We start from the raw sequence: 57,671 nt of genomic DNA on the forward strand, positions 1-57,671 counted from the left end.
AAAACGGCGCTAAATTTAGCGCCGTTTTTTTGTGCGGTTAAAACTTAATATTACCGCGTAGGGCTTTAGTTTGCCCGTGTTTGGTTTTTTTATCCATGCGTTTGCGCTGCGAGTTGCGGCTTGGCTTAGTTGCTCGGCGGGCTTTATTTACTTTTGTAGCACTAAGAATTAGATCTTTTAAGCGGCTTAGTGCGTCTTCGCGGTTTAGTTCTTGTGTGCGGTGGCTTTGCGCTTTTATTATTAAAACGCCTTCTTTAGTAATGCGCGAGTCGTTTAGCTTTAGTAGTCGCTCTTTGTAAAAGTCGGGTAACTTTGAGCGGTTTATATCAAAGCGTAAATGAATAGCACTGGCTACTTTGTTAACGTTTTGGCCACCGGCACCTTGCGAACGAATAGCGGTTAGCTCTAGTTCCCATTCATCTATAGTGACAGTATTTGAAATAGTTAACATTACGTTCAGCTCTTATCGACAAAAATGCATTATAACATTTGTAACTATATTTGTGCTGAATCAGCTTAAGTTATAGGACTTTAAAGTATTTATACTACTTTATAGCCTAAATACACCTAATACTTTAGTTATGTATTGGCAAGCGCTTACATTTAGTTTTAAATAGCGTTAATTAAACAACAGGAAATGCCCAATGAAAAAAATACTTTTATCACTTAGCTTGTTAGCAATGAGTTTTTCAAGCCTTGCAGAAGACATTAGCGAAGGCCAATTACAAAGCTATATGAAAGCTCTTCCAGCGGTTTCTAGCTGGGCAAGCAGCCAAGAGTCGTTAAAAAACCTAGATTTAGCAAGCATGCTGGGCGGCTCAGCCGAGCAAAGTGTTGATGAGCAAAGCTCGATGGCTAACACTGCACTTAGCATGATCAAAGAGCAAGACCTATACAAAAGCTTTGCAAGCGTGACAAACCGTTATGGGTTTTCTCCTGAAGAGTTAGTATCTGTAGGTTCTGAAGTATCTATGGCTTACATCGAAAACTTAAAGTCGGGCCTTTCTGCTGAAAACCAAGAAACAGCAACTAAAGTAATGGGCGGCCTACAAAGCCTTAAAAGCGCAAAAAGTAGTGATGCTAGCTCGTTAATGGGCTCTTTTGGTAAAGCGTCAAGCGCTGCTGAAGAGTCTACTGATTCGCTAGTAAGCGAAAGTAACTTAGAGCTTGTGAGCGAATACATGCCACAACTTCAAAAGCTTTTTGCACTACTATAATTAAGTAAATTTTTACTAAAAAGGTGGCATTTGCCACCTTTTTTAATGCCTAAATTTAAAAACCTTACGACATTTTACGAATTGTACTGAGTGGTGCTATGCGTAAAATCCAGTGTAAAAACGCCCACGGCCAGGTTGGCACAAAGCTGTTGGCTTTTTCTTTATTTATTGCTTTTACCAGTGCTTTGCAGCCGGTTTCGGTATCAACAATAAATGGGACGGTTTTTACTTTTTCGTTTATTTCGCTTCTTATAAAACCTGGGTGTACACAGCTTACTTTTATAGGTGTGTGCATTACATCTATGCGTATGCCTTCGCTTAATGAGGTAATAGCCGCTTTTGTAGCAGCGTAAACGGTCATGGCGCGCCTAAAACCACGCACTGCACTAATAGACGAAATAGTCACTAAGTGGCCATGGTTTTGCGCTCTAAAAATTTCCATCGCGGCCTCAGCCTGGGCAAGGGCGGCTACAAAGTTGGTTTGTGCGGTTTTTTTATTAGCATTAAAATAACCCGTACCAACAGAGGCACCTTTGCCCATACCTGCATTTATAATTACTCTATCAAGACCGTTAAGCTCTTCTTTAAAGGCGTTAAATACGCTAAACACTTGGTCGTGATCGTTAACATCAAGCACTTTTATGCTAATGGTTATATTTGGGTTTACCTGCTCAAGCTCGCTTTTTAATTGCTCTAGCAGCTCAAAGCGCCGAGCACATAAAGCAAGGTTACAGCCTTGTTTTGCAAACTCTTTTGCCATGCCTTTGCCTAAGCCTGAACTTGCACCTGTTATTAGTATATTTTTGCGCATAATTAAATCCTTAGGTGTATGTAATTAATTTTTGTTGTGGGTGGCACTCTAAAAAGTGATGCTCGTTTAAACTGCTAATGCCTAATTTACGGCTTGCCCCTTTGCCGCGCGCCACTACTTTGGTTACACCTGCGTTTACTAAGCTCCAATTAATATCAATAAAGTGCTCGAGTTTTAGGCCCATTAAATGGCTGGTAATAATGCTAATAGGCCCACCAGAGGTGTAAATAAGTACTTTTTTACCATGGTTTTCATTGGCTATTTGCTCAAGTGCGCCCAGTACACGCGCAGTAAATGCATTAAAGCTTTCGTTGTACCGTGTGCTGCTTGGGTTGAGCACCCACTGCTCAATGGCACTAATAAATACCGTTTTAAAATATTCCATTGGGTCGGCTTGCTTACTAAGTGCAGCACGTACTTGGCTTGGGGTGGCAAGCTCTGGGTTATAAACCGCTAAAATATGTTCGTGATCGTACTCGTTTAAACGCGGATCGTTTATTACCACTGGCGCATTATTAATACTTGCTAAACTTAGCTCTGCGGTTTGATTATGGCGTAGCATACTCCCTGCAAATACCACATCGGGCGATAGCTGCTTTTGTGCTAAATACTCACCAAGTAATGTGGCTTGTTGCTGCCCTTTTTGTGAGAGCATATCGTAGTTATCAGCCGAAAAACTGGCCTGCCCGTGGCGCACAAAATATAAAATACACATTAGGCTTTTCCTTGATTTTTAATGGCTTTATTACAGCGCCATAAAAGGTAATGTACAAACACCCAAAAGTTTTTAAAGGCCGGGTTTTTAGTTTGCCCATGGTGATAACGGTAATAAATTTGCTGCACTATGCCTGCAAGCCTAAATAGCCCGTACACTTCGTAAAAGGTAAAATCGTCTACCGTTATATCCATTTTTTTACAGTAGTAGGCCACTACTTCTTTGCGCGTTAGCATGCCCTCTAAATGAGTAGGTTGGCGGCGCGTGGCTTGAGCTAAAAAGTCATCGCCGGGTTCTACCCAGTAAGCGAGTGTATTGCCTAAATCCATAAGAGGGTCGCCAAGGGTGGCAAGCTCCCAGTCTAAAATACCCAGTACTTTGGTGTAGTCGGTTGCATCAAGCACAACGTTATCAAACCTAAAGTCGTTATGCGTTATACAAATGCGCTCGTGGCTTGGCATGTTGTTTTCAAGCCATTTAATGACCTTTTTACCGCTTGGTACATTCCATGTTTTAGCTTTAGTAAAGCGCTCGCTCCAGCCGATAATTTGGCGCTGCGTGTACCCTTCGCCTTTACCTAAATGGCTTAAATTGGCCTGTTTGTAATCTACTTTGTGCAGCTCTACTAGGCAGTCGAGTACGTTTTCACACAGCTGTTTGGTGCGCTCGGGCGTGGGTGTTAATCCGCGCGGTAAGTTTTTACGCGGAATAATACCCGTGAGTTTTTCCATAACGTAAAAGTCGGTGCCAAGTATGCTTTCATCATCGCAAAACGCCTGCATAGTAGGTACGTAACTGTAAACCGGTTTTAGCGCCTGCTGTAATTTAAACTCTCGGCCCATATCGTGTGCTCCTTTAGCTTTGGTGCCTTTTGGGGCACGGCGCAAAATAAGCGATTGCTCTGGATACTCGAGGCAGTAGGTCCAGTTTGATGCGCCTCCTGCGTATTGTGTAACGTTTGGCTCGCCAGTTAACTGTGTAATGTGTTGTTTAAGCCAGGCATCTACTTTTTGGGTGTCGAGCTCTTCGCCTTCGCGAACGTTTTTGGCTTGATCTAATAATTGTGTGTTCATTGTTTGCCTTTATTATTTTGATTTTAAACGTTGCATAGAGCGTGTTTTTTTCAGCATGTTTTTAATGTACCACTCAACGGGAAGTAGTTTTTTCATTAAAAAGGTCTGTTTACCTAATTTATGGGTCAAAATTAAAAATGGGCGTTTAAGTGACTGCTTATAAATAATATCTGCAACTTGCTCGGCGTTAATGGGGGAGCGTTCAAATGCGCGGTTTAGCATTGTTTGCATAGCCGGCTCGCTGGTGCGCATGGATTCATCAAGGTTGGTTTTAAAAAAGCTTGGGCACACTACGCTTACATCTATATTGTCGTAGGCAAGCTCGAGTTTTAGGGTTTCGCTAAAGCCAATTACGGCCGCTTTTACTGCGTTATAACTGCTCATAAACGGAATGGGTGTAAGCCCCGCTTGCGACGCTATATTAATAAAGTAGCCACTGCCTTGTTGCTTAAATAGCGGGTAAAACGTTTGGCACACCCGCACCATAGACAGCAAATTAATATCCATAATCCACTGCCATTGCTCAAGCGACTCTCCCTCAAGTGAGCCGCCCGTAGCAACGCCTGCATTATTTATAACAATATCTACGCCTTGCCACTTAATTTTTATAATATCGCAAAGCCCTTCTACATCAGCTTGTTTGGTTATATCGCAGGCGTAAAAAAAGGCATCTGCTTTTAATGCTTGTAGCTCGCTAATGGTGATGGCTGCACGCTCGGCGTTTATATCGGCAATACAAATTTGTAAGTTTGCGCCCAAATTACTCGCGTAACTAAGCGCTAATGCTTTGCCAAGCCCTGTGGCTCCACCTGTTATTATTAGTTTTGTTTTCATGATGTTGCCTTAGCGGTATTTGTTAAGTTCGAGGCGCGAAACCATGCCCATGTGTACTTCGTCTGGGCCATCAGCAAGGCGTAAAATACGGCCCATTGCATTAAACGATGCAATAGGAAAGTCGCTCGACACCCCTGCGCCGCCAAATACTTGTATGGCCATATCAGACACCATTTGCAGCATATTTGGCACTACAACTTTTATGCTCGATATTTCGGTCATGGCGTGTTTAACGCCTTGAGTATCTATTTTCCATGCGGCGTGCAGTGTTAATAAACGGGCTTGATCTATTGCCATACGCGCCTGTGCAACGCGTTCTAAATTGCCTCCTAATTTAAGTAACGGTTTACCAAAGGCGCTGCGCGAAAGCCCGCGTTTAACCATTAGCTCTAAACAACGTTCTGCTGCGCCAATAGCACGCATACAATGATGAATTCGCCCAGGCCCTAAACGCCCTTGTGCAATAGCAAAGCCTTTGCCTAATCCTAAAATAAGGTTTTGTTTTGGTACGCGCACGTTATTAAATTCCATTTCGCCATGGCCGTAGGGGGCATCAAAATCGCCACAGGCACTTAGCATGCGTTTAATATTTACGCCGGATGTGTTTAATGGCACTAACACCATTGAATGCTGGCTGTGTTTATCGTTTTCGGGGTTAGAAAGCCCCATAAAAATGGCTACCTTCGCATTGGGGTGGCCAAGGCCTGTGGTCCACCATTTTTTTCCATTTAAAATGAGATCGTCGCCATCAACATCTATAGTTGCTTGCATGTTTGTGGCATCTGATGAGGCTACATCGGGCTCGGTCATGGCAAATACAGAGCGAATTTCGCCATTTAATAAAGGCGTTAGCCACTGCTGTTTTTGCTCGTCGTTTGCAAAGTGATACAGCACTTCCATATTGCCGGTGTCGGGGGCGTTGCAGTTAAATATTTCTGAGGCAAATAAACATTTACCCATTTGCTCAGCAATAGGTGCGTACTCTAAGCAGGTTAAGCCTTGTGCTAGCGCTGCATCAGGTAAAAATAAGTTCCACAGGCCAGCGGCTTTTGCTTTCGCTTTTAATGGCTCAATGTGCTCACTTAGCTGCCAAGTGGTCCAATCGTTTGAACTATTTTTTGCGTGATTATGCGCAACTACCACTTGCTCAATAGGCAATACGTGTTCATCCATAAAGGCGGTAACACGCTTTAGGTAGTCTTGGCTTTTTTGGCTTGGCTCAAAGTTCATTAGGGTTGCCTGTTTATTTTTTAGTTAACCCAGCATAAAACATTCGCCCCAATGAATTAAATGAAATATATTACCAATTAAGTGTGAATTGCATTCATAGTGTGAGCGGGTAATAATGATTGAAGCTAAAAATATTCAGCAGTTAGACTTAAATTTACTTAAAATTTTTGAATGCCTCTACCGAGAAAAAAACATGAGCGAAACCGCAAAGGTGCTGTACATAACGCCCTCAGCAGTAAGCCATGCTATAAAACGTCTGCGAAGTGTATTAAACGATCCGTTATTTGAGCGCCAAGGGCAACTCATGCTGCCCACTCCGGCGTGTCAGCGCATGGCACCAGCGCTAATTGATTTGCTCGAAAAGTTACGCCAAGTACTGCAAGCCTGTGGCGATTTTGATTTAGCCACCACCGCACAAACATTTAAAATTGCCCTGCACGATGCCATTGAGCCCATAGTGCTGCCAAAATTGCAGTTAATAATTGCAAAACACGCCCCTAACGCAAGCCTTGCAAGTGTTAAGCTAAACCGCGACGATATGCACAAGCAATTGGCTAATCATCAAATTGATATGGCCATAGATGTGGCGCGGCCAATAAAAGCGCCTATTAACCATGCCGTACTCTCAAGCGATCACTTTTGTGTATTACTGAAAAAAAATCACCCGCTTAAAAATAAGTTAAATATAGAAAATTACTTAAGCGCTAAACATGTAGCGGTTTCAAACAGAGCCACCGGCACCGTAATTGAAGATATAGCTTTATTGCAACTGAGCTTTAACCGCGAGGTAGCCATGCGCTGCCAAACGTATTTTGCGGCAAAAGAGATAATAAAAAACTCACCATTTTTGCTCACCCTACCCTCAATGGTTGCAAGCCAATTGCTAGACGACACGCTAATAGCACGGCCCGTGCCCACCACTATGCCTGCTATTTATCAGCATTTATATTGGCACCAAAATACCGATAAAGACGATGCCCTAATGTGGCTGCGCAGCCAAGTAGAAAATATATTTAAGCGTTAGCCGAAGGGTTTATTTGTAGTTCAGTAATCAGAAGCTGCGCTTCTCGCGCGAGCAAGCTCTACGCCTACGTGGCAAACTTAACGCTATAGTTTAATTTAGCCTGTAGACGCGCTGCTTGCAGGCGTTTAAAAACGCAGTTTTTATGATGGGTGATTGAGTAATTAGAAGCTGCGCTTCTCGCGCGAGCAAGCTTTGCGCCTACGTGGCAAACTTAACGCTGTGGTTTAATTTGGCCTGTAGACGCGCTGCTTGCAGGCGTTTAAAAACGCAGTTTTTATGGTGGGTGATTGAGTAATTAGAAGCTGCGCTTCTCGCGCGAGCTAGCTCTACGCCTACGTGGCAAACTTAATGCTCTGGTTTAATTTAGCCTGTAGACGCGCTGCTTGCAGGAATTTAAAAACGCAGTTTTTATGATGGGTGATTGAGTAATTAGAAGCTGCGCTTCTCGCGCGAGCAAGCTCTGCGCCTACGTGGCAAACTTAATGCTGTGGTTTAATTTAGCCTGTAGACGCGCTGCTTGCAGGCGTTTAAAAACGCAGTTTTTACGATGGGTGATTGAGTAATTAGAAGCTGCGCTTCGCGCGCGAGCAAGCTCTGCGCCTACGTGGCAAACTTAACGCTATGGTTTAATTTAGCCTGTAGACCCGCTGCTTGCAGGCGTTTAAAAACGCAGGTTTTATGGTGGGTGATTGAGTAATTAGAAGCTGCACTTACCTCAATAATTTATAACCGATATTAAATGTATAAAAAAAGGGGGAGTAATTAATACTCCCCCTCTCATTTTTAACAACAGTGTAGATTATTTAAGATCGAATCTATCTGCGTTCATTACTTTTACCCAAGCATTTACAAAGTCATGTACAAAACGCTCTTTATTATCGTCTTGCGCATAAAACTCACTTAGGGCACGTAAAATAGAGTTTGAACCAAACACTAAATCTACGCGCGTGGCAGTCCATTTAATGGTGCCTGTTTTGCGTTCAACAATATTATAAATACCTGGCTCTAATGGCTTCCAGTTATTGGCCATGTCGGTTAGGTTTACAAAAAAGTCGGTAGATAGCGTGCCTACATTATCGGTAAATACACCATGTTTAGTGCCTGCGTAGTTTGTGCCTAGTACACGCATGCCTCCCATAAGTGCAGTCATTTCTGGTGCTGTTAAGCCCATTAATTGGCTGCGCTCTAACAATAGCTCTTCTGAGGATACGCTAAAGTCATTTTTAAGGTAGTTTCTAAATCCATCATGAACAGGCTCAAGCGGATCAAACGATTCTGCATCAGTCATTTCGTCTGTTGCGTCCCCTCGCCCTGGTGCAAATGGTACTGTTACATTAACACCGGCTTGTTTTGCAGCTTGCTCTACAGCCGCTGTGCCACCTAATACGATTAAATCAGCCATGCTTACTGGCTTAGATAAACCCGCTTGTACTTTTTCAAGGGCACTAAGTACACTTGCTAAACGCGCAGGTTCGTTACCTTGCCAATCTTTTTGTGGTGCTAAACGAATACGTGCGCCATTTGCGCCACCGCGGCGATCAGAACCACGATACGTACGTGCACTATCCCACGCGGTATTTATTAAATCACTCGCGCTTACACCGCAATCAAGTAGCTGTGCTTTTAAGCTAGTGATTTCATCGTCTGATAATGTGTAATCAACTGCTGGAATAGGATCTTGCCAAATTAGGTCTTCGCTTGGTACGTCTTTACCTAAGTAACATGCTTTAGGTCCTAAATCACGGTGAGTAAGCTTAAACCATGCACGTGCAAACACATCAGAGAAGTATTCAAAGTCGTTGTTAAAACGCTCAATAATTTTACGGTACGTTGGGTCCACTTTCATGGCCATATCGGCATCGGTCATCATTGGGTTTAAACGAATTGATGGATCTTCTACGTCTACTGGTTTGTCTTCTTCTTTAATATTTACAGGCTCCCACTGATGGGCGCCAGCTGGGCTTATTGTTAATTCCCATTCGTAATTTAATAGTAAGTAACAGTAACCGTTATCCCATGTTGTTGGGTGTGTGGTCCATGCACCTTCAAGGCCTGAAGTTACAGTATGACGACCAAAGCCGCCTTCTTTGGTGCTGTTCCAACCTAAACCTTGCTCGTGTACGTCTGCTGCTTCTGGCTCTGGGCCTAAGTGCTCCGCTTTACCATTACCGTGAGTTTTACCTACTGTATGGCCGCCCACTGTTAGCGCTGCGGTCTCTTCGTCATCCATCGCCATGCGAGCAAATGTTTCACGTACGTGATCTGCCGTTTTTTGTGGATCGGGTATACCATTAACACCTTCAGGGTTAACGTAAATTAAGCCCATTTGTACTGCGGCTAATGGGTTTTCCATGGTGTCTGGTTTTTCTACATTGTCGTAGCGTTCATCACTTGGTGCTAACCATTCTTTTTCTGCACCCCAGTAAATATCTTTTTCTGGATGCCAAATGTCTTCACGGCCGCCCGCAAAACCATAAATTTTAAGACCCATTGATTCGTATGCCATATTACCAGCAAGAATAAATAAATCAGCCCATGAAAGTTTGTTACCGTATTTTTTCTTAAGTGGCCATAAAAGTCTGCGTGCTTTATCTAAGCTTGCGTTATCTGGCCATGAATTTAAAGGCGAGAAACGTTGGTTACCAGTACTTGCGCCACCACGACCATCAGATAAACGGTACGTACCCGCTGAGTGCCATGCCATACGAATCATTAAACCACCGTAATGGCCCCAATCGGCAGGCCACCAATCTTGGCTGTCGGTCATAAAGGTTTTTAAGTCAGCTTTTACTTCGTCTAAATCTAGAGATTTAAATTCTTCTGCGTAGTTAAAATTAATGCCGTATGGATTTGATTTAGTATCGTGTTGATGAAGAATGTCTAAGTTGAGTGTGTTTGGCCACCAATCGGTGTTTACTTTAGAAACAACTGAATTACTACCGTGCATAACAGGGCATTTACCCGCTGTTGGCTTGCTCATTGTGAAATCCTTATTTATTTAAATTACTTATTTAAAATCGATATTTAACGGTTAGTGCGCTTTTTATAATCTGTATTAGTAATATAGGCATCCCCCCCGTTATTAGCTACCTATAAACATTTAATTAAATCGATTGATACTATTGATAATTCAGATGTTCGTACGAATTTATCTCGGTTTGCGTAAAGCCATTTAGGAATAAACTTAAAATAGTGCACTATTTTACAAAGTGCTAAATTTTCTAAAGGCAGTTTATTTGTGAATAGGGTAACAATCAGCGCTTAAAACGTAGTTTGCGGCGCATGTAAAACTTGTAAATTAATTTTAAACACTCACTGATCTAATTTATAACGGCTGGCGTAATGGTAATTGAAGGGTTTGAAAGTGGCCTTGGTTTATCAAAGCGCACATGGGAATACCCCCCTTCACCATGAAATTGTAGTTATAACGACAAAGGTGTATTACTAAGCCCAATGCACCTTTCTTTATTTTTAACTAATTGAATTAAATTAAGTAATTGTTCAGATAAATTCAGTTAGTATGAAGTTGTTCTCCTGTGAACCCTTACGACATATTGTTGTTTTAAGCAGTTTTTGCCAGCTCTCCTTGAGCTGGCTTTTTTTTTGCCCGTTTTAATTGGGTAACATTGTGTGCGCGTGTTAAAGTATTTGTAAGATTTAATTAATTTAACTAGGCGTACCAATGCGTTATTACCTCTATTTTGTTTGTGTGTGTTTTACACTCTTTACTTCCTCGGCTTATACTGCAGAGCAAAGGCCTCAGGCACCTACAGCACAAGAAGAACAACAAGCCCTTGATCAGCTTAAAGAGTCTATGTACAAACCACTAATGGAGCGTTACATTCTTGACGAATTAAAAGCTGTTCGACAAGATCAGCAAAAGCTTCGAGAAGATGTAACTAAACAAGTAACGCATGCCCAATTAGATACCGCCGACCGCGCTTTAACCTACACCACCGACACCATTAATAATGTATTTTTTATAATTACCGCTACCGCTTCTATTTTAGTATTAGTAGGCTGGAACTCTTTGCGCGATGTTAAAAATAAAGTAGAAGATATAGTAAATACGCGTGTAAGTGTTATTACAGACGAGTACGAAGATCGCTTAAAAATTCTTGAAGAAAAACTACGCGTTCGCTCAGAAGAGATACTCAGTAACCAAGAGCGTATATCGGTAACTAACGAAGTTCATTCATTATGGATGCGTGCCAATTTAGAAAGCGACTTTGCGAACAAAATTGAAATTTTTGACGAAATACTTAATCGCAAACCTGAAGATGTTGAAGCCATTGCTTATAAAGCCGATGCCCTGCTTGAAATAAACGAAACAGCGCAGGCTATTGAGCTTTGTAACCAAGCTATTGATATAGATAGTGACTATGGTTATGCATATTGGCAACGAGCCTGTGCTTATGCACTTACGCACAAACATGCCGATGCGTTAGCCGATATTAAAATGGCTTTAGAGTATTCACCTAATTTACGTAACGAACTATTACATGAAAGCGCATTTGCAAGCCTACATGACAACGATAGCTTTAATACAATAGTGGCTGGTGAAGTTGTTTAAGTATTAGACTTTAGCCTGTCTGAGCAGGCCAAAATGTAATAAAAAAGGGCTTAGGCCCTTTTTTGTTTTTAAAGCAAAGCGTTTTATTTTTACCAATTCGCTTAATTAAGTGATTTATTTTGAAGATTGAAAAACGAGTTGGCAGCTAGGCAAAAAGTTCGCTATTTAGTTGCTCTCAGCAATTGATCCTTCATTGCTCCTGCATTGCTCTACCTTTGCATCCATGCAGTCGTAAATGAGAATTTTTTAACGCAGATAGCGATACGTTTAGCCCCGCAAAATAATTAAGTATTATTGCGGATTGGTATTATCTTTGTAGGCAAACTATTTTAACAGTCAAAATAGTATTGGTTTAATTGGCAAATTAACTTTAAATAAAATGATATTTCTGGGTAAGGATTTTATGGGGGTTATAGCTGCAAGTTAAAGCTCAATAAAACAAACTGTAATAGCTTTAAGCGATTTAAGATTATCGCTTAAAGTATAAATCGATGGCTTTAGTAAGGAGTTCGTCGAGCTGCCCTTCAAATTCTTCTATATCTATATCAAAGTGCTTAAAATATGCACGTGCCTGCATAAGCGATAGATTGCGGCTATTTACGCTGTATTGACGCTCATCAATTGTTTTATCGTAGCGTGGTAAAAATACAAACTGAGCATAAAATGGCGACTTAATATGTTTGTTAGCATAACGACAAAAATCTTCAATATGCTCAGCACCCTGAGGCCCTAAACAACCCGGTTCAATGCGATACATTAAGCGAATTTTTTTATCGTCATTTATTTGCATACTTACCCTTTATCTAAAAAATAGTACACGTACTATTTTTCCATCTTTTATTTGGTAGCTCGAAATAAGCTCTGAGCGTTTATCAACCACGTTTTCGTCGGTTGAGCAGGTTTCTGATAGCTCATGATCTATTACAATATCGCCATGCACAATGCGTTTAATTGGCGATGAGTGTATACACTTTAGCTTTTTAAACATTAGCCCGTAGCGTGCTATTAGTTTTTCTTTTCCTTTAAATAGTAGCTCATTAGGGAAAATATAAAACTCTACATCTTCGTCATATACACGCAAAAATTCTTCAATATTTCGTGCGTTATACGCTTTTACTAATTGTTCAACTACGGCTAAGGATTCGCGAGACTGCTTAGCTTTAGTTTGCTGTTTAACAGTAAGTGCTTCTTTAGCTTGAGTTACGGCTTTTTCAGCTTCTGCTACGGCTACCGCTTTTTCTACTTTATTTTTAGGTTTTTCGGCTGGTTTACTTTGCTCGTTACCTAAAACTTTTGAATCATCTGGTTTAGTGTTATCAATAACTGGCTTTTTAATCTCTGGCGCTTTGTACTCAAGCGTATTTACTTTATCGTCAGTTGTTGCTTGTGTAGTGGCTTTTTCCTCTTCGGTGCTTTGCTTTTGTGCACTCACCAGTGCTTTCTCACTCGACTGGGCTTCTTTTTGCTCAGGCTCGGTTTGATCTGCTGCATAAGTAATAAGCGCTACGGTAGTAATTAAAGAGGCCAAAATAATAGATAACGGTTTCATAACTTTCCTAAAATGAACACTAAACACGTGTAATACCAATTGCATTAAATAAGTGATCTATTATAGCGTCAAGAAAATAGCACAATTTTTAACGCAGTTAGTGAGTTATTTGATGCGATAGAATGCTCATATTTTTGATAAAATTGGTATAAGGTTGCAACATAGCAAATTTTAACGTTATCGGGTAGTTAATACCACTAATGTAGCTTACCAATACTGCTCTACGGTGATGTTACCGGGGTTTTTGCGGCGATTACGGGTAAAGTTTTTATCAAGTAGTAAACTTGTGGTGTCTTTTACCATTTGCGGATTACCACAAATCATAAACTGTGCGTTGTTTGGAGTAGGCTCTAAGTTAGCGTGCTCAAACAAACTATTGTTTTCAATTGCACTAGTAATACGGCCACTTAAGCCTTGTAAAGGCTCTTCTCGGCTTACTACCGGAATATAATTAAGCTGCTCTGGGTGCACTCTTAAAAGTTCGTTAATAAGAGCCTGGTAGCTTAAATCGTTATTAAAACGTACGCCATGGACTATATTAATGCTTTTGTATTTTTGCCATACATCAGGTTGCTGCAATATTGATAAAAATGGCCCTATTGCAGTGCCCGTACCAAGCATCCAAAGCTGATCGCTTTGCGGGATTTCGTCAAGCGTAAAAAAGCCTGTAGCACGCTGCTCTATAAGTACAGTTTCGCCGGGTTGTAATTTAGCTAAGTAAGGTGAAAGTAATCCATCTATAACGTTAATTAAATAAAATTCTAAATCAGGGTTTTCGGGGGCATTTACATATGAGTAAGCACGAGCAATTCGCTTATCGCCATCCATTATTGAAAGCTTAGTAAACTGCCCTGCCTTAAATGGCTCTACGTCTGCATTAAGCGTTAAGCTAAAAAGTGTTTCACTCCACCATGTAACGTTTTTTACTGTTGCTTCTACCCAATTAGACATACGCCCCCCGCAGAATATTTAAATAACCGACTTCAATATAAACATTAGCATTAAGTCACAAAGACTTACAGCACAATATAGAACGATGATGAGGCATTATTTGATAGCGAGTAAATTAAAATAGTGCTTAAAAGTTGTGCCCATAAAAAGCTTTATTGGTATTAGCAAAGTTTTTAAGGCATAAAAAAAGCCGCATAAAATGCGGCTTTGGAGGTTTAGTCTCACTTCACTTTGGGCGTGTCTCCAAAACTTAGTGAATACGTTACCAAGGAACTGTTATATTTAACCTGAACTCTGGATAATAAATCTCTTAACCAAAGTTCAAATTATTTAGCTAATTAGATAGACTCTAATGCAATTTTAACCATTTCATTAAACGTGCTTTGACGTTCATCGGCTGGTGTTGCTTCGCCAGTAATCACGTGGTCACTTACGGTAAATAGTGCCATTGCGTTTGCGCCGTATTCAGCCGCAACGCCGTATAAACCGGCTGTTTCCATATCTACAGCAAGTACACCTAACTTATCTAAATCTTTATAAAAGGTGTCGTCTGCTTGATAGAAAGTGTCGGTTGTAAATACGTTACCTACTTTTGCTTTAATACCTAACTCTTTCGCAGCATTTACGCCGTTTAAAAGTAGATCAAAGTTTGCAATAGCAGAAAAATCGTAACCACGTACACGTGCACGATTTACATTTGAATCTGTACTTGCACCTTGTGCAAAGATTACGTCGCGGATTTTAATGTCGGTACCAATACCGCCACATGTACCAATACGTATAATGTTTTTAACGCCAAAGCTTACAATTAGTTCGCGTGCATAAATAGACATTGATGGAATGCCCATGCCAGAACCCATAATGCTTACTGGTTTACCTTTATAAGTGCCAGTAAAACCGTACATGTTACGAACACCTGTAACTTGTACTGCATCATCTAAAAAGTTTTCAGCAATATATTGCGCACGTAGCGGATCGCCAGGCATTAATACTGTTTCGGCGAAGTCACCAACGTTTGCACTGATATGCGGAGTACTCATTAATTGTTTTCCTTTTTATTTGGTGTAGTTAGCTTATCTAAAAAGCTGTCACCGTATTCAAGCTCAGAAAGGTTAAACCACTGTGCTAGGGTTTGGCCTATATCTGCAAAGCTGTTGCGTTCACCTAATGGTGTGTTATTCATACCTGGCTTGTAAGCTATTACAGGTACGTACTCACGAGTGTGCTCTGAACCCGGAAAGGTTGGGTCACATCCGTGATCGGCAGTGATCATTAGTACATCATCTGCATTTAACTGTTTAAGTATAGTTGGTAAATAGTCATCAAATTCTTTTAATGCTTTTGCGTAACCTACTGGATTACGGCGATGACCAAATTTTTCGTCAAAATCTACAAGGTTAGTAAAAATTAAGCTGCGATCTGGCGCGCTTGAAATAACTTCACTGGTTTTTTCAAGCAAGTTCATAAGCCCTGGTGCTTTATGCTTTTGGGTTATGCCCTGATGCGCGTAAATATCTGAAATTTTACCAATACTAATTACTTCGCCACCGTCTTTTGCTAATACATCTAACAAGGTAGGTGCTGGCGGAAGTACTGAATAGTCACGACGATTACCTGTGCGGGCAAAGTCTTGACTATTTGAACCCAAAAATGGCCGCGCAATCACTCGTCCTATATTCATTTCATCAAGTAGCGCCCGTGCGATTTCGCAAACTTGATAAAGCTTCTCTAGGCCGAATGACTCTTCATGCGCGGCTATTTGAAACACGCTATCAGCTGAGGTGTAACAGATTGGTTTACCTGTTTTTACGTGCTCTTCACCTAGCTGCTCTAATATGGTGGTTCCTGATGCATGGCAATTGCCTAAAATGCCAGGTATACCTGTACGAGCAATAAACTCGTCTATAAATTCTTGTGGGAAGCTCGGCTGTGTTTTAGGAAAGTAACCCCAATCAAATAACACTGGTACACCCGCCATTTCCCAATGACCCGATGGTGTATCTTTACCGCTCGAAAGTTCTTTAGCATAACCCCAAGCACCTTGTGGTGTTTGACGATCTGATACTAAACACGTTTCCCCACCGGCAGCTTCACATGCATCTACTAAACCTAATTTAGATAAATTAGGTAGCGATAGTGCACTGCCCGTTTCGTCATAATATGCTTTAAGTAAGTGAGCGAATGTATTGGCACCAAGATCACCAAATTTGTCTGCATCTGGTGCTGCACCGATTCCTAGGCTATCTGCCATTAAGATAATTGCTCTTGTCATTTTGACCTCACTTTGCTTCTAGGTGGTTACTTTATCTGCTGATCGAATTTTTCGTACAGGACAAAAGTCCTGTTTCATAAAACCTAAACATTATAAATTTGCGTTCTTAAGCGAAGCAAAAGAGATTAATCGTGTCTTTTTTGCTATTGTGATCTACCAACAATATATCCTTCTGTGTGGGTGAGAACTTTAGTGACACGAACTACTATTATAGCCATTGCTGGCGCGTCAGCGTCGGGCAAATCTCTATTTAGCCAAACTATATACAACGAACTGGTTAACGAGCTTGAACCTGGTGCTATCGCCATTATCGAAGAAGATGCTTATTACAAGGATCAGTCGCATTTGCCTATGGCTCATCGTACTCAAACTAACTACGATCATCCTGATGCATTTGAACATGAACTAATGCTTGAGCATTTAACACAACTTCGTAGTGGAAACTCTGTAGAAGTACCAACTTATGATTATGCACAACATACCCGTAGCGATAAAACGCGACGTGTACCTGCTGCAAAAATCTTAATAGTAGAAGGTATTTTATTACTGAGCGATAAAGCGCTTAATAAAGAATTTGATATTAAGGTGTTTATAGACACACCTTTAGATATTTGCTTAATGCGCCGTATGCAACGCGATATGGAACAAAGAGGCAGAACATTACAATCTGTTGTTGAGCAATATCAAGCAACTGTTAGACCGATGTTTTATCAATTTATTGAGCCTTCTAAGCATAACGCTGATTTAGTTGTGACTCGAGGCGGTATGAACCGTGTTGCGATTGATATTATTAAAAGTAAAATCAAATATTTACTACAAGAATAATAACGGGAAACATGGGTATGACAACATTTATGAGCTTAGTGGGCATGGTTGTGCTGCTAAGTATTGCTTTTGCGGCTTCAACAAACCGTAAAGCAATTAGTTTAAGAACCGTTGGTATAGCGTTTGCTATGCAAGTCGTTATTGGCGGTTTTGTTCTGTTTTTTGAAGCAGGAAAAAATGTATTAACTAGCATGTCGGCAGCCGTTTCATCGGTTATTGGCTATGCAAACGACGGTATTGGGTTTTTATTTGGTCCGCTAGCGTCACAAGATACGCTTGGTTTTATATTCGCTATTCAAGTATTGCCGGTTATTGTGTTTTTCTCAGCGCTTGTAGCTGTTTTATATCACCTTGGCATTATGGATTGGATAATTAGAATTTTAGGCGGTGGTTTACAAAAATTATTGAAAACCTCGCGTACAGAATCGCTCTCAGCAACGGCCAATATTTTTGTAGGCCAAACTGAAGCACCGCTAATAGTTAAGCCATTTATAGCAACAATGACTAAGTCTGAATTGTTTGCAGTAATGGTGGGTGGCTTAGCCACTGTAGCAGGCTCAGTAATGGCCGGTTATGTAATTATTGGTGTAGACCTTAAGTATCTTATTGCGGCAAGCTTTATGGCCGCACCAGGTGGTTTTTTAATGGCAAAAATGATTGTGCCAGAAACAGAAACTCCTAAAGATAACTTAGCAGATTTAGATTTAAATGATGACGATAAACCAGTTAATGTAATTGATGCAGCTGCATCAGGCGCCGCTAATGGCATGCATTTAGCACTTAACGTTGGTGCAATGCTACTTGCATTCGTAGCGTTAATTGCTTTATTAAACGGTTTATTAGGCGGTGTTGGCGGATGGTTTGATTACCCAACATTGACGCTACAAGAAATATTAGGTTATTTATTTGCTCCTGTTGCATGGTTACTCGGTGTACCGTGGGATGAAGCAATTATAGCCGGCAGCTTTATTGGTCAAAAGATAGTAGTAAACGAGTTTGTTGCTTACTTAGACTTTATAAATTATCGCGATACGTTAAGCGCTCATACGCAAGCAATTGTTACTTTTGCATTGTGTGGATTTGCTAACTTATCATCGATAGCCATTTTACTAGGTGGGTTAGGCGGTATGGCGCCTAGCAGGCGGAAGGATATCGCACGCTTAGGGCTCAGAGCAGTGTTAGCAGGATCTATGGCTAACCTTATGAGCGCAGCAATTGCTGGGTTTTTCCTCTCGCTAGCTTAGAAACTTATTGAGATGAACTCAGGTGTTGCAAAACAAGAAGATAGTCCTTTAAGGGGTTAAAGCACTATCTGACTTGAACGATACTTCACCAAGGGCCGCAAGGCCCTTTTATCGTTTTAAGGCTTTAATAAAGTTATAAGTCGTTTAAGTAAACTCTACTCTCCCACTCAAATCACTGTAAACTTTTCAGCATCACTTTACATTTTTCTGCTCTAATAGCGATAATATAAAACCTGCCTAGAACACTCGAAATTGTTGTTTACTCTCGTTTATTTTTGCTCTCAAAGCCTATTTTTAGTTATTTATTTTTGGTGTTTTTAGCATTTTAAGCCACACTTATTTCACAAATATAAACTTTATAATGACTCGTAATTGTGAAATACACTCTTTATTTTTTATGCTTAGTATGTTCTTTTTTTGCTAATGCCAAAGACAGCTATTTAGTAGTAACTGAACTTGCACCACCAAACCAAGTACTAGTGGATGGGCAAGTAATGGGGCCCTCAACAGAGCTTATTAGAGATATATTTAAAAATGCTAAGCTTTCCCCTGACATACGCATGTATCCGTGGGCAAGAGCTTACAAGGTGGCTCGTGAGCTTAAAAACACTTTTATTTACAGCCTTGCACGCACCCCCGAACGAGAAGATCAATTTTACTGGATTGCCCCTATTGGGCATTTTCAGCTTGGATTTATTTCACTTACAGAACGCGATGACATAAGTATTAAAAGCACACAGCAAGCCAAAAAATATAAAATAGCGATGCAAAGAAATGACTTTTCTACACAAACACTTCTTAAGCTAGGCTTTGATGTGGTTCTGACGACTGACATTCAAAAATCTTACAGCCTGTTATTGGCAAAAAAAGTCGATTTAATTATCGATGATCCTTTATATATGAGGCAGATGAGCGACTATTTAAAACTAGACCCAGAGTATTTAAACTTTGTATATAAAGTAGATGAGCTCAATGTTGATGCGTATTTAGCGGCAAATAAAAAAACAGATATAAACTTAGTTAATGCCCTTCAAAAGTCTTTTTTAGAAATAAAACAGGGTAAAGGATTAGCTGAAAATCACTAAATTTAGAGCTTATAGCGGCTTTTATAGGCCGCAAAATTATCTTTTATTTTGAGTTTTACATATTCTTTGTTAAATCGTTCTACAATGTATTTGGGTACAGATTTATTAAAAGCAATGTAGTTACCTGCTATTTCAGGTATCGGTAGTTCTTGCAATTTAACTATATCGTCTTCGCTATACCCAAATGGAGATAGCTGGTAGCCAATGGTGTACTCTGAGCCTAAAATTAAATCTATTTTACTATTTAAAAACAAGTGCATATATTGCTTTTCATCACCTATAGACAAAAGGTTTTTACCTGATTCAAACCCTACTTTTTTAACTATCGATTCGTAAATATCCCCTCGTACGATAGCAAGTGAAAACTGCTTAGCCTCATTTAAGCTATTCATTTTTAACTGAGTATTCTTTTTAAGCTTATAAAAAAATGTTTGACTAGATGCCAAGGGCCCAACCCAGTTAAATATAGGAGCTCTTTCAGCCGTTTTGGCAATAGAGATAATACCTGAATGGTTTTCTTTTTGGACTAGGCTGTAAGCTCGTTTCCAAGGGAGTATTTTAAATTCACAGATAATGTCTGACGCAATGCATACATCTTTTACAATATCGAGATTTATGCCAACAAGCTGACCCGCTTTGTTTTCAAAATTGTATGGTGAAAAGTGCTCAGTGTAGATCGTGAGCTTGAAACCTTCAGCCTGTACATAATGGCTGATAAATATAAAAACGAGTGTAAGGAAGGACTTAATGATAACGATACCTACTGATGAACTTACATTAATAATAGGTGCAGCTTAAGTTGAGTCAAATTTTAGACACAAAAAAAGCGCCTTAAGCGCTTTTTTTCATTTTACTTAAAAAGTAAAATTATACAGCTGTGATGTTATCAGCTTGAGGACCTTTTTGACCTTGTGAAAGAGTGAACTCTACACGTTGGCCTTCAGCTAAAGTTTTGAAACCTTCGCTTTTGATTGCTGAGAAATGTGCGAAAACGTCTGGGCCATTTTCTTGCTCGATGAAACCAAAACCTTTAGACTCGTTGAACCACTTAACTGTACCTGATACGATGTTAGACATTGTAATATCCTGATATAAAATAAAAAATATGCTCATGTGAGCGGGTGTAGCAAAAAATGAGATGGTACTTAAAAACTTCAGGACGGTACTACAAGTATTACTTATACAACAACGAAATGGAGATTTATAAATTACATGCTTTCTTTCTAGCTGCGGCCCACTATATAGAGTTCGAATATTTTGTCAAGCATTTAAAGCTAATTAAATAACTACAAGTAGCTAATAATATTAATCTCAATTACTAATATATAAAAACAAGTAAGTATCTGTAATTACATTAAAAGTGGTAACAGCTACAGTAAATCAGCCACCACACTTTGATTACGACCGTGCTCTTTTGCATGATAAAGCGCTTTATCGGCACACTTATATACTTGGTCAATATCGTTACTATGATCTGGCCAAATTGCTATACCTATCGAAATAGTAATGTAGCCAATAGTATCTATTTTTGATGATTCAACAGTGGTACGTAATCGCTCTGCAATTTTAAAAGCGCTTTGGCTGTCTTCGTTAGGCAGTACAAGCACAAATTCTTCGCCGCCAATACGTGCAACAATATCGTCTTTCCTTGATAATTTTTTAATGATGTTTGTTAAATACACAAGTGCTTCATCACCTTTATCATGGCCAAAGGTATCGTTAACTCGTTTGAAAAAATCGATATCAATTTCTAAAATAGCAAAGGGTGTTTGTTTAAATATAAGCTGATTTAGCAAGCCATTTAGGCTTCTTCTGTTGTGTGTTTCTGTAAGAGGATCTGTTTGCGCATCGTGGCGAAGCTGCCCTATTTGCATTTGCAGTATATTAACCCCTTTTAACATTGCTAGTTTCAATCTATGGCTTTCAAAATACCAGGATTTAACTGCTTTTAATTTTTCTAAACTTTGCGGATCGTCAAGGGTATCTGCATTGTCGGCTAAACGTTTTAGTGGCCTTGCAATGAAATGCGCAAATAAACCAATAAATATAAACGTAATCAACGCCATAGGAATTGTTCGTTTAACCACTTCAATCGTTAATAAATCCAGTGAAGAAAGTGTCGTTTTTAAAGGTCTTTGCGCTACGATTCCCCAGCCAGACAACGCAACAGGTGCATAACCGGCTAGCATAGCTTTATTTTGGCTATTAATTACTTGCGACGTACCTTTTTTACCACTTAGCACAGAATTTATAACTGTATTATTCGTCACTAAAGAGCCAATTCTATTTGCTTCTGGGTGGTAAAGAATTCGCTTATTTGAACTCACAACATAAAGGTATGAACCACCTTCATAATAGTGTTGCTCTAGTAAGGCATTCAAAATGTTTTTTTCTTTTAGGTAAAGAGAGCCACCTATGTAGCCTAAATAATTTCCTTTTAAATCAAATAGTGGATGCGATATAAATACAATTAAATTACCAGCTGCCGACATATAAGGCTTGCTAATTAAAGGTCGCTTTTCCTTCAAGGCCTCAATTGTCCCCTGGAGAGTTAATTGGCTGACCAATAATTTTTGTAAGTTGCGGCGAAGTAACGGCAATTATTCCATTGATATTAACGACAACAGAATTAAAACTATTTGTTTGAAGATTTAACCGGGTTACTTCGCTGTTTAGTAGCTGTAGATCATCAGTTTGATGTTCAATAACGTTAGCCGAATAAGCGAGTTGCTGAAGAGCTGACTCTAAAAAATTATCGGTTGCTGAAGCTAGTTTTTGTGCATAGGCAAGGTTACTTCTAAGCGTTAATTTGGTCAGCTGCTCTTTTTGAACCTGATAAGTAGAGTAAAAACTCCCCACTAGTGTGCTCATTGCAGCAGAAAATGCGAGCAATAATATAAGAAACCTTAAATTTAAAGCAGGTAATAATTTTTTAATCAAAACGCTTCCACAACTCGTTATTAATAACACTTTAAAGTGTAAAAAAGCCGTCAATTATAACTCTTAGCTGAATATTAAGCCATTAATTATACTATCTATACTTTACTATAAATCGTGATCAATACGCGCTTTGCAGTTGCGCCTAAAAGTAGATAAGCTGCGTGTACTTATCTAATTTTATTTAGCTCTGGAGAATATTTTGCTAAATAAGTATGTTGTATCGTCTCTTGTTTTTTTATCTGGGTGCTTAATGCCATTACAATCTTCTTTTGCTAAATCAGCACTTTCTCTTGAACAGCAACTTGGCCAAAAGTTAATACTCGACTTTCGCTACTACTGTGAGCAAGGATCAAGCAAGCAATGCCGTACCCCAATGACCAGTTTGCCAAGCGAACTTGCTAACGTAGTAACAAAACACAATATTGGTGGTGTTATTTTATTTTCTGAAAATACACAATCAATCGAGCAAACAATTACGCTTAATACGCAGCTACAAACTGCTGCAAGCAAATCAAGCAGTAAGTTGCCGCTATTTATATCAATAGATCAGGAAGGCGGACGCGTAGCGCGTTTACCACGGGATGTAGCCACTTCCTTTACAGGTAATATGTCGATTGGCGCAACCTATAAAAAGCACGGTATTGAATACGCAACTCAAACGGCAACAGTGATAGCAAAAGAGCTTGCATCATTAGGGGTTAATGTTAATTACGCGCCTACTGTTGATGTAAATATGAATCCTGACAACCCTGTAATAAACGTTCGCTCCTTTGGTGAAAACCCTACACTGGTTGGCAAATTAGGTGCAGCTCAAGTTGCTGGTTTTGAAAGTAATGGTGTGATCACCTCTTTAAAGCACTTTCCTGGGCATGGTGATACAAGTGTCGATAGCCATACAGGGCTACCTCAAGTAAACCATTCAAAAGAGGTTATTTACGAGCAAGATCTAGCGCCGTTTAAACATATTATCGCCAAGCAAAACCCTGGCATGATAATGACAGCACATATTCAATACCCGCAACTCGATAGCAGCACTTTTGTAAGCGTTGATGGTAAAACCATGATTAAACCCGCCACTATGTCACGAACTATCATTACAGATATTTTGCGAGACGAACTTAACTATCAAGGAGTCGTGGTTACAGATGCGCTTGATATGGCGGGTATTAGCCACTTTTTTACGCCAACTCAAGCGGTTATAAATACCTTTGCGGCAGGTGTTGATATAGCACTTATGCCTATAGAAATAAGAACATCCGATGATCTAAACAAACTAGATGAGCTAATTAAAGAGCTGGTAGCCGCTGTAAAATCAAAACAACTCGATGAGCACGAAATAGCACAATCTGCGAAGCGTATTACCACTTTAAAAAGTAAATTTAAGCTAAGCACTAATTTTGATCCTATTACCGCATTAATAGATGCAAAGCAGATTATTGGCAGCAAAGCTCACCGTACAATAGAAGCAGAGCTTGCCGTAGAGGCAATTACGCAAGTTAAAAATAATAACAGTACTCTACCGCTTAACCTCAAAGCTGGAAGTAATATTCATATTATTATGCCCGACACACGCAAATGTATGGCAATGCAGCAAGCAATTGAAACTATCAGCGAGCAAGTATTTACCTATACTTGTAGTAGCTTACAAGGGTTCGACCCTGCACTCGCAAAAGCACAAATAGAAGCTGCTGATGTAGTTATTGCCGCAAATGCTACACCTAATCAAAGTGCAGTAGAAATTGGCGGAATGGACGATTTAAAAGATGACCCTAATTTTGCTCTTAGTACTGCACAGCAACCTCAAGCGCTTGAATCATTATTAAAAATGGCTAAGAAAAGTAATAAAAGCACCGTGTTTATTAGTTTAAGAGCGCCTTACGATATTGCTACGTATGGTGAATATGCTCAGGCAGTACTTGCGTCATACGCTTATAATATTGATATAGATGAGAACGAGAGGGTTTCTGGCCCCGCTTTTACAGCGTTAGCAAAAGTATTACTTGATGAAGAAAAAGCAAATGGCGTTTTACCTGTCACAATTAAACCGCAAAAGGCGCACTAACATGAAACTAAATTGCGATTTAGGCGAAAGTTTTGGCTCATGGAACATGGGCTTAGATGACGATGTAATGCCGCATATTAATATGGCTAACATTGCCTGCGGCTTTCATGCAGGTGACGCTGATGTAATAGCTAAAACTCTTAAACTTGCTAAGCAGCATAAGGTACAAATTGGTGCTCACCCTAGCTACCCTGATTTACAGGGTTTTGGGAGGCGCTCAATGAACCTTAGCGAAGTAGAACTTACTAATTGCCTGCATTATCAAATAGCGGCTCTTGAAGGGATGGCAAAAGTGCAAGGTTTAACGCTTAGCTACGTTAAACCTCATGGCGCACTTTATAACGACATGATGGCTGATGAGCAAATATTACAAACGGTTATAAATGCTATTGCCAACTACCCTAGCAAATTAAAATTAATGATTTTAGCTACTAAAAATGCTGATAAACATACTAAAATAGCTAAAAGTTTAGGCGTTGAGTTAATACTAGAGGCCTTTGCTGATAGGCAATACACCGATGACGGACATTTAGTATCACGAACGCTTGAAGGCAGCGTTCACAATAAAACAGCATTACTAGAGCAAGTAACTCAGCTTTTATCTGATGGTAGCGTAACAACTCGCTCGGATAAAAAACTAACGCTCAACGCACATAGCTTATGTGTACATGGCGACAACGCTGACGGCATTGCACTTATTAAAGATATTAAAGCACTGTGCGAATCAGCTGACTAAGTCTTTACATTACCTTTAATTGAAGCTGTAAACCCCCTTTACAGCTTAACTCATAGAGTTTTATAAGAGCTTCATCGCATCCCCCCTTTTAATCCCTGAAAAGCTATCATATAAATACATTTAGAATGATAAAAATCACAACAGGGATCACAAATGAAAAAGTTTTTAGCGCTTAGTTTTGGTAGTAGCCTCGTTTTAGGATGCAGTAATTTAGCCTACGCTGAAATAAACACACTGCAATTACAAGACGTATTCAATTTAGAATACGCCAATCAAATAGATATAACCGAAGACGGTAAAACGGTTTATTTTGTTCGTAACCGTATGGATATAAAAACCGACCGTAAAGTAGGTAATATTTGGTCTGTTGATTATAAAACTAAGCAAATGCAGCCATTAACTTCTGGCGTGCATATGGATTACTCGCCAGTGCTTTCTCCAGATGGTCAGCGCCTTGCATTTATATCTACCCGCGATGGCAGTAGCCAAATTTATATGAAGTGGCTAAAAACCGGTGCAGTAGCAAAAATTAGTAACTTAACAAGCTCCCCTCGTGCTATTTCATGGAGCCCAGATTCAAGCCAGCTTATTTTTAGCATGTTTGCTCCAAGCAACTCTTCGTCGCCAGTAAGCTTACCGGGAAAGCCAAAAGGTGCAACGTGGGCAGAACCTGCTAAGTTTATTGACGATGTTTACTACCGAGCAGATGGTGGCGGTTATACGCAAAAAGGATTTAGCCAGCTTTTTGCCATAGATGCCAACGGTGGGAATGCACAGCAACTCACAAATGATGAATTTGATAACGCTGGCAATGTTAGTTTTAGTAAAGATGGGAAATCACTTTATTTTTCAGCAAACAGACACGAGCAAAACTTACTTAAACCAACCAATAGCGAAGTGTATAAACTTAATTTAAATACCTTAGCTATTGAGCCAATAACTGATAGAAATGGCCCTGACGAGCAACCTAAAATCTCTCCCGACGGTCGTTATTTAGCGTACACAGGTTACGATGACAAGCGCACTAATTACGAAAATACCCAGCTTTATATTCGTGATTTAAAAACGGGTGATACAAAAAGTTTAACCCCTAATTTTGATAGAAGCGTTGGGCAAATTAAATGGAGTGCTAACTCAAAAGGCGTTTACTTTAGCTATGCCGATGAAGGCCAAACCGCCCTTGCCTATCAACCTCGAAGCGGTAAACGTAAAGTAATCACCGAGCAAATTGGCAGCGTTGCTTTTGGTCGTCCTTATTCTGGTGGTGATTTTGATGTAAGCGAAGATGGCGAAATAGCCTTTACCCTTGCCGATACTCAGCGCCCTTCAGACATAGCAACCATTAAACGCGGTAAAGCGCAGCGTTTAACTACCCTTAATAATGATGCTCTAGCAGACAAAGCTTTGGCTAAAGTTGAAGAAATATGGGTTAAATCAAGCCACGATGAGCTGCCTATTCAGGGCTGGATTGCGTACCCGCCTGAGTTCGATAGCAGTAAAAAATACCCATTAATACTAGAAATACACGGCGGGCCTGTTGCTAATTATGGCCCTCATTTTAGTGCTGAAGTACAGTTATTTGCCGCAAAAGGTAATGTAGTTTTATATATGAACCCTCGTGGGAGTGATTCATACGGTAAAGAATTTGCTCAAACCATACACCATAATTACCCAAGCAACGACTTTGACGATTTAATGACCGGTGTTGATGCAGTAATAGCAAAAGGCTTTATTGATGAGTCTAAGTTATTTGTAACAGGTGGCTCCGGCGGTGGTGTGCTAACAGCATGGATTGTAGGCCATACTGACCGCTTTGCAGCTGCGGTGGTTGCTAAACCCGTTATTAATTGGATCAGCTTTGTACTAACTGCTGACTTCTATCCGTTTTTTGCCGATTACTGGTTTCCGGGTAAGCCATGGGATCACATTGAGCATTACATGAAACGCTCACCTATTAGCTATGTAGGTAATGTTAAAACTCCTACTATGTTGCTCACTGGCGAATCTGACTACCGTACACCAATATCAGAAACTGAGCAGTTTTATCAGGCGTTAAAACTACAAGGTGTTGATACTGCAATGGTACGCATACCTAATGCATCTCACGGTATTACAACCCGCCCATCTAACTTAATGACCAAAGTTGCTTACATTCAATGGTGGTTTGATAAGCACACTAAATAAACTCAAGATGATAAATTTATAACTTACATAAAAGCCACTTCAAGTAAGTGGCTTTTATATTTACTGCTGTAGTATTCAGACTGTAAACCCCCTTTACAGTTTTGTGGCAGGCAAGTATCGGACTTAGCCAGAACTTCAGTTAGTAAAATTTCGGTTTATACTACTTTAGCTAGTTTGAGTTAGTAAAAAATCGGTTTGAGCCACTGTTTATAACCTCTCAGTTAGTAAAATTTTGTTTTATAGTTATAAGAAGTTAGTAAAAAATCGGTTTATAAAACGCATTTAATCTTTCCATAAATCTAAAATCAGTAACTTATCGGCTTTTTAATGCCCAACAAAGGCCCTTTACGGTAAAAATTAGCGTAAAAAATGTGTTTTATAGCGTGTTAGTTAAACTCTGATCTGTAAATTTACTCAGGTAGTTAAATCGTGATCCAAAATAATTTGGTTAGTTAAAGTATGATCTGTAGCTATACGTCAATGACCTAACTTTATTTAAAATAATAAAAAAGGGCCTACCGGCCCTTGAGTAACACTATCTAGTTAGGAATTTAAAATTGGTTCATGGTGTTATCTTCACCACCTGCTTTAAGTGCGTTATCACCCGAGAAGTACTCTTTATGCGTATCGCCAATGTTAGAACCAGCAAGATCCTGATGCTTAACTGACGCCTGCTCACGGCGAATTTCTTGGCGCTGTACATCACGTACATAAGCAAGCATACCCATGTCACCAAAGTAACCTTCAGATAAAATATCAGTGCTTAGTGCAGCAGTATGATACGTAGGTAATGTGATTAAGTGATGGAAAATACCGGCTTCACGTGCGCCATCACGCTGGAAGTTTTGTACTAGCAAGTCTGCTGCTTGAGCAAGCTCAGTGTCATCCATTTCTGGCGCCATTAAACCTTTGTTGTCACCTAAGCTTGGGTAAGCACTTAAGTCACGACCAGCTTCTTGCCATTCTTGGTACACTTGCTCGCGGAACTTAAGCGTCCAGTTAAATGAAGGCGAGTTATTGTATACAAGCTTAGCATCAGGTACTTGCTCTTTAACGCGATTTACCAGTTCTGCAATTTGCTTAACATGTGGTTTTTCTGTTTCAATCCACAGTAAATCTGCGCCCGACTGCAAGCTGGTAATACAATCAAGTACTACGCGGTCTTTTTCGGTGCCTTCGCGGAACTGATATAGGCCATTTTCAAGGCGAGTTGGTTTACATAGCTCACCGTTAATTTTCATTGCGGTATCACCTTCATTTAAGTCATCTACCCCACTAATAGGTGTCGTTTCTAAAAAGGCATTGTATTGGCTAGCTAAATCACCCGGCGTTTGAGATACCGGTACTTTTTGTGTAAGGCTTGCACCTAACGAGTCGGTACGTGCCACAATAATACCGTTATCAATCCCTAGTTCTAAAAATGCGTAACGAACCGCATTAATTTTTGCTAAAAAGTCTTCATGCGGTACGGTCACTTTACCTGCTTGGTGGCCACATTGTTTAGCGTCAGAAACTTGGTTTTCAATCTGAATGGCACACGCGCCGGCTTCAATCATTTTTTTAGCAAGTAAGTAGGTTGCTTCTTCGTTACCAAAGCCTGCGTCAATATCGGCAATAATTGGCACTACATGGGTTTCAAAGTTATCGATTTTATTAAGCACAGCTTGTACATCACCACCATTTGCTTTTGCTTCATCTAAATCGTTAAACAAATGGTCTAGTTCACGAGCATCAGCTTGCTTTAAAAACGTATAAATTTCTTCAATTAATGCAGGTACCGACGTTTTCTCGTGCATGCTTTGATCGGGTAATGGGCCAAATGCAGAGCGAAGCGCTGCAACCATCCAACCACTTAAGTATACGTAACTGCGTTTAGTTGTTTTTTGATGACGCTTAATAGCCATCATCATCTGCTGCGCAGTAAAACCATGCCAACACCCTAAAGATTGTGTGTATTGGCTTGTGTCTTTATCGTATGCAGCCATATCTTCACGCATTACGTCGGCTGTGTATTGTGCAATTTCAATCCCAGTACGAAAGCGGTTTTGTAAACGCATGCGGCTTGCATACTCTGGGTTAATTGCTTTCCACGCATTACCTTGTGATTGGCAAAGGGTCGCTAGAGTGTCTGTTTCGTGTGTGTACGTTGTCATAATAAAATCCTTCGAACGGGTCTATAAATTATTTTAATGTTGTGAGAGTGGCTAGGAGTGTGTGCTCCGTTTGCTTAATTCAACATTAGGCTCATTTTTTAGATTTAGTAAATTTATAGTTGTTATTGCGGCTATATATTTTATGAATGAGCAAAAAGCACTCAACACTGTGTTTATGCGGTATTGTTTGTTTAACACACACTTATAAAAACAACACACGGCACCGTTTAAGGAAGGTAATTATGACTCACACTCTCACACACTCAGGGCTAAGCGTAGATACACAGCTAGCTGACTTTGTTAAAACAAAGCTACTTCCAGGTACTCATTTATCAGAGCAGCAATTTTGGAAAAGCTTTGCAAATATAGTGCAAACACTGACTCCAACAAACCGTGCACTACTTGAAAAAAGAGAGCAATTGCAGCAGCAAATAGACGACTACCACTTAAAAAATAAATCGTGGGACAGCGCTGCATATCACTCTTTTTTACAAGAAATAGGTTACTTGGTAAAAGAGCCTGAAAATTTTAGTATTGAGACTCAAAATGTTGAGCCAGAGGTGGCACTTACAGCTGGCCCACAATTAGTTGTGCCTGTTAGTAATGCACGCTTTGCGCTTAACGCAGCAAATGCTCGTTGGGGTTCATTATACGACGCTCTTTACGGCACAGACGTGCTAAGTGAAGAAGACGGCGCCGAAAAAGGCAGCACATATAACCCAGTGCGCGGCTTTAAAGTAATGGCTTATGCGCGCCAGTTTTTAGATAAAGCACTACCGCTAAGTAATGGCTCGCACATTGAAAGCACTAATTACTCAGTAGTTAATGGTAGCCTAGTTATAACGCTTCGCGACAGCTCGCAAACAAGGCTTGCTAACCCTTCACAACTTATTGGTTTTAAGGGTGAAGCGCAAAATCCAAGCGTTATTTTATTAAAAAATAATGGCCTACATTTAGAGCTACAAATAGACCATCACCACCCTATTGGCCAAGCCGATAAAGCTGGCTTAAAAGATGTCGTACTCGAAGCCGCTCTTACCACCATAATGGATTGCGAAGACTCTGTAGCCGCAGTTGATGCCGAGGATAAAGTACAAGTTTATAAAAATTGGTTAGGCCTTATGCAAGGTAATTTAACTGAGTCATTTAAAAAAGGAGATAAAACGGTAGAGCGCACCTTACAAAGCGATAAAACATACACAGCTCTTGATGGTGACACAGTTACCTTAAAAGGCCGTAGCATGATGTTTGTACGTAATGTAGGCCATTTAATGACTAATCCGGCTATTTCTGATATTTACGGTCAGCCTGTATTTGAAGGCATTATGGATGCAATGTTTACAGCCACAGCAGCCCTGCACGACTTAAACAAAAAAACAGGCATTAAAAACTCAAGCGCTCAAAGTATAAATATTGTAAAGCCAAAAATGCATGGCCCCGACGAAGTCGCCTTTACCAACACATTGTTTAGCCACGTAGAAGAGGCACTAAGTTTACCTAAAAATACACTTAAAATGGGCATTATGGATGAAGAGCGCCGCACCTCTGCAAATTTAAAAGCCTGTATACATAGAGCTAAAGAGCGTGTTGTATTTATTAACACCGGCTTTTTAGATAGAACCGGAGACGAAATTCATACCTCAATGCATGCAGGAGTTGTATTACCAAAAGCAGAGATTAAAAAGCAGCCATGGATCCAAGCATACGAAGACCGTAACGTAGATATTGGCCTTGCTTGTGGCTTAAGTCACAAAGCACAAATAGGTAAAGGCATGTGGCCAATGCCAGATAAAATGGCACTAATGATGGAGCAAAAACTTGCGCATCCGCAATCTGGTGCCAATACCGCATGGGTTCCCTCCCCTACAGCGGCGACCTTACATGCAATGCATTATCATGATGTAAATGTATTTAACGAGCAACAAAACATAGCGACACGTGCACAAGCAAGCCTTAGCGACTTACTTACGCCACCATTAATGGACGATGTTACAACGCTCTCAAAAGAAGATATTCAAAGTGAGCTTGAAAACAATGCACAAGGCATTTTAGGTTATGTTGTTCGTTGGATAGACCAAGGGATTGGCTGCTCAAAAGTGCCCGATATAAACCATATAGGTTTAATGGAAGACAGAGCTACACTGCGTATCTCAAGCCAACATATGGCTAATTGGCTACACCATGGGGTATGTACGCAGGCTCAAATAGAGTCAACAATGGCTAAAATGGCTAAAGTAGTTGATGGCCAAAACGAGCACGACAGCGCGTATAAACCTATGGCAAGTAACGAGCTATCACTTAAAAATAGCATTGCTTATCAAGCCGCTTTAGCTTTAGTTTTAGAAGGTGCAAAACAACCAAGTGGTTACACTGAGCCATTACTGCATAGCTACCGTATTAAATATAAATCGCAGCATAGCTAATACACTTTAACGTTACTAAATCGGCCTTGGAGCTGGTTTTTATAACCTAAAATTAAAATACTTGTACTTTTATGACATTTGTAAAATATATATCCAAATAATCATAATACGCATGAATATCTAACATTTATTCAAACGTAAAAAAGCGCGTTTTGCTTACACAAAACGCGCTTTTTTAGTATTTTTAGGAGTTCACTCTAATTTTTTACAATTGCATTGTGATAAATATTTTGTACATCGTCACAATCTTCAAGCATATTTATAAACTTATCAAAGTTAGCAATCACTTCTTCGTCTTCAATTTCAATATTAACTTGAGGAATAAACGTAATTTCGTCTACTTCAAAGTTAATGCCTTCAAATGCATCTTCAAGGGCAGTTTTAGCTTTAAAGTATTCTGTTGGCGGAGCAAATACCGATACTTTACCATTCTCGCACTCAACATCGCTCACATCTACATCAGCCATCATGAGTGCTTCAAGTACGACTTCGTCGTCATCACCTGCAAAGCCAAGTACTGCATAATGATCAAACATATGTGCAACACACCCAGGAGTACCTATTTTTGAGTCTGTTTTAGTAAACGGTAAACGCACATCTTTTATTGTGCGGTTTGGGTTATCTGTTAAGCAATCAACAATAACCATGCAATTTCCAGGGCCATACCCTTCGTAGCGAGCAACAGAGTAATCTTCCCCTGCCCCACCGGCTGCTTTTTCAATTGCTTTTTCAATAACGTGTGCTGGAACTTGGTCTTTTTTAGCTTTTTCGATTAAGCGACGTAGCGTTTGATTAACTTCAGGATCAGGTTCGCCATTTTTTGCTGCAACGTAAATCTCTTTACCGTACTTTGAGTTTATTTTTGTTTTTGCGTTGGCTGTTTTGATCATAGAACTTTGACGAACTACAAATGCTCTGCCCATTTTGTGCCTCTAATGAATACGTTACCTTTTGCCGTATTTTATCAATTTCAGTCGTATTGGGCTAGTTATCAAATTTAAATAACGCGGATCTATTTGTTGAATAAATAAAACTGCACGCTATTTAACATAACTCTATTTTTTTAGAGTAGCTGTCTACTAAAGTCACTAATTCTATAAAATCATGTAAAACATAATCTGCTTGGTCGGCATATGCTGGAGTGGTATCGGGAGCGTATAAACACGCGCGCATATTCGCATTATGTGCAGCTTGAATATCGTAAAGAAAATCCCCTACGTACAATAAATTGCTAGGGCTTATATTCCAAAGTGTAGAAATTGCATTTAACGCACTCGGATCGGGTTTTGCTGGCGCATCACTTCGGGTTAATACTGTTTCAATAGGGAGTGGGTTATTTTGTAGCTTAATCGCAGCTGCTTTATCAAAATTGCGAGTAACAATAGCCATAGGAATTTTTTTTGCTTTTAAAGCATTAACGGCATCAGCCACGCCCGGTAAAATACTGGCATGTTGAGCGTCTATTAACTCGTGTTGATGAACAATATTCATTGCCTCCTCACGCATATAAGGAGATGGCAACTGAGCAATGTAATCAAGTAAATCTTGTTCACAAGGGCAGCCAATCTGGGCTTTTATTAACGAAAAATCTAATTCAGAAGAAACCAACGTTCCATCTAAATCAAAAATAACACCATAAATAGCCTCTACCTGAGTAGTCATATCATTCCCTGAATTTAGTTAGTACTAAATGAAATTTAAACATAAAATTCTCTACTGCTTATGCCTTTATATAAAAGGATAAATGAAACCATATTTAAATTATTTATTTGCACCGCTATCAATCTATTGATAACACAGTAAATATAATTGGTAATTGTAGCATGTGCAAGAAAAGGTAAATATACAAATTAAGCTACCCATATTTACGTAAATTTACATATAGCAGATCAAAAATGAACACAGTTTAAACGTATGAAGAAAACGCGCACATTAACTGCAGTGCGCGTCGGTTGGGGAAGTATTAAATATTAGTTTTGCTCAAAGCGGGCTTCAAGCCAGGTATCGTCTTGGCTAAAGTTAAGGGTTTTAATTTTTCCTTTACCTTCAACGTTTACCATATTTACTTGAGATGGCCATAAATCACGCAGTGCGCCATTACTCATTTTTATACCCTTAATCCCTTTAGGAATGGCTGCCTCTTGGTATACCCAAAAAAACTTACCATCTACTTGTGCTCCAACAGAGTTAAGCTTTAAAGTTTCACCGCTGAGCGTTTTTAAAGCCACATGCGATTCAACATATTTAGCAAAACGCTGCTGATCAACTTTATTGCTAATAATATCAACCTTGCCTTCAAATAACTTACCTACAGCATGTTCGGTGTCATGTAAGTAAAAGCGATGCATAAGCTCAATATTACTCGTACGTTTATTAAAAAGCACAGTAGTAACCGATGACTTAAGTTGATGCGCCATACTTGGCGCAGCAACTAAAAGGCAAACAATAACAAGCAAAAAGCGCATTACTGTTGCTCCTCACCGTCATCCTTTTCGTCTTTTTTCTCATCCGTTTTAAGCTCAGTTTTAATATCTTGCATGATATCGCGGCTAACCTTAGCTTTACTCTTTTTCTTTTTGAATACTTCTATACGAGAAGGAATAATACGGCGAGGGTAGTTATTGTTCTCAACATCCACATCTGCAGTTTCCCAGCGTGGGTCAACGGTTACTGATACAAGTGGTTTGTTTTTATCTGTAACAATTAGCTTTTGAACGTTTTTGTAATTACGACGCCAAATTTCAGCAGGAATATAACGCTCTTCGGTTGTGCCATCTTCATAAGTTAGCTCTAATAAAATAGGCATTACCAAACCACCTAGGTTTGAAAATTCCATTACGTAGTAGTTTTTATCTTCTTCAAGCGCGCGGTCAAGCGTTTTACGCTCCCACGGCTCTAAGCCTTTTAAAAACTTGTTGTACGAGTTACGTTCTTTATTAGTAACAGTAAAGCGGTCGTTCTCGTCGTAAAAATCTGTAACGTCAGTATTTTTCTCAACCCACGTTTTTTTACCTTCGGCACGGTTACGCTCAACAAATAAAGACGTTGGCTTATCGGCTTCAATATCGCGTAGGCGACTGTAATCAATATCTGGGTTTTTAGTATCTAAACGCAGTTGATAAACTTTATCCAGCGAAATATCTACATGGTCTGTGGTGTAAAACCAACCACGCCAAAACCAATCTAAATCAACACCAGAGGCTTCTTCCATAGTACGGAAAAAATCTGCTGGAGTAGGGCGCTTGTACTTCCAGCGCTGAGCGTACTCTTTAAATGCAAAATCAAATAAATCGCGACCTAAGATAACTTCACGTAAAATATTAAGTGCAGCCGCAGGTTTAGTATAAGCATTAGGACCTAAACGTAATACGCTGTCAGACTGAGTCATTATTGGCACTTGGTTTTCAGACTTCATGTAGCTCACTATATCGCGTGGCTCAACGCCCCAAGGAATCGTAGGATCCCATTCACGACCAGCAACGCCATCTAAAAAGCTATTTAAGCCTTCATCCATCCACGTCCATTGGCGTTCATCTGAGTTAACAATCATTGGGAAGTAAATATGACCAACTTCATGAATAACTACGCCAAGTAAAAAACGTTTTTCAGCTTGCGAATAAGTACGCGTACCATCGTCTTGTAGCTTAGTGCGCGGGCCATTAAAGGTGATCATTGGGTATTCCATACCACCCACTGGGCCATTTACCGATTGCGCTACCGGGTATGGGTAATCAAACGAGTACTTAGAGTACACTTCCATCGTGTGTACTACAGCTTCAGTTGAGTATTTTTTCCATAAGTCGCCACCTTCTTTAGGGAAGAACGACATAGCCATTACAAGCGGCTGAACGTCGCCACCTTGCTGGTAGCCTTTTGCATCCCACATAAACTTACGAGATGATGCCCAAGCAAAGTCACGTACGTTCTCTGCTTTAAAGTGCCATGTTTTAGTTTTGTCGGTGCCTTCTTTTTCGTTTTCTAGCGCTTCTTCTTCAGTAACGATAAACACAGGGCGTTTTGACGTTTCTGCTTTTTCTAAGCGATTACGTTGCGTACGTGTAAGTACTTTACTTGCGTTATCAAGTTTACCCGTTGCCGATACAATGTGATCCGCAGGAACGGTAATTTCTACGTCGTAGTCACCAAATTCAAGCGTAAACTCACCAGAGCCTAAAAATGGTTTGTTAGTCCATGCTTCGTAATCTGTGTAAGCAGCTAAACGCGGAAACCACTGAGCAAGTAAAAATATATCGTTGCCATCTTCTTCAAAGTGCTCGTAACCAGAGCGAGCGCCAACGGCATCTTCTTCTACAATGTTAAAAGCAAAGTTCATACTAAACTCAGCTTCTTTGCCTGGCTTTAATGGCTCGTTTAAATCAATGCGCATTAACGTATCAACAACCGTTACACGTAACTCTTTGCCATTGTCGTCTTTAACGCCACTAATTGTATAACCTAGTTCGTTGTCGCTCATAAACTGCTGACGACGAAGCTCACCTAAACTTAACTTAGCTGGCTTTTGTGCCGGTAAGCTATTAAGTGTGCTTTTAAACGTTTTAGTTGTTTCAGCAATAGAGTCGCTTTTAAATATATTTTGATCTAACTGTAACCACAAATATTTTAATGTATGTGGCGAGTTATTTTTATATTCAATACTTTGGCTACCCGTAATACGGCGCTTTTTTTCGTCTAGCTTTACATCAATGTCGTAATTAACACGTTGCTGCCAGTAATTTTCACCCGGCTCACCGGCTGCACTGCGGTAAACATTAGGTGTTGGAAGAGCTTCGTCTAATTGACGAAATTTATCAACGTAAGAGCCTTTTGTTTGCTCAACTGAAGACGCCATAGCTGCACTAGATATTGCCAACGGCAATACAAAAGCACTTAGCGTAAGACTTATTTTTTTCATTGTTAGTCCTAAAATAATTTTGTGAGCGTACTTTGACAAATATACCTACACGCTTCAATAAATTAGCGACCAAGTACCGTATTTTTAGGGTGATATACGCCTATTTTTAAGTATAAAAAAATACAGTTATTTTGTAACAAAATGCAACAAGATAAAAAGTGTAAAGGGGGTTTACAAAACTCAGAAGAGTCCATGCACTAAAAAAAGGTACACGCCCTTGAGTTTACTTGCTTCAGGCCTAATTCATAGTAATAGCTTAAAGTTAAATTAAGTATCGTGTTAAAGGGGCAACGTATGAAATTTTACATCGTAAAAAAAGATCATCAGCTCGAAGCAATCCCTGCTGAAAAATCATTACTTGAACGCTACGAAGCTAACCAATATTCGTATGTTAATGTAGTGTCGGCATGCGACAAGCAAGATGCACTCAAACGCCTACCTACTGAACAAAAACACAGTAAAATGTGGCTAATAATTGGCGCAAATATTGCGGTGTTTTCATTAATTTTAACTATTTATACGATAAATTAAAAATAGTGTAATTTTAGGTTGATCTTTGTTGCTGTTTGTATTTAAAATCGCCCACCTTTTTATTTGAGGCAAATAAATTCGTCACATTTATCCTCAAATATATATCGATTACTAGTAAGAAATGCGGTGGGCTTATGGATTTTTACATCCTAAAAAAACAACAAGAACTAATTGCAATCCCAGCAAGTGAGAACAACTGCAAGCAGTATCTCGATTCAGGTTATTTTTATATTGATAAAGTAGCGGCCTGTAACGAAACAAACGCACTTAAAGCATTACAAGCAAAGCAAACTAAAACGTTAAAATTACCATTATTAATGGCACTTTTAGCTTTACCGGTTATTTTTGCAGCGTGGTATAACTTAACCTAGCGCTAAAGCACGCCCAAGGCTTGCATCTTTAACTGCCTTGGGTATATTGGCGCTCTTACGGTTTTATTAAGAGCGCGACATGAAAGTCCTCCACACCTCAGATTGGCACCTTGGCCAACAATTTTACGAACACGACCGCCGTGTAGAGCATCAAGCATTTTTTACCTGGTTACTTGCCACACTTGTTGAGCAGCAAATAGATTTATTATTAGTTGCAGGCGACATTTATCATACGGCAACACCAAGCGCTAGCGCCGAAAACCAACTTTATCAGTTTATAAAAGACGCTAAAAAATGCTGCCCACATATACATGTTGTTATTATTGCGGGCAACCATGACTCTGCTAACCGTATATTGGCGGCTCAACCTTTACTTGCTCAGTTTGATACCCACGTAGTAGGTCGTTTTGATGTATCAGCGCCTAGCGATATTATTTTAGAAATAAATACTAATAATAAACACGCTGTAATTGCCGCTATGCCTTTTTTACGCTCAAGCGATATAAGTTCACTAAGCCAAACAAAAAACGGCCCTAGCTACGCACAAGGCGTTGCAAAAGCATATGAGCTTGCCTTAGATCATGCTTATAAAATTAATGAGCAAAATTCACCGTTAATAGTTATGGGCCATTTGCATGCTAAAGGCGGCGACATATCAAGTGATTCAGAGCGTAACTTAGTGATAGGCGGGGAAGAATCAATTTCGGCGAATGTATTTGGCAATAAAGCCAATTATGTCGCTCTGGGCCATTTACACAAAGCGCAACAAGTTGCTAAAAATGACGCTATTCGCTACAGCGGCACGCCTATTCCTATGTCGTTTTCAGAGCGTAATTACACTCACCAAGTTAATGTTGTCGAATTTAAATGCGATGAAAAACAGAGTATTAGCACAACTGTAAACCCCCTTTACATTCCACGCTCAGCCGACGTTATTATTTTACCAAAAGGGGAGTGTGTACCATTAGATGAACTGTGCGAACAAATTAAAACCCTCGATTCAGCGCAAAATACAGTAGCGCCATATTTACGCGTAAAGCTTAAATCAAGTGATACCGACACCACTTTCAGAGAACAAATAGAACAGGCACTAGAGGGCAAAAATGTAAAGTTTTGCGGTATCGAACGAGTACGCGAACAATCAGATAACACCGGCAGCGACACTGTATTTGAAGATTTAAGTGAAGTTGAAATGCTCAACCCGCTCAATTTATTAGAGCAAGCCTTTGCAAACGACAAAGACATGGCAGGGCAAAGCGTACCCGATGAACTAAAAGCGCTTTTAAACGAAGTAATAAGTGAGCTGACGGAGCAAGAGCAACTATGAAAATAACCGCAGTACGCATACATAACTTAGCATCTATAGTTGACGCCGAAATCGACTTTACTCAAGCCCCACTAAAAGATGCAGGCTTGTTTGCTATAACCGGCGACACCGGCGCGGGTAAAAGTACCTTTTTAGATGCCATTTGTTTAGCACTTTACACAAAAACAGCACGGCTAAAAGGCGATAAAGGCAACCTAATTGATTTTAATGGCGACAGCATAAAATTAAACGATGCGCGTAACTTATTGCGCCGAGGAAAGTGGGAAGGCTTCGCAGAAGTTGACTTTGTAGGGCAAGATAAACAGCTTTACCGCGCGCGATATTCAATCCAGCGCACCCATAAAAAAGTAACGGGTAAATTAAAAGTAGCCGAGCATACGTTAGTTACCTTGCCTGATGAAACCCTAATAGCCGACAAAAGCCAAACCATAAAAGAAATAGAAACCAAAATAGGTTTAAGCTTTGAGCAATTCTCCCGTGCGGTATTATTAGCGCAACACGAGTTTGCTGCATTTTTAAAAGCTACGGGTGATGAACGCGCGCAATTATTAGAATGCCTAACGGGCACAGACAAATTTAGCCTCATTGGTAAACGAATATTTGAGCGCAACAAAGAACTAAAAGATGAGTTTGATTTATTACAAGCAAGCCTCGCAAGCTATACCTTATTAAGTGAAGATGAATTAGCAGTAAAACACACCACGCTTAATGAGCTAAAACAGCAAATAGAAGACTCTAAAAAAGCGCTAATAAGCACAGAGCAAAGTATAAACTGGTATAAGCAAGCCAGTACACTTGAACAAGCACTTGAAGTAGCCACAAAAAATCAGCAGCATGCAAACAACAAACTTGCAGCAATTGCACAGCAAAGTGAGCAAGCAAAACAAGCACAAAGTGCGCTAGAAATAAAAGATAACCGTAAGCGACATGAGTATTTAACGGCGCAAAATAACGCCCTTAATACACAAATAACTGACTTAAAAAATATTGACCATGCAGCGCTTATAGAAAAGCAGGCCGCAACACTTAAAACAAAGCAAAGCGAATTAAAAACAGCGCAAGAGCAAAAGCAATCTGCTGAGCCAATTATTGCAAAAGCCCGCGATCTCGACAGCCAGCTTGCTATACACGCACAAAGCATTACTAGCCTTACTCAGCAACGCGACAAAGAACAACAGCAATTAAGTGATTTACACGCGCAACATAAGCAAAGCCAAACTGCGCTTGATGAAGCAACTAAGCTAAACACGCAGCATCAGCAATGGCTTGCTGAGCATACGCAGCTTAAACCATTAGCGAATGATTGGAATTACTACCAACATAGCTTTAATCAGTATCTAAGCGCTAATGAGCAACTTAATGCCGCAGCAACTCAAAACCAGCAGTTACTAGCAGAGCAAACCAAACAGGCTGAGCTTTTAACAACGCAAAATAAAAAGGTAGAGCAGCAAGAGCACCAACTAAGCCATGATCAAAAAAACCTAAACGAGCTGAACGAGCAACAACGCCAATTTAATATTGAGCAATGCGACAGCGAACTTAAAAATATTGATTACTTAAAAGAGCAGCGAATACGCTACACACAATTTACCCAAGAGCTTAAGCAAAGCACACAAGCGCAAAATAATATTGCAGTTAAGCTTAGCCAAAGTGAGCAACAGCAGCAGTCGCTTTTACAAAATCTAGCAACGTGCGAGCAAGCACTAAAACATAACGAATATGCGCTAAACCAAGCTCGCCTGCGTGCCAGCGAAAACGTAGAGCATTTGCGCGCGCAGCTTAACCCTAACGAGCCCTGCGTAGTGTGCGGTGCAACCGAGCACCCCTATGCTACTAATCAAAACCCGCAATTAAACAACTTAATAGCCGATTTTGAAGCCAGCTATACTAATGCTAAAAAGCAGCACGATAGTGCCCAAACGCAGTTACACACGCATCAAACACAGCATGCTGTACTCGTTAACGAACACACTCAGCACGGACAAACCATTCAAACGCTCAATGCTAAACGAAGCGAAATGAAAACTACCATGGAGGCTGCGCGCACACACTTAAATGCCCTTACAGCAGAAAACCTTGATGAAACCTATAAACAGCTTAATGAGCAAAAAGCGCAGTATTTTGAATCGCAAAAACAGCAAAATGCTCTACAAGCAAAAGTAAACCAGCAACAAAGCTCACTAAAAGCAGAGCAACAAATACAGCAACAATTGCATAATATAAATAGTGAATTAACCAATAAACTAAGCCAAATAAATACAAAATACACTGAGCTAACGTCGCAAATTAGTGAGTTAACTACAGCGCTTAATGCACAATTTGAACACAGCAACTTTTGGCAACAACTACAAGCAGGCTCGCTTAACCTAAGCGATTTAAACCAGCAGGTTGAGCAGTATCAGCAAACACATGCGCAACTTGAGCAAAGTCAAAAACAAATAGACACTGCTAATCAGCAATTGCAGCAACTTACGCCGCTAATTTCTAAAAGCGAAAGTGCACTTAAAACGCTAAAAGAGGATTTAGTCAGCGCTCAGCAGCTACAAAATACAACACAAAGTGAGCGCCTTGCGTTATTTAATAACGAACAAATAAGCGCAAACGACTATCAAGCAAAAATTAATGCCCAACTTGAGCAATGCCAAACACAGTTAAACGCAAGCCAGCAAGCTTACGATAGTGCAGTTAAAAAACGAGATGAGCATGCAATTGAGCTTAAAAACGCAGAGCTTCGCTTAGCCGAGCAAAGCACAGAGCTTGCAACCCTTGATGCGCGTTATAAGCAATGGTTTAGCGACTTTAAAGCCCAGTACAGTGAGGCAACGCACGAGCAGATCACAATTTTACTAACGTTAAGTAGTGAGCAAATTAAAGCCCATCTAACCCAGTTTGAGCAGCTTTCAGCTGCACTTTTAGATGCAAATGCTGCGCTTAAACAGCAACAAAGTGCGCATACAGATCATCAAAATACTAACAAGCCATCACAAAGCCACGCTGAACTTAGCGAGCAATTAGCGGCATTAAATACAAAGCAAACTGAGCAGCAAAATAGTTTACTTGCCACTAATACCGCCATTGAGCAGCATAATCAAAATGCCAAAGCACTTGAAGGTAAGCAAACGCAGCTAGCTGCCCTTAAAAAGCAAGTTGAGCAGTGGCATTTATTAAATAAAGTATTAGGCGATGCAACCGGTAAAACCATGCGTAATTTAGCGCAAACACAAACGCTAAAAATATTACTGCATTATGCAAATAGCCATTTAAAAACCCTTAACAAACGCTACGAGCTCACAGCCATTGCGCAATCGCTCGATATTGCCATTATTGACCGCGACATGGCCGACGAACAACGCTCGGTTAATACGCTCTCTGGTGGTGAATCATTTTTAGTCTCACTGGCATTGGCGTTAGGGCTTGCATCGCTTTCGTCAAACAAAGTGCAAATCAACTCTTTGTTTATTGACGAAGGGTTTGGTACGTTAGATAGCGAAACACTCAGCGTTGCTATGGACGCGCTCGATTCATTACAAGCACAAGGCCGCAAAGTTGGGGTTATATCGCATGTGAGCGAAATGAGCGAACGTGTAGCAACGCAAGTACATGTAAGTAAACAAAGTGGTGGATACTCCACTGTTGAAGTTTTATAAGCTGATTAAAGGAGTTAAAAATGCCAACATTTACAGGCGAGCAAGCAACCCATTACAACAGCCGCATAACGCGTTTAGTACCTGGTTATGAGCTATTGCACCAACTTACCAATGCACAACTTAAAGCAACCCTTAACGATAACGCGCATATTTTAGTTGTGGGCGCAGGCACAGGCAAAGAAATTCTCGCCCTTGCCGCGCTTAACCCTACTTGGCAATTTACCGCGCAAGATACCTCAAGTGATATGCTTGCAATTGCTAAACAAAAGTTTGAAGAGCACGGCATAGCAAAGCGCGTTAACGTTATTGAAGGCGAGCTTGATAAACTCTCTACCAAGGCCGACGCCGCACTATGCCAACTCGTAATGCACTTTTTAGAAGACGACGGCAGTAAAAAGCAGCTACTTAAAAACATTAAAGCTAATTTAAATAAAGGCGCGCACTTATATATTAGCGATTTAATGAAACCCGAAACCGACTTTGAGCGCGAAGCACAAATTACTGTGTGTGCCGATTTAGGCTTAAGCGATGCAGGGCAAGCCTACACAGCTCAAAACTTAGAAAGTGAATTTTACCCACTTGATAGAATGCGCTTTAGCGAGTTACTTAACGAGTGTAAATACGGCATTCCTAAGCTTTATTTTAAAGCGCTTGGTTTTAGCGGGTACGTTGTTTAAAAAGATAAAATTTACGTAATGTAATCCTATAACACCGAGTATGCATACTCGGTGTTATATTTTATACACATCCTTACAACTTCTAACAGCTACAAACAAACTCCTCACATATTTTTTATGCCCTCATGCTTACAATCTTTCTATTAAGTATTTATAGGGACTCAACATGAAAAAGTATCTTATCGCGGTATTACTACTCTCAGGCTGCGCATCACAAGGGGTAGATAGAAATAATCAAAACCAAATAGTTAAGCGCTACTACGCATCGGTAGAATCAATGCAACCCGTAACACTTTCATCAGAGGTAGGCACAGGCATAGCAGCAGGCGCTGGGTTTGGCTTTGTAGACAGCTTAGATGGTAACACTGAAGAAATGGTAGGCGGAGCCATCATTGGCGGCTTAATAGGAGGGTTATTTACGGCACTATTTGAAGGCGGTAATGACGCCTATCAATATAATTTATACGCTGCCAACGAGGGTGAATTTACTGTAATTCAAAAGCAAAAACTCGATAAAAACACACAATGTGTAGCCGTAACTGCAGGCGATAAAGTAAAACTTGAGTCTGTAGCGCAGCACTTTTGCAGCGATAAATAAAACAAAAGCCGATACTGCAATATCGGCTTTGTATCAAATTAGCTCTTAACTAATCTCACCAAGTGCCTTCATGGCTGCCTGTGCTTTATCGGTTTGTACAAAAATATGGTCGTGATAAAACGCGGCCACTACATTGGCGCTAATATTATGCTCGGTTAATTTAGCCGATACCGCAGCAGTTAACCCTACAGCCTCTAGGCTTGAATGCACATTAAGGGTAATTAAATTATATTTACCCTCGTAAGTAATACCCGCTTTGTCGGCAGTTTCAGCTTTTAAAATAAGGGTTAGCCCTTCTTCTTCAACGTAGCTGGCGAGCGGGTTTAAATTAACGTAGTCAGCAAGGTTGCCTGCTAAGGAGCAAAATATGTATTCACATTGTTTTAGTTCTGGCTGCATTGATTTTAATAATTCATTTAACTCTAAAATTCCGGCCATAGTAGTTCCTTACGATCTGTTTTTAGTGTCTTTTAACTGTGCAACTAATGCGCTTAAACGAGCTATTTTTATATTACTTAACTGCCTGTAATCAAAATACGGGCAAACAATAATGTGGTTAGTTGTATCAATTGCAAACTCATCGTCGAGCCAATTAAATTGCGCTTTAAGCTTACCTTGTTGAAGTAAGTTTTTTGCATGAGTACGCCCAGCAATAATATGCAGCTGGTTTTTATTAGTGCCGTTAATAATGGGCGCACTAAATAAAAGGGCTGTTTTACTGTTATTTTGCAGTAAAAATTTATCGCGATATGCTTGCCAACTATCGGCTTGTTTAGCAAAGCTGTAATGCTCGCTCGGTAGTGCAAATAACACTTTAGCGTATACGTTAAACACCTTGCGCCAACCATTTCCACAGTGCTGATTTATGGTATTTATTTGCTCGTTTATTACAGGCTCAACTCTTTGCAGGGTTTCAAAGTAGTGCATAGGCGGTGCCTTTGCGACATACACGGCTACATTAAAATTTTGCTCGCCTAGGCCAATAGCTTGCTCTGTCACTTACTTGGCCTTGTTTTGCGCTAAAATTCGGTCTAGGTTATTAGCAAAGTTTTGGCGGTCGGTTTGGCTAAGTGGTGGTGGCCCGCCACTCATTTCAACGCCGCTTGAGCGCATAGTATCCATAAAGTCGCGCACGTTTAATAACGAGCGAATGTTTTCTGGCGTGTAAAGCTCGCCACGCGGGTTAAGTGCTTGGCCGCCGTTATCAATAACTTCGCTGGCAAGGGGTATGTCGCCAGTAATAACTAAATCACCTTTTTCTACACGTTTTACTATTTCGTCATCGGCAACATCAAACCCGCTCGAAACCTGAACGCGGCTAATAAACTTTGAAGGCGGAATGCGCATTGCATGGTTAGCCACTAAAATGGTTGGTGTTTGCGTGCGCTCTGCTGCTCTAAAAAGAATTTCTTTTATAACCACGGGGCACGCGTCGGCATCTACCCATATTTTCATGCTTTAATCTTTTAATTGCTCTAGTATTTAGCTGATCCTATAGCAATTTATTTTAATCGGCTAGCAAACTTTATTTGCTTAGAGCCGTACAAACAGCATCACATTTAAAAAGGAGCTTTCATGAAGGCCATTACGACTATTTTACTTATTACAGGGTTATTTTTACTCACTGCCTGCACAAGTGCACCTGAAGGTATTACCCCCGTTAAAAACTTTGACCTTGAGCAATACAAAGGTAAGTGGTACGAAATTGCCCGCCTAAATCATTCATTTGAAGAAGGCATGGAGCAAGTAACAGCTACTTACACAGTAAACGACGACGGCACAGTAAAGGTGCTTAACAAAGGGTATATCACTAAAGAGCAAAAGTGGGATGAAGCAGAAGGCTTAGCCAAATTTGTAGAAGGCAGTGACACAGGTCATTTTAAAGTGTCGTTTTTTGGCCCATTTTATGGTGCTTACGTAATTTTTGAGCTCGACCAAGCCGATTACCAATACGCGTTTATAACCAGCTACAACCGAGATTTTTTATGGTTTTTATCGCGCACGCCAACAGTGAGCGACGAGCTTAAACAGCATTTTATAACTAAAGCTAAAAAACTAGGTTTTACTACAGAGCAAATAATTTGGGTTGAGCAATAGGGTTTGTAAAGCCCCTTTACAGCTGTAATAAAAGGATCACCTTACTGTAAAGTAATTTAAATAAGCTGGGGTTATATTAGCTGCACTTGCAACGAGACATGCAAGTGTTGGACATACTGAATATCCCCCTTATTGTTGGCAAGCCTTATAGCTTGCCAATTTTTTTGCCTAAAATTTATAGTTATAGATCACGATTTTACTAACTAAAGCTAATTTAACGCTAAAAATAGCCCACTCACTGTAATTAATACCGCATTTAAAACACTAAATAGTTTTACAAGCCCAGTTAGTAAATTATAAAAAATCGTTATAATTAAAACATTTAAACTCATAAACCCGCAAAATAGTAGTGCGCCATAGCCACTTTGTGTTTCTATACAAATCGCTAAACTTAGTAAAATACTGATCCAAGCAATAGCTAAAAGCTGCCTACGTTGTAATTCGGTAGGGCGTTTTTTAAAAACATCTTTAAAGTGGTTAAATTTAGCCAACGCAAAACCATTAAACGCGAACAAACACAGGCTAAAACTGAATAAATCAATCATGCTTTTTGCCTTTTATTAGTGTTTGCACGGCTACTTGAGAGTGTGTGTTTTGCTTTTGTAGCAGTACGTAATTTTTCGGTTTGTACTAAAAACAATATACTAAAGAGCAAAAATAGCGCATCAAATATAAATAACGCCCACTGTTTATGCATTAAATAACTAACAATATTGCCATTAGTTGTGAGCGCATTAATTACAGGTACGCTTAAACATGCAAGTGCATTAATAGCGGCCATTACTCGCCATTGCAGCTTATCGCGTTTAATTAAGGCAATAACACCCGCCACTAACCAAGCTAAAAAGAACGCTGTTACTTCTTTATCGTCGCGCCCAGAAAGGGTAGGGCTAAGTAACCTATTGGCAATAAAAAATGCGCAGGTTGCAAGCGGTAAACCCATAATAGTCGCAAGGTTTAAACCTTCTACTAATTGTAAGCCAAACGATGCCTTACCTTTACTGCGCTCGCGTATACGTTTAGCCCACATTATGCAGCCAGTAGCTATCATCACACAGCCTGCAATACCGCCTAATACATACAACCAGCGTAATAACGGTGTGGCAAAACGCCCTGTGTGCATAGAGTTAAGTGACTCGTAAAGCGCCTTGCTGTTAGTGAGCTCATCTGCCGATTGGTTAACAAGCTCGCCTGTGGCACCACTAAATAAGAGCCTTGGCGTTTGATCGCGCAACGCCTTACCAGGGTCTACCAAAACAGTAACCGTTGAGGCCGCCATATTAGGCTCGCTTACTCTAACACTGCGTATATCAGCATCTGGCCACTTAGTATAAACCTGATCCAAAATGGTATTAATAGGCAACATTGCTGCGCTACCTTGCGCTTTATTAGTCACGTTATTGCTTGGCGATACATCGTTAAAAAAGCCACGCATGCCATTGTCGTAGGTAGTTAGCGCAGGGTAGGGGAACAACATAAATATAAGCGTAATAATGCCTGTGTAGGTAATCATTAAATGAAACGGCAGTGCAAGTACCGAGCTTAAGTTGTGCGCATCTAACCAGCTACGTACTCCCTTATTACGCCTAAAACTAAACATATCTTTAAAAATACGTTTATGAATTACCACGCCCGATATAATCGCAAGCAACATAAAAAAGCTGGCAAAACACACCACCCAACGCCCTGTTATGGCATCTAAATAATAAAGCTGGTAATGCAGCCGATAAAAAAAGTTACCGCCTTTGGTTTCTACAAAAGGTGGCAGTTCTTGCATTGTGTTTGGGTTTAATTGGGTATTTACAAATTGACTGCGACGCTGCCCTGGCTCTTTTGGTTTGGCATAGCCATACACCAAATAGGGAATGCGCTGCTCTGGTAGCGTTACTCGCCAACTATTAGAGCCAGCGCCATGGTGGCTTAAATAATCAAAGCCTTTAACAATTTGCATACGCTGCGCGGCCACTCTGTCGGTTTGCGCTTGCACATTATGAATTGCGGGCTGGTTCCACAGGTTTATTTCGTCTCTAAAAAAGCTAACCGTGCCTGCAAAAAAAATGACGTAAATAATCCAGCAAGTAAGTAAGCCTACCCACGTATGTAGCCAGGTCATAGACCTAAAAAAACTGTCTTTCATAGCCAATCCTTTAATACTGCAAGTATGCCAACAAACAGCCCTATACTTAGTAAAATACTGATCCAAACAGTTTTGAGCGACTTAATCGCAAAGGCATAAATAAACACAATCGCATAAATTAAAATACTAATAGACACGCAAAACAAAACCGCATCTTGTTTAGCAATTGGCAACACAACACTTAATAATGCAATACTCGCTGAGGTAAAAGCGTAGCCGCCGACAATGGCAATAAAAAAACGTAAAAACACTAATACCTTGTAACTACTAGCAATTTTTAATAATGCAGCAAGGTTAAACTTAGTAAAAGATGCACGATGCAACAGTGCCTGCATAGTTAACAAATCCTTTATTTAAACATGGAGGATAAAATGAAGGCGCTATTATATAGGGTTCAAATACAAAAGATAGCTATTCTCATTTGTGTACTTAAGTAAATCTAAATTAAATTTTTAAAGCTTAGTAAAATACTGATCTGGGCAGTTTTAGCATTGTTGATTAGCCAATAGCTTAGGTTTAAAGTGGTAATTACAGGCCAACATAAAGAGCAAAATTATAATGAGCAACCACGAAAAACTAAATTATGTCGAGTTTCCAGCGTGCGACTTAACAGCCACAAAAAGCTTTTTTACTAACGTGTTTAATTGGCAATTTACCGACTACGGCCCAGAGTACACGGCGTTTAGCGGCCAAGGGCTTGATGGCGGCTTTTTTAATGCGCCCCTTAAATCGCTCACTCAAAATGGGGCTGCTTTGCTGGTGTTTTACAGTAATGATATTCACGCAACTTATAAAAAAGTAGTGCAGTTTGGCGGTGAAATAGTAAAACCTATTTTTGAGTTTCCGGGTGGCTGCCGGTTTCATTTTACAGAGCCCAGTGGTAACGAATTTGCAGTTTGGTCTGAAAAACACTAAGTATTACAAGGGCTACAGCGCTGCTTTAAACAGAGATCACGATTTTACCAACTACTGGCCGTTTTAATTAAAATAAACCGATTTTTTACCAACTCATTGGGTCAAAATGGCCATTTAGAATAAATATTGAGCATTTAAGGCCAAATAAACATGAATACCAGCCAATTAATAGAGCAAGTTAGTAAATGCGTGATCTGCGAACCTCATTTACCTTTAGGCGCTCGCCCAGTAATACAATTTAACCCTAACGCCCGTATTTTAATCGCAGGCCAAGCGCCTGGTATTAAAGTGCACCAAAGCGGTAAACCCTTTAACGATGCTAGCGGAAACCGCCTGCGCGAATGGCTTGGGCTAACGCCTGATGAGTTTTATAACGCGAATAATGTAGCTATTTTACCTATGGGCTTTTGCTATCCTGGTAAAGGTAAGTCGGGCGATTTACCTCCTCGTAAAGAATGCGCGCCCGCATGGAGAGAGCAATTACTGGGCGCTCTGCCAAATTTAGAACTAACAATAGTGCTTGGTAAATACGCGCAGGCGTATCATTTACCTCACACAAAAAATAGGCCTTTAACCGAGTTAGTAAAATCGTGGCGTGAGTATTGGCCACAATATTTAGTGTTACCGCACCCAAGTCCACGCAATAATATTTGGCTTAAAAAGAACCCGTGGTTTGAGCAAACAGTATTACCAGAGCTAAGCGTCCGTGTAGCTAAAATATTAAACAAAGAGCCACAATGAATATTTACAAAACAGATGGTTATATGCTTGTAAAGGGGCTTTACAGCGCCACAGAGCTAAATAAAATTAAGCTCCTAGTTAATGCCTTTCATACACAGTGGAAAGCTAATAACCGTGAGTTTTATAAATCCCGCGCTATTAATAGCTCAGGCTTAACAAATAGTGAGTATTTAACGGCGCAGCAAAATGAGTTTTTATTTAGTTTAATTGCTGATAACAAATTAATTAAGCGTGTGAAACAGTCGATTAGTGAGCCAATGTTTTTAAATACTCAGTTATTTTTTAATCCCGTTAATGTTACACAAAAAAATTATTGGCATCGCGATATGCAATACCATTTAAATGTGCAAGAACAACAAGCCTCGTTAAACGGGCCAGACGTAGTGCACTGCAGGTTAGCCTTACAAGACGAGCCAGGCATTGAGCTTGTGCCCCAGTCACATAAAAATTGGGATACCCCAGAGGAGCTAAATGTACGCCTTGCAAAAAATAATAAACTACCTAGCGATAACTTAGCTACAGGTAAAACAATTAAGCTAAATGCGGGTGACTTATTGCTGTTTTCAGCCAATATGATTCATCGTGGTTTATACGGTAAAAACCGCTTAGCACTGGATATTATTTTTTGCGAAAATGCACCACAGCTTACTGCCTTTATAAATGCAGCAAACACCCCAAGCTCAGCAATAGCAAATAAAACCGCTAATCCACAGGTATTTTTTAACCCACTCTAACTCCTTACTAAATCCGCACTAAACCCACACAGCCTCGTTTAAAACTAAACTTTTTTAGCTCAACTATAAATATTACTAATAGTGCTGAATAAATAAACATCACTGTTATTTATTTTAAGACTCGTCAGTATGAAATAGACGCAAAAATATCCAATAAAAATAACCTCTATAATGGAGTTGCAGCTATGACAACTGAACACACACAGTCACACACAATTTTAAAACACTCTTTTTTAAAGCACAAAGCACTTACTTTATTTACGCTCAGCGCATTAAGCGTGGGCATGGCACAAGCCGCCGAGAATAAAGTAAATAAAAGCGAGCTAGAAACCATCACCGTTACATCTCAAAAGCGGGTGCAATCACTGCAAGACATTCCTACCTCTATTCAAGCACTTTCTGGCGATTACCTCGATAAAAATAGCGTTGACGATTTACTCGACCTAAGTGAAAACCTACCCAACGTACATATAACCGAAACCTCAAGCAGTAAGCGTATTTTTGTACGCGGTATTGGCTCTGGCACTAATTCAGGTTTTGAACAATCGGTTGCTATGGTCAAAGATGGCGTTTATTTAGGGCGCGGCCATCAGGCTAAATTTCCATTTTTAGATATGCAGCGCCTTGAGCTTGTTAAAGGGCCGCAGTCGGTTATGTTTGGTAAAAATGCCACGGCTGGCGCATTTAGTATGGTTTCAAACTCGCCTACAGATGTACTTGAAGGCAATGTATCGGCAGAGTTTGGATCAGATAACGAAAAGCGCTTTACAGGCGTTATAAACATTCCTATTAACGATGATTTAGCCATACGCATTGCCGCGTTTGATCACTCGGTAGATGGCTTTTTATATAACCAAGCGCGCCAAAGCGATGAGCAATCTAACGATTCATCAGGCGCGCGTTTATCAATAGATTGGCAAATAAACGATGATATAAACGCATTGTTTAAATGGGAACACGGTGAGTTTGAATCGCATGGCTCGCGCTATCAATATATTATTGATACACCCAACCGTGATTTACAAATAGCGAATGACCCTACTAACCCAGGCAATGTAGGCTATCGCTCACTTTTATTAAGTGATAACTCAGGCCTTGATTACGCAAGTTCAGTATCGGGAGATGGCCACCCAGGTGGGCTAAATGAGCAAAGTAAAACCACGCTTGATAATGCCTCATTACAACTAACTTATAACCATGGCGAATACGAATTTACCTCTGTTACTACGTATAGCGAGTACGATTGGGACTCAACCTTTGATGCCGATTTTTCAGAAGTCCCGCTTATAAAACAAGACTACTTAGAAAACTATAACCAGTTTACGCAAGAGTTTAGGGTAAGCTCGCCAACGGGGCGCACGCTTGAATACGTTGCGGGTATTTTTTATATGAGCAGCGGGCTTGAGCACCCAAACGATATTTTATTTGGCGCATCGTTACTTATTCCTGATTTAGTGGGCACATCACTGGGCGTAAATGCGCTGTTTGATCAAGACCAAAAAAGCTACTCAGCATTTACAGCCCTTACGTGGAATGTAAACAAGCAATGGCGCGCTAATTTTGGTCTGCGTTATCAAAAAGAAGAAAAAGAAGTAAGCAGCGTACAAAGTGTGTATAGCGTATTTGAGCCAAACACACCGCTTGCAGTACAACAATTTGCCAATGTGGCCGCGCCCACTATTGCAGGGCAGCTCTCAGGCGCGGGTGTACATAACCTTGCTGCTAAGCGAGATGAGTCGCACTTGTCACCCAATATTAGTGTGCAGTATTTAGGGTTTAACAACACCATGTTATTTGCAAGCGCAGGTATAGGTTACAAAGCCGGTGGCTTTGATGGCTCAGGGTTAAATGCCTCACAAGGTACTACCATTGATGAAAATTCAGGCTTTGAGTTTGAAGACGAAAAAGCCACTAATTTTGAATTTGGCATAAAAGCCGAGCCAATTAAAAATGTATTACAAGTAAACGCTACGCTGTTTTATACCCTGTACGATGACCTACAAGTATCTGAATTTAATGGTAATGCATTTGTAGTTAAAAATGCTGCCGAAACCAAAGTAAAAGGAGTTGAAGTAGACTCGCGCTGGGCAATAAATCAAAGCTGGCAGGTATCGGCAAATCTTGCGTTACTTGATTTTGAATACGAGCAATACGCCAGTGCTTCACCAACGGTTATGCAAAGCGAGTTACTTGGGCAAGCGTTTCAAGATTTAACAGGGCAAACCGGCGCGTTTGCTCCCGATTACTCAGGCAACATAGCAATTGATTACAATACCGAGGTGTTTTCAAACCTTACTTTAAGCAGTAATTTGGCGCTTAACTTTAGTGACGATTACTTTTTAGAGCAAGATCTTGACCCAATAGCCAAGCAAAGCGCTTTTGAGAAACTTAATTTACGCGTAGAGCTTGGTAGCAATGAAGGGAATTGGTCGGTGTCGTTATTAGCTAAAAACCTGACCGATAAACAAACTTTTTCGCAGGCCAATGATGTGCCTGTAATTAGCTACGCACATCGTTTTTTATCGGAGCGTGGGCGCAGCTATCACGCACAATTTAATTACCGTTTTTAAGTTTGTTAGTAGGGATAAGTTGCTGGGCCAAACCTAGCAGCTTTTCTCGCATCCAACTATTTACTAAATCGTCATTGGCTTGTTCGTGCCAATACATGTGCACGGGCATTAACGGCACATCAAACGGTAACCTAGTCACGTGCACGGGCATTTGCTCTTTTAATACTTGCGCGTACGAGTTTGGCATGGTCATTATCATATCGCTTTGGCTAATCACTTTAGTAGCCGCAAAATAGTGTTCACATTTAAGCACCACATTGCGCGCAAGTGCATGCTTTGCCAGCGCCATATCAATAATATCTACCTGCGCCCCTTTTAACGACACCAGCGCGTGCGACGCCTTTGCGTAATTTTGTACAGTCAAATCATTTAATATTGGGTGATCGTGCCTACAAATTAGCGAAAAGTGTTCGTTACAAATAAAGGTGTTTTTTATGTGATTACTGGTAGGGGTAAGCACATCAATAACTATATCGAGTTCTTGGTTTTCGAGTGATTTTTCCATATCAACATGCGAAACCTGTCGGCTGTTAATAGTGATATTAGGGGTGTTTGTAAGTAAATCAGTCATTAGTGGCGGAAAAAATATCGATTCTAAAATATCTCTAAAGCCAAATTTAATCTCGCGCTTAAACGCGGCTATATCAAAAAGCCGCTCGTTGTTCATGGTGGCCTCTAATGCCTGCACCGACTCAATCACTTGCGCTATTATTTTTTGGCAAAAAGGCGAGGGCACCATACGCCTACCGTGGCGAATAAATAAAGGGTCGTCAAACTTATCTCTAAGGCGAGAAAGTGCATGACTAACAGCTGGTTGCGTTAAGTGAAGTTTATCGGCTGCACTGGTAATACTGCCCTCTTGGTATACTGTTTTAAGGATTACAAACAGGTTTAAATCTATCTTTCCATGCATAGTATTTATGTTTAACCATTAATTAACATCACTTCTATTTATCATAAGCGAGACTAAACTAAAGTCAACAGAGTTTAATTTAGGATTATTATGAGCAATACACTAGAGCAGCAAGCCGCAAAAATGACCATAGGCAGCGACAAATTTAAACTTATTATGCCGCCTAAATTTAATACCCTAGAAGAGCAACGCAGCTACGAAAAACAACGCCTAGCCGCGGGCTTTAGAGTATTTGCCATGTATGGTTTTGATGAGGGACTTGCTGGGCACATTACGCTACGCGACTGCATAGAGCCCGATACTTTTTGGGTAAACCCGGTAGGTATGCACTTTGCGCATATTAAAGCGTCAGATCTCATTAGGGTTTGCCATAAAGGAAATATTATTGAAGGCAGCACACCGATTAATAATGCCGCGTTTGCTATTCATTCACGCATACATATGGCGCGCCCCGATGTAAACGCAGTAGCCCATGCGCATACTCGTTATGGCCGTGCGTTTTCGGCATTAGGTGAGCTACTTAAACCTATTTCGCAAGACGCCTGCGTATTTTACGAAAACCACAGTATATTTGATGTATTTAGCGGCGTAGTGGCCGACAGCGAAGAAGGCGACATGATAGCTAAATCACTAGCTGACAACTGCGCTGTTATTTTACAAAACCATGGTTTGCTAACTGCGGGTTCGTCGGTTGATGCCGCAGTTGCCAATTTTGTATTGCTAGATAGCTGCTGCCAAAGCCAGTTATTAGCGCAAGCCGCAGGCGAGCCTAAGCTTATCTCGCACGATGTTGCGCTACATACAAAGCAAGCTAATGGCTCAGAGCTGGTTACATGGGGAAATTTTCAGCCCATGTATCAGGTAGTTGCCGCAAAAGATAACAGTTTTTTAGATTAATCATAGGCAGTAAGCTATTTTTTGATAGACTAAATTTTACGCGGTTGTTGCCCACACAGCATAGCCGTGTTTAAACACCATGCACTCACACAAAACACACACATTATAAAAATACGTTGAGGGTTTTATGAATATAACAACAATTAAAAACCACGCCGATGTTGGCAATTTAAACCTTGCTGAAATATCACCAGAGCAACTTCCTCGCTCTACTTATCATGCCATTTTGCAGTCGGCAAAAAACTTTGGTGATGCAACCGCTATTGAATACATTTTAGATGGCGACTGTATTAACCCAATGCAAATTCCGTTTGCAAAAAAGCTTATTCACCGCATTTTAATGACCTTTAAAGGTAAAAGCTTTGCAAATCCGCACCGTAAAATGAGCTACAAAGCGCTTGCCAAGAACGTAACAGGGCTTGGTAATGCATTGCACTCGTTAGGCATAACAAAAACCGATGTAACCTCGCTGGTGTTACCTAACTTTCCGGAAACCTATGTATCGCTTTGGGCAGCAGAGGCCGCTGGCATTGCAAACCCAATAAACCCCTTGCTTGATGAGTCCATAATGAAAGAAATTATGATCTCTGCCAATACCAAAGTCATTATTGCTCTAGGCCCAGTGCCCGGTAGCGATATTTGGCAAAAAGTATTGGCTATTAAAGAGCATATTCCCGGCCTAAAAGCGGTTATTAGCTTATTTGGTGACGACATAGCATGCTCGCAAAACAATAAAGTACCCGTTTATGGGTTTAAAAAGTTACTCGCGGCGCAAAATACCCAAACAGCTAATTTTACTGTGCCTGAACAAAGCGATGTGTGCGCATATTTTCATACAGGAGGTACAACCGGCTTACCTAAACTTGCCAGGCACTTACATTTAAACCAGCTTACAAATGCAGGGCAGGTTAATTTACTTTCGCCGGTAAACGCAGGCGATACCATGCTAGTAGGTTTGCCCATATTTCATGTAAATGCGGCAGTGGCAACGGGCATTGCCTCAGTAATGAAAGGTTGTAAAATTTTACTCGCAAGCCCTTCAGGCTTTAGAGGTAAAAATATAATACAAAACTTGCTCACTCTAATTAATAATTACGATGTAGCCGTTATGACCGCCGTACCCACGGTTTACGGTGCTATGGTTGAGCAAATTACTTCGCAAAAAATCACTGTACCACCGCTTAAAATGAAGTTTGCCATTTGCGGGGCTGCGCCGCTTTCATCAGATTTACAAGCACTGTTTACTAAACTCACCAATACCCCACTGGTAGAAGGTTATGGCTCAACTGAGGGGAGTTCGGTAAGTACGTTGATGCCGGTAAACCCAATAAATACCGAGGCGTCTGTAGGACTGCCAATACCCGGTATTACACTTAAAATTGCAGATATAAGCGAGCAAGGCACGCTTATAAAAATGTGCGATGCGCACGATGTTGGCGAAATAATAATAACCGGTAATAACGTATTCCCAGGTTATGTAGAAGATGCGCATAACCAAGGTGCATGGGTTGTTGACGAAAACGGCCAACAGTATTTTAGAACAGGCGATTTAGGCAAAATAGACGAGAGCGGCTATGTATCGCTATGTGGTAGGCAAAAAGAGCTAATAATACGCGGCGGGCACAATATAGACCCCAAAATGATTGAAGATGCCGCAACCAGCCACCCCGATGTAACACTTGCAGCCGCCGTGCCACGCCCCGACAGCTACGCAGGAGAAGTCCCCGTACTTTACGTAACGTTAAGCCCAAATAGCACACTTAACCTTGATGAGCTCACCACGTATGTTGGTACCCACGTACCTGAGCGAGCTGCAATACCTAAAGCTATTTATATAATTGATGAAATACCGCTAACTGCCGTAGGTAAAATTTATAAACCCGAACTGGTTTGCCTCGAAATAAAACAAACCATAACAGAGGCACTTAACGAGCATTTAAACAACAAAACCGTGCAAATAAATGTATTTGCTGATAAAAAGTTAGGCATCAAAGCGAATATTTTAGTAAATGAAGACGAGTTAAACGTACTACAAGAGCAAATAAAAACGTTGCTAACGCCTTATTCATTTAACTACGAAGTACTCGCTATAAAAACAAAAATAAACGAGGTTGCCTAATTTGAATGCATCATTTTTAACAGAAATCATACTCCCCCTCGCGCTTGCCCTTATTATGTTTGGCATGGGGCTTGGGCTTACTATTAGCGACTTTACGCGGCTTTTTAAAAAGCCCGTAGCAATTACTATGGGCTTGGTAGGCCAAATTATTGCCATGCCATTACTTGCTTTAGGCTTATGTTATTTACTTAACTTACCCACGCCAATTGCAATAGGGTTAATGATTTTAGCCGCGTGCCCAGGCGGTACTATGTCAAACGTAGTGAGCCAGCTGGCAAAGGCTAATTTAGCGCTTTCGGTAAGCTTAACCGCGGCCTCAACCGCTATTAGCATTATTACCACACCGTTTATTATTGGCTTTGCCATGCACCAATTTGCCCCACAAACTGATGCCAGTTTTTCTATATTAACCACATCACTTGGGCTATTTGTAATTACCTTAGTACCTGTAGCAATTGGTATAAGCCTGCGCCATTTTAAAAGCGAAATTGCGATTAAAAGCGAGCCGTTTTTTAGGCGTTTTTCGTTATTTTTTATGCTCGCCATGATAGCCGCACTCGTAATAAAAGAACGTGCATTACTGG

At 40.3% G+C, this 57,671-nt stretch carries 52 protein-coding genes (1 of these 52 running past the window's edge); 24 read left to right on the plus strand and 28 right to left on the minus strand.

Annotation, left to right across the window (positions count from 1 at the left end):
- Positions 1-37: 37 nt before the first annotated feature.
- The gene (arfB, locus tag CWC11_RS10995; protein ID WP_104643747.1) at positions 38-451 is read right to left on the minus strand and encodes an alternative ribosome rescue aminoacyl-tRNA hydrolase ArfB; all 414 of its coding nucleotides are present in this window, start codon (positions 449-451) and stop codon (positions 38-40) included.
- 193 nt (positions 452-644) lie between these two features.
- Between arfB and CWC11_RS11000 the strand changes: the two genes are divergently transcribed.
- Positions 645-1,217, plus strand: coding sequence for a short-chain dehydrogenase (locus tag CWC11_RS11000; protein WP_138682726.1), 573 nt, complete (start codon positions 645-647; stop codon positions 1,215-1,217).
- 64 nt (positions 1,218-1,281) lie between these two features.
- Here the strand turns inward: CWC11_RS11000 and CWC11_RS11005 are convergent, their stop codons facing one another.
- Genes CWC11_RS11005 through CWC11_RS11025 form a run of 5 tightly spaced genes read right to left on the minus strand, consistent with a single transcriptional unit; the run spans position 1,282 to position 5,880 of the window.
- Positions 1,282-2,028 carry an SDR family oxidoreductase gene (locus CWC11_RS11005; RefSeq protein ID WP_171038420.1) on the minus strand — a complete coding sequence of 249 codons (747 nt, stop codon included), beginning with the start codon at positions 2,026-2,028 and terminating at the stop codon, positions 1,282-1,284.
- 10 nt (positions 2,029-2,038) lie between these two features.
- The gene (locus tag CWC11_RS11010; protein ID WP_138682728.1) at positions 2,039-2,743 is read right to left on the minus strand and encodes a histidine phosphatase family protein; all 705 of its coding nucleotides are present in this window, start codon (positions 2,741-2,743) and stop codon (positions 2,039-2,041) included.
- Positions 2,743-3,816, minus strand: a complete 1,074-nt coding sequence (locus CWC11_RS11015) for a phosphotransferase family protein (RefSeq protein ID WP_138682729.1) — start codon at positions 3,814-3,816, stop codon at positions 2,743-2,745. The genes CWC11_RS11010 and CWC11_RS11015 overlap by 1 nt, the downstream gene beginning before the upstream one ends.
- Positions 3,817-3,828: 12 nt before the next feature.
- Positions 3,829-4,650: an SDR family oxidoreductase gene (locus tag CWC11_RS11020; protein ID WP_138682730.1), complete on the minus strand. Its 822-nt coding sequence runs from the start codon at positions 4,648-4,650 to the stop codon at positions 3,829-3,831.
- Positions 4,651-4,659: 9 nt separating this feature from the next.
- Positions 4,660-5,880: an acyl-CoA dehydrogenase family protein gene (locus tag CWC11_RS11025; RefSeq protein ID WP_138682731.1), complete on the minus strand. Its 1,221-nt coding sequence runs from the start codon at positions 5,878-5,880 to the stop codon at positions 4,660-4,662.
- A 115-nt stretch (positions 5,881-5,995) separates the two neighbouring features.
- On the opposite strand from CWC11_RS11025, the gene CWC11_RS11030 reads away from it, so the two are divergent.
- Positions 5,996-6,904 carry a LysR family transcriptional regulator gene (locus CWC11_RS11030; protein WP_138682732.1) on the plus strand — a complete coding sequence of 303 codons (909 nt, stop codon included), beginning with the start codon at positions 5,996-5,998 and terminating at the stop codon, positions 6,902-6,904.
- A 799-nt stretch (positions 6,905-7,703) separates the two neighbouring features.
- Here CWC11_RS11030 and katG read toward each other — a convergent pair.
- Positions 7,704-9,884, minus strand: coding sequence for a catalase/peroxidase HPI (katG, locus tag CWC11_RS11035; protein ID WP_138682733.1), 2,181 nt, complete (start codon positions 9,882-9,884; stop codon positions 7,704-7,706).
- A gap of 702 nt (positions 9,885-10,586) precedes the next feature.
- Here katG and CWC11_RS11040 point away from each other — a divergent pair.
- Positions 10,587-11,477, plus strand: a complete 891-nt coding sequence (locus CWC11_RS11040; RefSeq protein ID WP_138682734.1) for a tetratricopeptide repeat protein — start codon at positions 10,587-10,589, stop codon at positions 11,475-11,477.
- A 469-nt stretch (positions 11,478-11,946) separates the two neighbouring features.
- On the opposite strand, the gene CWC11_RS11045 is transcribed toward CWC11_RS11040, so the two are convergent.
- From CWC11_RS11045 to CWC11_RS11065, 5 genes are all read right to left on the minus strand, one after another.
- Positions 11,947-12,267 carry a hypothetical protein gene (locus CWC11_RS11045; RefSeq protein WP_138682735.1) on the minus strand — a complete coding sequence of 107 codons (321 nt, stop codon included), beginning with the start codon at positions 12,265-12,267 and terminating at the stop codon, positions 11,947-11,949.
- 9 nt (positions 12,268-12,276) lie between these two features.
- Positions 12,277-13,026, minus strand: coding sequence for a nuclear transport factor 2 family protein (locus CWC11_RS11050; protein ID WP_138682736.1), 750 nt, complete (start codon positions 13,024-13,026; stop codon positions 12,277-12,279).
- Positions 13,027-13,233: 207 nt separating this feature from the next.
- A complete protein-coding gene (locus CWC11_RS11055; protein ID WP_138682737.1) occupies positions 13,234-13,977 on the minus strand; it encodes a ferredoxin--NADP reductase in 744 nt (247 codons plus the stop codon).
- Positions 13,978-14,315: 338 nt separating this feature from the next.
- Positions 14,316-15,017, minus strand: coding sequence for a purine-nucleoside phosphorylase (gene deoD / locus CWC11_RS11060; RefSeq protein ID WP_055018945.1), 702 nt, complete (start codon positions 15,015-15,017; stop codon positions 14,316-14,318).
- A complete protein-coding gene (locus CWC11_RS11065; RefSeq protein ID WP_138682738.1) occupies positions 15,017-16,249 on the minus strand; it encodes a phosphopentomutase in 1,233 nt (410 codons plus the stop codon). Before CWC11_RS11065 ends, deoD begins: the two co-directional genes overlap by 1 nt.
- Before the next feature lie 192 nt (positions 16,250-16,441).
- On the opposite strand from CWC11_RS11065, the gene udk reads away from it, so the two are divergent.
- The 3 genes from udk to CWC11_RS11080 all read left to right on the plus strand — a co-directional run bounded on the left by udk (position 16,442) and on the right by CWC11_RS11080 (position 19,403).
- Entirely contained in the window at positions 16,442-17,074 is a 633-nt protein-coding gene (udk, locus tag CWC11_RS11070; protein ID WP_058550446.1) for a uridine kinase, read from the plus strand.
- 17 nt (positions 17,075-17,091) lie between these two features.
- The gene (locus CWC11_RS11075) at positions 17,092-18,318 is read left to right on the plus strand and encodes a NupC/NupG family nucleoside CNT transporter (RefSeq protein ID WP_104644163.1); all 1,227 of its coding nucleotides are present in this window, start codon (positions 17,092-17,094) and stop codon (positions 18,316-18,318) included.
- A gap of 374 nt (positions 18,319-18,692) precedes the next feature.
- A complete protein-coding gene (locus CWC11_RS11080; protein ID WP_138682739.1) occupies positions 18,693-19,403 on the plus strand; it encodes a substrate-binding periplasmic protein in 711 nt (236 codons plus the stop codon).
- A 2-nt stretch (positions 19,404-19,405) separates the two neighbouring features.
- Here the strand turns inward: CWC11_RS11080 and CWC11_RS11085 are convergent, their stop codons facing one another.
- The 4 genes from CWC11_RS11085 to CWC11_RS23605 all read right to left on the minus strand — a co-directional run bounded on the left by CWC11_RS11085 (position 19,406) and on the right by CWC11_RS23605 (position 22,343).
- Entirely contained in the window at positions 19,406-20,188 is a 783-nt protein-coding gene (locus tag CWC11_RS11085) for a substrate-binding periplasmic protein (RefSeq protein WP_349304429.1), read from the minus strand.
- Between the two features lie 82 nt (positions 20,189-20,270).
- Complete coding sequence (locus CWC11_RS11090) at positions 20,271-20,480, minus strand: cold-shock protein (RefSeq protein ID WP_002959120.1); 210 nt, start codon at positions 20,478-20,480, stop codon at positions 20,271-20,273.
- 293 nt (positions 20,481-20,773) lie between these two features.
- Positions 20,774-21,895: a sensor domain-containing diguanylate cyclase gene (locus CWC11_RS11095; protein WP_502704796.1), complete on the minus strand. Its 1,122-nt coding sequence runs from the start codon at positions 21,893-21,895 to the stop codon at positions 20,774-20,776.
- A gap of 40 nt (positions 21,896-21,935) precedes the next feature.
- Positions 21,936-22,343: a hypothetical protein gene (locus CWC11_RS23605; RefSeq protein ID WP_502704797.1), complete on the minus strand. Its 408-nt coding sequence runs from the start codon at positions 22,341-22,343 to the stop codon at positions 21,936-21,938.
- 250 nt (positions 22,344-22,593) lie between these two features.
- On the opposite strand from CWC11_RS23605, the gene CWC11_RS11100 reads away from it, so the two are divergent.
- The 3 genes from CWC11_RS11100 (at position 22,594) to CWC11_RS11110 (ending at position 27,325) form a co-directional block, all read left to right on the plus strand.
- On the plus strand, positions 22,594-24,405 hold the full coding sequence (locus CWC11_RS11100; protein ID WP_138682741.1) for a glycoside hydrolase family 3 protein: 1,812 nt from the start codon (positions 22,594-22,596) through the stop codon (positions 24,403-24,405).
- Between the two features lies 1 nt (position 24,406).
- Positions 24,407-25,141, plus strand: a complete 735-nt coding sequence (locus CWC11_RS11105; RefSeq protein WP_138682742.1) for a 5-oxoprolinase subunit PxpA — start codon at positions 24,407-24,409, stop codon at positions 25,139-25,141.
- Positions 25,142-25,294: 153 nt separating this feature from the next.
- Positions 25,295-27,325 (plus strand): S9 family peptidase, encoded by a 2,031-nt coding sequence (locus CWC11_RS11110; RefSeq protein WP_138682743.1) that lies wholly within the window; start codon positions 25,295-25,297, stop codon positions 27,323-27,325.
- A 551-nt stretch (positions 27,326-27,876) separates the two neighbouring features.
- On the opposite strand, the gene CWC11_RS11115 is transcribed toward CWC11_RS11110, so the two are convergent.
- On the minus strand, positions 27,877-29,478 hold the full coding sequence (locus CWC11_RS11115) for an isocitrate lyase (RefSeq protein WP_138682744.1): 1,602 nt from the start codon (positions 29,476-29,478) through the stop codon (positions 27,877-27,879).
- A 242-nt stretch (positions 29,479-29,720) separates the two neighbouring features.
- Here CWC11_RS11115 and CWC11_RS11120 point away from each other — a divergent pair, with 242 nt between their 5' ends.
- Positions 29,721-31,901: a malate synthase G gene (locus CWC11_RS11120; RefSeq protein WP_138682745.1), complete on the plus strand. Its 2,181-nt coding sequence runs from the start codon at positions 29,721-29,723 to the stop codon at positions 31,899-31,901.
- Between the two features lie 197 nt (positions 31,902-32,098).
- Here CWC11_RS11120 and CWC11_RS11125 read toward each other — a convergent pair whose 3' ends face one another.
- The 4 genes from CWC11_RS11125 to CWC11_RS11140 all read right to left on the minus strand — a co-directional run bounded on the left by CWC11_RS11125 (position 32,099) and on the right by CWC11_RS11140 (position 36,813).
- Positions 32,099-32,824 carry a YebC/PmpR family DNA-binding transcriptional regulator gene (locus CWC11_RS11125; protein ID WP_058550438.1) on the minus strand — a complete coding sequence of 242 codons (726 nt, stop codon included), beginning with the start codon at positions 32,822-32,824 and terminating at the stop codon, positions 32,099-32,101.
- A 121-nt stretch (positions 32,825-32,945) separates the two neighbouring features.
- Entirely contained in the window at positions 32,946-33,563 is a 618-nt protein-coding gene (locus CWC11_RS11130; RefSeq protein ID WP_058550437.1) for an HAD family hydrolase, read from the minus strand.
- 308 nt (positions 33,564-33,871) lie between these two features.
- On the minus strand, positions 33,872-34,366 hold the full coding sequence (locus CWC11_RS11135) for a DUF6702 family protein (RefSeq protein ID WP_058550436.1): 495 nt from the start codon (positions 34,364-34,366) through the stop codon (positions 33,872-33,874).
- Positions 34,366-36,813 (minus strand): M1 family metallopeptidase, encoded by a 2,448-nt coding sequence (locus CWC11_RS11140; protein WP_138682746.1) that lies wholly within the window; start codon positions 36,811-36,813, stop codon positions 34,366-34,368. The genes CWC11_RS11135 and CWC11_RS11140 overlap by 1 nt, the downstream gene beginning before the upstream one ends.
- Before the next feature lie 294 nt (positions 36,814-37,107).
- Here CWC11_RS11140 and CWC11_RS11145 point away from each other — a divergent pair, with 294 nt between their 5' ends.
- The 6 genes from CWC11_RS11145 (at position 37,108) to CWC11_RS11170 (ending at position 43,964) form a co-directional block, all read left to right on the plus strand.
- Complete coding sequence (locus tag CWC11_RS11145) at positions 37,108-37,344, plus strand: hypothetical protein (protein WP_058550434.1); 237 nt, start codon at positions 37,108-37,110, stop codon at positions 37,342-37,344.
- 134 nt (positions 37,345-37,478) lie between these two features.
- Positions 37,479-37,715 carry a hypothetical protein gene (locus CWC11_RS11150; protein ID WP_058550433.1) on the plus strand — a complete coding sequence of 79 codons (237 nt, stop codon included), beginning with the start codon at positions 37,479-37,481 and terminating at the stop codon, positions 37,713-37,715.
- Positions 37,716-37,794: 79 nt separating this feature from the next.
- Entirely contained in the window at positions 37,795-39,042 is a 1,248-nt protein-coding gene (locus CWC11_RS11155; protein ID WP_138682747.1) for an exonuclease SbcCD subunit D C-terminal domain-containing protein, read from the plus strand.
- Positions 39,039-42,689, plus strand: coding sequence for an AAA family ATPase (locus CWC11_RS11160; protein ID WP_138682748.1), 3,651 nt, complete (start codon positions 39,039-39,041; stop codon positions 42,687-42,689). Before CWC11_RS11155 ends, CWC11_RS11160 begins: the two co-directional genes overlap by 4 nt.
- Before the next feature lie 20 nt (positions 42,690-42,709).
- Positions 42,710-43,366 carry a class I SAM-dependent methyltransferase gene (locus CWC11_RS11165; protein ID WP_138682749.1) on the plus strand — a complete coding sequence of 219 codons (657 nt, stop codon included), beginning with the start codon at positions 42,710-42,712 and terminating at the stop codon, positions 43,364-43,366.
- Between the two features lie 166 nt (positions 43,367-43,532).
- The gene (locus CWC11_RS11170) at positions 43,533-43,964 is read left to right on the plus strand and encodes a putative periplasmic lipoprotein (protein ID WP_138682750.1); all 432 of its coding nucleotides are present in this window, start codon (positions 43,533-43,535) and stop codon (positions 43,962-43,964) included.
- Positions 43,965-44,009: 45 nt separating this feature from the next.
- Here the strand turns inward: CWC11_RS11170 and CWC11_RS11175 are convergent, their stop codons facing one another.
- Genes CWC11_RS11175 through CWC11_RS11185 form a run of 3 tightly spaced genes read right to left on the minus strand, consistent with a single transcriptional unit; the run spans position 44,010 to position 45,419 of the window.
- Positions 44,010-44,402, minus strand: coding sequence for an ACT domain-containing protein (locus tag CWC11_RS11175; protein ID WP_138682751.1), 393 nt, complete (start codon positions 44,400-44,402; stop codon positions 44,010-44,012).
- Between the two features lie 9 nt (positions 44,403-44,411).
- Positions 44,412-44,963, minus strand: coding sequence for a DUF6942 family protein (locus tag CWC11_RS11180; RefSeq protein ID WP_138682752.1), 552 nt, complete (start codon positions 44,961-44,963; stop codon positions 44,412-44,414).
- Positions 44,964-45,419, minus strand: a complete 456-nt coding sequence (locus tag CWC11_RS11185) for a YaiI/YqxD family protein (protein WP_058405404.1) — start codon at positions 45,417-45,419, stop codon at positions 44,964-44,966.
- A 120-nt stretch (positions 45,420-45,539) separates the two neighbouring features.
- Between CWC11_RS11185 and CWC11_RS11190 the strand changes: the two genes are divergently transcribed.
- Positions 45,540-46,061 (plus strand): lipocalin family protein, encoded by a 522-nt coding sequence (locus tag CWC11_RS11190; RefSeq protein ID WP_138682753.1) that lies wholly within the window; start codon positions 45,540-45,542, stop codon positions 46,059-46,061.
- A gap of 209 nt (positions 46,062-46,270) precedes the next feature.
- Here CWC11_RS11190 and CWC11_RS11195 read toward each other — a convergent pair whose 3' ends face one another.
- The 3 genes from CWC11_RS11195 to CWC11_RS11205 are packed head-to-tail and all read right to left on the minus strand — an operon-like array spanning position 46,271 to position 48,533.
- Positions 46,271-46,606: a DUF3325 domain-containing protein gene (locus CWC11_RS11195; RefSeq protein WP_138682754.1), complete on the minus strand. Its 336-nt coding sequence runs from the start codon at positions 46,604-46,606 to the stop codon at positions 46,271-46,273.
- Positions 46,603-48,198 (minus strand): PepSY-associated TM helix domain-containing protein, encoded by a 1,596-nt coding sequence (locus CWC11_RS11200; protein ID WP_138682755.1) that lies wholly within the window; start codon positions 48,196-48,198, stop codon positions 46,603-46,605. The genes CWC11_RS11195 and CWC11_RS11200 overlap by 4 nt, the downstream gene beginning before the upstream one ends.
- Positions 48,195-48,533 carry a hypothetical protein gene (locus tag CWC11_RS11205; RefSeq protein WP_138682756.1) on the minus strand — a complete coding sequence of 113 codons (339 nt, stop codon included), beginning with the start codon at positions 48,531-48,533 and terminating at the stop codon, positions 48,195-48,197. The genes CWC11_RS11200 and CWC11_RS11205 overlap by 4 nt, the downstream gene beginning before the upstream one ends.
- Positions 48,534-48,756: 223 nt before the next feature.
- Here CWC11_RS11205 and CWC11_RS11210 point away from each other — a divergent pair, with 223 nt between their 5' ends.
- From CWC11_RS11210 to CWC11_RS11225, 4 genes are all read left to right on the plus strand, one after another.
- On the plus strand, positions 48,757-49,113 hold the full coding sequence (locus tag CWC11_RS11210; RefSeq protein WP_138682757.1) for a VOC family protein: 357 nt from the start codon (positions 48,757-48,759) through the stop codon (positions 49,111-49,113).
- Positions 49,114-49,263: 150 nt separating this feature from the next.
- Complete coding sequence (locus CWC11_RS11215; RefSeq protein WP_138682758.1) at positions 49,264-49,854, plus strand: uracil-DNA glycosylase family protein; 591 nt, start codon at positions 49,264-49,266, stop codon at positions 49,852-49,854.
- The gene (locus CWC11_RS11220) at positions 49,851-50,588 is read left to right on the plus strand and encodes a phytanoyl-CoA dioxygenase family protein (protein ID WP_138682759.1); all 738 of its coding nucleotides are present in this window, start codon (positions 49,851-49,853) and stop codon (positions 50,586-50,588) included. Before CWC11_RS11215 ends, CWC11_RS11220 begins: the two co-directional genes overlap by 4 nt.
- A gap of 185 nt (positions 50,589-50,773) precedes the next feature.
- Complete coding sequence (locus tag CWC11_RS11225) at positions 50,774-53,158, plus strand: TonB-dependent receptor (RefSeq protein WP_138682760.1); 2,385 nt, start codon at positions 50,774-50,776, stop codon at positions 53,156-53,158.
- Here the strand turns inward: CWC11_RS11225 and CWC11_RS11230 are convergent.
- On the minus strand, positions 53,142-54,071 hold the full coding sequence (locus tag CWC11_RS11230) for a LysR family transcriptional regulator (protein ID WP_138682761.1): 930 nt from the start codon (positions 54,069-54,071) through the stop codon (positions 53,142-53,144). The two genes, CWC11_RS11225 and CWC11_RS11230, sit on opposite strands and share 17 nt — an antisense overlap.
- 90 nt (positions 54,072-54,161) lie before the next feature.
- On the opposite strand from CWC11_RS11230, the gene CWC11_RS11235 reads away from it, so the two are divergent.
- The 3 genes from CWC11_RS11235 to CWC11_RS11245 form a co-directional block, all read left to right on the plus strand.
- A complete protein-coding gene (locus tag CWC11_RS11235; RefSeq protein WP_138682762.1) occupies positions 54,162-54,968 on the plus strand; it encodes a class II aldolase/adducin family protein in 807 nt (268 codons plus the stop codon).
- A gap of 127 nt (positions 54,969-55,095) precedes the next feature.
- Positions 55,096-57,087, plus strand: a complete 1,992-nt coding sequence (locus CWC11_RS11240; RefSeq protein WP_138682763.1) for an AMP-binding protein — start codon at positions 55,096-55,098, stop codon at positions 57,085-57,087.
- A 1-nt stretch (position 57,088) separates the two neighbouring features.
- Positions 57,089-57,671: the 5' portion of a bile acid:sodium symporter family protein gene (locus CWC11_RS11245; protein WP_138682764.1), read on the plus strand. Its footprint extends 284 nt past the window's final position; the window shows 583 of its 867 coding nt (coding positions 1-583); the start codon lies at positions 57,089-57,091; its stop codon lies beyond the right edge, outside the window.

It is taken from the genome of Pseudoalteromonas sp. S3178 (assembly GCF_005886985.1).
Taxonomy (GTDB): domain Bacteria; phylum Pseudomonadota; class Gammaproteobacteria; order Enterobacterales; family Alteromonadaceae; genus Pseudoalteromonas; species Pseudoalteromonas carrageenovora.

Excerpts from the sequence above, each read along its gene's own strand:
- CWC11_RS11150 (WP_058550433.1), top strand. The coding sequence starts at position 37,479 with ATGGATTTTTACATCCTAAAAAAACAACAAGAACTAATTGCAATCCCA.
- CWC11_RS11185 (WP_058405404.1), bottom strand. The coding sequence starts at position 45,419 with ATGAAAATATGGGTAGATGCCGACGCGTGCCCCGTGGTTATAAAAGAA.
- CWC11_RS11125 (WP_058550438.1), bottom strand. The coding sequence starts at position 32,824 with ATGGGCAGAGCATTTGTAGTTCGTCAAAGTTCTATGATCAAAACAGCC.
- CWC11_RS11005 (WP_171038420.1), bottom strand. The coding sequence starts at position 2,028 with ATGCGCAAAAATATACTAATAACAGGTGCAAGTTCAGGCTTAGGCAAA.
- CWC11_RS11115 (WP_138682744.1), bottom strand. The coding sequence starts at position 29,478 with ATGACAACGTACACACACGAAACAGACACTCTAGCGACCCTTTGCCAA.
- CWC11_RS11105 (WP_138682742.1), top strand. The coding sequence starts at position 24,407 with ATGAAACTAAATTGCGATTTAGGCGAAAGTTTTGGCTCATGGAACATG.
- CWC11_RS11050 (WP_138682736.1), bottom strand. The coding sequence starts at position 13,026 with ATGAAACCGTTATCTATTATTTTGGCCTCTTTAATTACTACCGTAGCG.
- CWC11_RS11130 (WP_058550437.1), bottom strand. The coding sequence starts at position 33,563 with ATGACTACTCAGGTAGAGGCTATTTATGGTGTTATTTTTGATTTAGAT.
- CWC11_RS11140 (WP_138682746.1), bottom strand. The coding sequence starts at position 36,813 with ATGAAAAAAATAAGTCTTACGCTAAGTGCTTTTGTATTGCCGTTGGCA.
- CWC11_RS11225 (WP_138682760.1), top strand. The coding sequence starts at position 50,774 with ATGACAACTGAACACACACAGTCACACACAATTTTAAAACACTCTTTT.
- CWC11_RS11160 (WP_138682748.1), top strand. The coding sequence starts at position 39,039 with ATGAAAATAACCGCAGTACGCATACATAACTTAGCATCTATAGTTGAC.
- CWC11_RS11065 (WP_138682738.1), bottom strand. The coding sequence starts at position 16,249 with ATGACAAGAGCAATTATCTTAATGGCAGATAGCCTAGGAATCGGTGCA.
- CWC11_RS11025 (WP_138682731.1), bottom strand. The coding sequence starts at position 5,880 with ATGAACTTTGAGCCAAGCCAAAAAAGCCAAGACTACCTAAAGCGTGTT.
- CWC11_RS11055 (WP_138682737.1), bottom strand. The coding sequence starts at position 13,977 with ATGTCTAATTGGGTAGAAGCAACAGTAAAAAACGTTACATGGTGGAGT.
- CWC11_RS11210 (WP_138682757.1), top strand. The coding sequence starts at position 48,757 with ATGAGCAACCACGAAAAACTAAATTATGTCGAGTTTCCAGCGTGCGAC.
- CWC11_RS11045 (WP_138682735.1), bottom strand. The coding sequence starts at position 12,267 with ATGCAAATAAATGACGATAAAAAAATTCGCTTAATGTATCGCATTGAA.
- CWC11_RS11135 (WP_058550436.1), bottom strand. The coding sequence starts at position 34,366 with ATGCGCTTTTTGCTTGTTATTGTTTGCCTTTTAGTTGCTGCGCCAAGT.
- CWC11_RS11100 (WP_138682741.1), top strand. The coding sequence starts at position 22,594 with ATGCCATTACAATCTTCTTTTGCTAAATCAGCACTTTCTCTTGAACAG.
- CWC11_RS11075 (WP_104644163.1), top strand. The coding sequence starts at position 17,092 with ATGACAACATTTATGAGCTTAGTGGGCATGGTTGTGCTGCTAAGTATT.
- CWC11_RS11040 (WP_138682734.1), top strand. The coding sequence starts at position 10,587 with ATGCGTTATTACCTCTATTTTGTTTGTGTGTGTTTTACACTCTTTACT.
- CWC11_RS11110 (WP_138682743.1), top strand. The coding sequence starts at position 25,295 with ATGAAAAAGTTTTTAGCGCTTAGTTTTGGTAGTAGCCTCGTTTTAGGA.
- deoD (WP_055018945.1), bottom strand. The coding sequence starts at position 15,017 with ATGAGTACTCCGCATATCAGTGCAAACGTTGGTGACTTCGCCGAAACA.
- CWC11_RS11000 (WP_138682726.1), top strand. The coding sequence starts at position 645 with ATGAAAAAAATACTTTTATCACTTAGCTTGTTAGCAATGAGTTTTTCA.
- CWC11_RS11230 (WP_138682761.1), bottom strand. The coding sequence starts at position 54,071 with ATGCATGGAAAGATAGATTTAAACCTGTTTGTAATCCTTAAAACAGTA.
- arfB (WP_104643747.1), bottom strand. The coding sequence starts at position 451 with ATGTTAACTATTTCAAATACTGTCACTATAGATGAATGGGAACTAGAG.
- CWC11_RS11030 (WP_138682732.1), top strand. The coding sequence starts at position 5,996 with ATGATTGAAGCTAAAAATATTCAGCAGTTAGACTTAAATTTACTTAAA.
- CWC11_RS11090 (WP_002959120.1), bottom strand. The coding sequence starts at position 20,480 with ATGTCTAACATCGTATCAGGTACAGTTAAGTGGTTCAACGAGTCTAAA.
- CWC11_RS11145 (WP_058550434.1), top strand. The coding sequence starts at position 37,108 with ATGAAATTTTACATCGTAAAAAAAGATCATCAGCTCGAAGCAATCCCT.
- CWC11_RS11220 (WP_138682759.1), top strand. The coding sequence starts at position 49,851 with ATGAATATTTACAAAACAGATGGTTATATGCTTGTAAAGGGGCTTTAC.
- CWC11_RS11235 (WP_138682762.1), top strand. The coding sequence starts at position 54,162 with ATGAGCAATACACTAGAGCAGCAAGCCGCAAAAATGACCATAGGCAGC.
- CWC11_RS11190 (WP_138682753.1), top strand. The coding sequence starts at position 45,540 with ATGAAGGCCATTACGACTATTTTACTTATTACAGGGTTATTTTTACTC.
- CWC11_RS11200 (WP_138682755.1), bottom strand. The coding sequence starts at position 48,198 with ATGAAAGACAGTTTTTTTAGGTCTATGACCTGGCTACATACGTGGGTA.
- CWC11_RS11205 (WP_138682756.1), bottom strand. The coding sequence starts at position 48,533 with ATGCAGGCACTGTTGCATCGTGCATCTTTTACTAAGTTTAACCTTGCT.
- CWC11_RS11010 (WP_138682728.1), bottom strand. The coding sequence starts at position 2,743 with ATGTGTATTTTATATTTTGTGCGCCACGGGCAGGCCAGTTTTTCGGCT.
- CWC11_RS11165 (WP_138682749.1), top strand. The coding sequence starts at position 42,710 with ATGCCAACATTTACAGGCGAGCAAGCAACCCATTACAACAGCCGCATA.
- CWC11_RS11195 (WP_138682754.1), bottom strand. The coding sequence starts at position 46,606 with ATGATTGATTTATTCAGTTTTAGCCTGTGTTTGTTCGCGTTTAATGGT.
- katG (WP_138682733.1), bottom strand. The coding sequence starts at position 9,884 with ATGAGCAAGCCAACAGCGGGTAAATGCCCTGTTATGCACGGTAGTAAT.
- CWC11_RS11155 (WP_138682747.1), top strand. The coding sequence starts at position 37,795 with ATGAAAGTCCTCCACACCTCAGATTGGCACCTTGGCCAACAATTTTAC.
- CWC11_RS11240 (WP_138682763.1), top strand. The coding sequence starts at position 55,096 with ATGAATATAACAACAATTAAAAACCACGCCGATGTTGGCAATTTAAAC.
- CWC11_RS11170 (WP_138682750.1), top strand. The coding sequence starts at position 43,533 with ATGAAAAAGTATCTTATCGCGGTATTACTACTCTCAGGCTGCGCATCA.
- CWC11_RS11020 (WP_138682730.1), bottom strand. The coding sequence starts at position 4,650 with ATGAAAACAAAACTAATAATAACAGGTGGAGCCACAGGGCTTGGCAAA.
- CWC11_RS11015 (WP_138682729.1), bottom strand. The coding sequence starts at position 3,816 with ATGAACACACAATTATTAGATCAAGCCAAAAACGTTCGCGAAGGCGAA.
- CWC11_RS11215 (WP_138682758.1), top strand. The coding sequence starts at position 49,264 with ATGAATACCAGCCAATTAATAGAGCAAGTTAGTAAATGCGTGATCTGC.
- CWC11_RS11120 (WP_138682745.1), top strand. The coding sequence starts at position 29,721 with ATGACTCACACTCTCACACACTCAGGGCTAAGCGTAGATACACAGCTA.
- CWC11_RS11175 (WP_138682751.1), bottom strand. The coding sequence starts at position 44,402 with ATGGCCGGAATTTTAGAGTTAAATGAATTATTAAAATCAATGCAGCCA.
- CWC11_RS11095 (WP_502704796.1), bottom strand. The coding sequence starts at position 21,895 with ATGTCGGCAGCTGGTAATTTAATTGTATTTATATCGCATCCACTATTT.